This window comes from Serratia sp. T13T92, assembly GCF_047530105.1.
Taxonomy (GTDB): Bacteria; Pseudomonadota; Gammaproteobacteria; order Enterobacterales; family Enterobacteriaceae; genus Chania; species Chania fonticola.
This window is the reverse complement of the sequence record NZ_JBLJAK010000002.1, coordinates 230,687-281,194: the sequence shown is the minus strand read 5'-3', so window position 1 is coordinate 281,194 and position 50,508 is coordinate 230,687. Positions and strand designations below refer to the sequence as shown.

Sequence of the window (50,508 nt, the reverse complement as noted above, 5' to 3'; positions counted from 1 at the left end):
AGTGCAGATGCAGTGTCTGCTTGCGGCGACAGCGCAAAATATGAAGAAGATGGCGCTGCTGGCGCTTCTTTATGCTGTTTATAAGTGGCTGAAAGGGCTTATGGAAGGACAGGAGCCCCATAGAGGCCCTCAGAAAAAGCAAAAAGCAGTGTGGTGGGAAAATATCGCGATCGCGACCTACGGTCGCTAAAAACAACGAACCCCATCAAAATAATGGGGTTCGTCATCAGTCTGAGGGCGCTTCTAAGCGCCCTGTGTTTTCCTTCTTCAGCCCCCATCCTGCTAATTATTAAACCCTTCTCACTAATTCTTTCGTCTAAACCGAACAAGATTATTCCACGATCTGGCGGCAAATTTTCGCCTATGGTCTATATTTATCAGGGTGCATAGCGGCATCTGAGCGTAAAACACTATTGTATACACATATTTTAGAGAGTTATTCGGTAGTGTTGCCGATCGGAGACAGTCCTATCTTAGTAATATCAACAAGATAGTGATGTGGATCCCAAATCAACGGCTATATGTCTCCAATAGACGACGGTTTTGCGCTTAATTGTTTCTCATTTGTTTTGTTGTTGTTGATTTTTAACGGCGTTTTTAACTTGGCACGGGCATTGCAGGTGTACTTACCGTAGAGCAATAGTCCGGTCGTGAACGTTTGATTGTATAGAGATCGTGAAGTATTCATTTGAGTTAGCCGCACTCTGGCGGCACCAGAGCCCACAGCATTTTGGGGTTCTACAACAAGAAGGAAGAGATCGATGAAAAATACCAAGTTTGCACATTCGCTGATGGCAGTCGTTTTGGGTTCAGTACTGGTTAGTGGTTCGGCCCTGGCTGAAGAGACCATGATGAACAAAGCATCAGGCGTCGTTGATAGTACTGGTGCCAAAATCGATAGCTCCATGAAAAAAGTCGACAACTATATGGATGACAGCGGCATAACGGCTAAAGTTAAAAGTGCGCTGGTTGACGAGAAAGCCATCAAAAGTACCGACATCTCGGTGGAAACCGAAAAAGGTGTGGTGACGTTGAGCGGTTTTGTCGCCACTCAGGCTCAGGCTGAGCAAGCGGTTAGCGTTGCAGGCCGGGTGGAAGGGGTTAAATCCGTCAGCGATAAGCTGCACGTGAAAGATCAAGCGACCCAGTCGGTGAAATCCTATGCCGGTGACACCGCGACTACCAGCGAACTGAAAGCTAAACTGCTGGCCGATGACATCGTGCCTTCACGCAACGTGAAAGTAGAAACCACCGATGGTGTGGTACAGCTTTCCGGTGAGGTGAAAACCCAGGCGCAGTCTGACCGTGCAGAAAGTATTGCCAAAGCCATTGATGGCGTGAAAAGCGTCAAGAACGATCTGGCGGTAAAACCTTAATCGTCAGTAATAGTAAGCGTTAACTCCCAGGCTAACGCCTGGGATGTACTACCAGAAATAGAATAATCCGCAGTTTTAAGCCGCACCCAGCAGGGGCGAGCCAAACGCGAAATTTTTATCACCATGGTAAGGAGAGGCTTATGTTTCGATGGGGCATTATATTTTTAGTTATTGCATTGATCGCCGCAGCACTGGGTTTTGGTTCATTGGCAGGTACTGCTGCCTGGGCCGCCAAAGTAGTGTTCGTGGTAGGGATCATTCTGTTCCTGGTCAGCCTGTTTACCGGCCGTCGGCGCCCTTAGCGTCTCTCTAAACTGTAACAAAGCTTGATTCCTTTCCTTAACGCCAGGAGGCAGTTCATGAACAGCGACATCATTGTTGGCCGTTGGAAACAGCTGAAAGGCCAGGTTTGGCAGGCATGGGCGGAGTTTTCCGGCAATGACGGCCTGTGGCTGGCAGGGAGCAATGACTGCCTCTCTGGCGTATTACAAGAAGATTACGGAAGAGAGCAAGAAGAGGTATCCTCGGGAAAACAGCCACATTGAGGATACGGGGTTGGGATACAGAATACCCATCACGCTCGGTAATATAGAACCCCTGGCGTATAAACCATTCCGGCCCGGTAAAATGGCGCTGGTGTGTGAGGGCGGCGGACAGCGCGGTATCTTTACCGCCGGCGTACTGGATGAATTCCAGCGCGCCCGCTTTAACCCTTTTGATCTGATGATTGGCACCTCTGCCGGTGCGCAGAACCTCTCGGCATTTGTTTGTGGCCAGATGGGATACGCACGGCGGGTGATCACCCGCTACACCACCTCTGCCAATTTCTTTAACCCGCTGCGCTTTGTACGTGGTGGTCACCTTATCGATCTCGACTGGTTATTGGATATTACCTCACAACAGCTGCCGCTGGCTTTTGACGTGGCGGAAAAGCAGCTGATTGATGGCCGTGAATTTCTGATGTGTGCCTGTCGCAGCGATGACTTTACGCCGGTTTATCTGCCTGCTGCACGGGATAGCTGGTTACCGGCCATCAAGGCCTCCAGCGCCATCCCCGGTTTTTACCGTATGGGCGTAGAGCTGGATGGCATCAGCTATCAGGATGGTGGCATCAGCGATGCCATCCCGGTGGAAGAGGCCTATCGCCGTGGGGCGGATACCATTGTGGTGATCCGCACCGTGCCTTCACAGATGGTGTATACGCCGAAGTGGATGAAACGCATGGAGCAATGGCTGGGTGAAAGCAGCCTGCAGCAAATGGTGCGGGTGTTGCAGCATCATGAGCAGAGCTATTTGCGCATCCAGCAATTTATTGAAAAACCCCCCGGTAAACTGCGCATCTTCGAAATATTCCCGCCTAAGCCGCTGGCGAGCAATGCGCTCGGCAGCCGTTTGCCCGCGCTGAATCGCGATTATCATCTGGGCCGCCGTTGTGGACGCTATTTCCTGGCGACGGTTGGCCACTGGCTGCTGGAGCAGGAAAAGAACGATGGCATGACGGTAACAACATCACTTTCCCGTCGTCTGATCCAGCCGGAAACCGTGCGGATGCCTTCGCCGATTATTACCGATGTGCTTAACCCGCAGGGCCATGCCGTGCAGCCTGAAGCGCCACCAAAAATCATCCTGCCAGGTGACGGAGATGTGCTGTGAGTTACGCCTTTACGGATACCCATTGCCACTTTGATTTCCCGCCTTTCAGCGGGGATGAGCAGGCGAGCCTGGCATTGGCCGCGCAAGCCGGGGTGCAGCAAATTATTGTGCCAGCGGTAACGGCCGATCGCTTTGTGCGTATTCTCAAGCTGGCGCGCGAACATACTCCGTTGTTTGCCGCGCTGGGGTTACACCCGCTATATATCGCCCAGCACCATGATGAGCAGCTTGAACAACTGGCAGGTTGTCTGGCAAGCAAGCCGCATAAGCTGGTGGCGGTGGGGGAGATTGGGTTGGATCTGTATATGGCCGAGCCGCAGTTTGAACGCCAACAGGCGTTGCTCAAGGCACAGCTGAAGCTGGCAAAGCAGTATGATCTGCCGGTGATCCTGCACTCCCGCCGTAGCCATGATCAGTTAGCTGCCGCATTGCGTCGTACCGAGGTACCGCGCCGTGGTGTGGTGCATGGCTTTGCTGGCAGTCTGGCTCAGGCGCAGGCCTTTATTCGCCTGGGTTATTACATTGGCGTTGGCGGCACGATCAGCTACGAACGGGCGCAGAAGACCCGCCAGGTGATGGCGCAGTTGCCGTTGACCTCGCTGCTGCTGGAAACCGATGCGCCGGACATGCCGTTGGCGGGCTATCAAGGGCAGCCGAACCGGCCAGAACGGGCTGCGGAGGTGTTTCAGGTACTTTGCCAACTGCGGCCTGAATCTACCGACGACATTGCCGAACAGCTACAACAAAATAGCCAATCCCTGTTTGCGTTGGATCCGTACCTCTCACTTTAAATGTGACTTGAATCACATTGTGTGATTTTCAGTTACTTCCACTTGTATATATTTGTGACATAAAACGAGTCTCATCCCGCCTCGCTCAGTATAATTGCGTCCCATTATCGCCCTTGGGCAACCCGCTTCTTCCAGCGGGCCGGGGGCATTTCTTCTTCGCAACAGGGACATACTCGTATGCAACTCTTCATGAGCCTGGTCGGTATGGTGGTCTTGATCGCCATTGCGGTGCTGCTTTCCAGCAACCGGCGCGCTATTAAACTGCGTACCGTACTCGGCGCGTTTATCATCCAGATTGGCATTGGCGCGCTGGTGCTCTATGTCCCGATCGGGCGACGTATTCTTGGTGGCATGTCGGAAGGGGTGGCAAACGTCATCGCTTACGGTAACGAGGGCATCTCTTTCATCTTTGGTGGTCTGGTTTCCGACAAAATGTTTGAAGTGTTCGGCGGTGGCGGCTTCGTGTTCGCCCTGCGTGTGTTACCGGTGATTGTGTTCTTCTCCTCGCTGATTGCGGTGCTCTATTACCTGGGCATCATGCAGGTGGTGATTAAGCTCCTAGGCGGTGGTTTGCATAAGCTGTTGGGTACTTCGCGGACCGAATCGCTGTCAGCCACGGCCAATATTTTTGTGGGGCAGACCGAAGCGCCGCTGGTGGTGCGCCCTTATATCGCCACCATGACCCAGTCGGAGCTGTTTGCCGTGATGTGCGGCGGCCTGGCTTCGGTAGCCGGTTCCGTGTTGGCGGGCTATGCCCAGATGGGCGTACCGTTGGAATACCTGATCGCCGCTTCCTTTATGGCTGCACCGGGTGGGTTGTTATTTGCCAAACTGATGGTGCCGGAAACTGAAAATACCCAAGACCGAGCCGATGCGATGAAGCTGATCGCCGAAGACGAGCGCCCGGCCAACGTCATCGACGCTGCTGCCTCTGGTGCGGCATCCGGTATGCAGTTGGCGCTGAACGTGGGGGCGATGCTGTTGGCATTTATCGCTCTGATCGCGCTGCTAAACGGTATTCTTGGCGGTATTGGTGGCTGGTTCGATTTCCCGCAACTGTCACTGGAGCTGATCCTGGGCTGGGTGTTCTCACCAATCGCCTTCCTGATTGGTGTACCTTGGAGTGAGGCGATGGTGGCGGGTTCGTTTATCGGCCAGAAGGTGATCGTTAACGAATTCGTGGCCTACATGAACTTTGGGGCTTACCTGCGTCCGGATGACGTGGTGGCCGCTGAGGGGCTACAGGTGCTGTCACAGCACACCAAGGCGATTATCTCCTTTGCGCTGTGCGGGTTTGCCAACCTCTCTTCCGTAGCTATCCTGCTGGGTGGTCTAGGCAGCATGGCACCAGGCCGTCGTCACGATATTGCCCGCTTCGGGTTGAAAGCGGTGGCAGCCGGTACCTTATCTAACCTGATGAGCGCCACCATCGCCGGATTCTTCCTGGCGTTGTAAGCTATACTTGGTATCAACAACCAGGCTCCTGAAGGGGGCCTGGTTGCCTGCAAAAAGGGCATTCGCCTGATGACCGCCGTCTCTTTAGTGAATTTGTGAACAATATCGCGTTATTTTGTGATGATCTTCACATATAATTCAGTCCTGTTACAGTGCTATCCTGTGTAGTGTGAATCAGAACACAAATATGCCAGAGTGATCGTGTTGAAATAGCGATGGCTGGCTATTCGAAAATCGAAGGGCTATGTGCGGTGAGAAGGATCTCAGTTGCTGGCGTGGGAAGACTATCCCGCGCGCTATCTTCAAGGAACCAAGTCCGCTCGCCAACATCAGAATGCTCAGTTGGAGAGTTTTATGACCGAATTAACCGCAGCAGCGCAACGTGCGCTGAACCTGATGGATTTAACTACGCTGAACGAAGATGACACCGACGAGAAAGTGATCGCGTTGTGTCGTCAGGCGAACAGCCCGGCAGGCCATACTGCCGCCATCTGTATCTATCCGCGTTTTATCCCGATTGCCCGCAAAACGCTGCGTGAGCAGGGGACGCCAGATATCCGTATCGCCACCGTCACCAACTTCCCGCATGGCAATGATGATATCGACATCGCCGTGGCAGAAACCCGTGCGGCCATCGCCTACGGTGCCGATGAAGTTGACGTGGTATTCCCTTACCGTGCCCTGATGGCCGGTAACGAGGAAGTCGGGTTTGAGCTGGTCAAACAGTGCAAGCAGGCCTGCGCCGCTGCCAACGTGCTGCTGAAAGTGATCATCGAAACCGGTGAGCTGAAGCAGGCGGAACTGATCCGTAAAGCCTCCGAGATCTCCATCAAGGCCGGGGCTGATTTTATCAAGACCTCTACCGGTAAAGTGCCGGTCAACGCCACGCTGGAAAGCGCTGAGCTGATGATGACCGTGATCCGTGATATGGGCGTAGGCAAAACCGTTGGCTTCAAGCCAGCCGGTGGCGTGCGTACCGCAGAAGATGCTCAACAGTATCTGCAACTTGCCGGGCGTCTGCTGGGCGAAGACTGGGCCGATGCGCGCCACTTCCGCTTTGGCGCGTCGAGCCTGTTAGCCAGCCTGCTGACCACGCTGGGGCATAGCACCCAAGCCGCTGGTAACGGTTACTGATTTTCTCTCACGTCTTGTTGCGTTGGGGCTGCCAAGCGGCCCCGTTAACGCAGCGCGCAGGCGTATCGAATGACTCTATTTAGCTAAAACAGGGGGCTACTTTGTTCTTGGCACAAGAAATAATCCGTAAAAAACGTGACGGGCAACCGTTGAGCGAAGCCGAGATCCGCTTCTTCATTAATGGCATTCGTGACAACGTAGTGTCAGAAGGGCAGATTGCCGCGCTGGCGATGACCATCTATTTCCACGACATGACCATGCCTGAGCGCGTTGCGCTGACCATGGCAATGCGTGATTCCGGCACGGTACTGGACTGGAAAAGCCTGTCGCTGAACGGCCCGATTGTGGATAAACACTCCACCGGTGGCGTGGGCGACGTGACTTCGCTGATGCTTGGCCCGATGGTGGCAGCCTGTGGCGGCTACGTGCCGATGATTTCAGGCCGTGGCCTGGGCCACACTGGCGGTACGCTGGACAAGCTGGAAGCGATCCCTGGCTTTGATATTTTCCCTGATGACAACGCGTTCCGTAAGATCATCAAAGACGTTGGCGTGGCGATTATCGGCCAGACCAGTTCACTGGCTCCGGCAGACAAGCGTTTCTACGCGACGCGTGATATCACTGCCACCGTCGACTCCATTCCGCTGATCACCGGCTCTATTCTGGCGAAGAAACTGGCCGAAGGGCTCGATGCGTTGGTTATGGACGTGAAAGTTGGCAGCGGTGCCTTTATGCCGACCTACCAGCTTTCTGACGATCTGGCGCAGGCGATCGTGGGCGTTGCGAATGGTGCCGGTTGCAAGACTACCGCGCTGCTGACTGATATGAACCAGGTGCTGGCTTCCAGCGCTGGTAATGCGGTCGAAGTGCGTGAAGCGGTACGCTTCCTGACCGGGGAATATCGCAATCCGCGTCTGCTGGAAGTGACCATGGCGTTGAGCGTGGAAATGCTGCTGTCTGGCGGCCTGGCCACCGACGATGCTGATGCGCGTGCCAAACTGCAGGCGGTGCTGGATAACGGCAAAGCGGCGGAAATCTTTGGTCGCATGGTGGCGGCGCAGAAAGGCCCAAGCGATTTTATCGAGCGTTACGACAACTATCTGCCAGCCGCGACGTTAACCAAGCCGGTTTATGCCGAGAAACCAGGTATCATTACTGCGATGGATACCCGTGCACTGGGTATGGCTGTGGTGTCACTGGGCGGTGGCCGTCGTCGCGCGACCGACAGCATCGACTACAGCGTGGGCCTGACCGATGTGGCCCGCCTGGGCGACACTGTCGATACCCAGCGTCCATTGGCGGTGATCCATGCCAACGACGAAGAGAGCTGGCAGCAGGCGGCGGATGCGGTACGCAGCGCGATGGCTCTGGGCGACAAAGCGCCAGAAGTCACGCCAGTGGTTTACAAACGCATCTCTCAATAACATTTTTTAAACGTTCAATGGCAGTTTTGAATTTTGTGACTGTTTATACCCAATGGATTTCGAGCTACAGCTAGGCGGCAAGTGCGTGAATCCCCAGGAGCTTACTAAAGTAAGTGACTGGAGTGAGCGCCCGCAGCCAACAACGCTGTAGCTTGAAAGACGCAGGGTATCAGCGTGAATACGCAGGAGAGTATGATGAAACGTACGTTTATTATGGTATTAGACTCATTCGGCATTGGCGCGAGTGAAGATGCCAAAAGCTTTGGCGATGAAGGTTCCGATACCCTTGGCCATATTGCTGCTGCCTGTGCGCGTGGCGAAGCCAACGTGGGCCGTAGCGGCCCGCTGACCCTGCCAAACCTGAGCCGTCTGGGCCTGGGCAAAGCGGCGGAAGAATCGACCGGCAAGTTCCCGGAAGGGTTGGATAAAGACGCTGAAATCATTGGTGCTTACGCCCATGCCAGCGAGCTTTCCTCCGGTAAAGATACGCCATCAGGCCACTGGGAAATTGCTGGTGTGCCAGTCTTGTTCGACTGGGGCTACTTCTCAGACGAGCACAACAGCTTCCCGCAGGAACTGCTGGACAAGCTGGTGGCGCGTGCCAACCTGCCGGGCTACCTCGGTAACTGCCATTCATCCGGTACCGTGATCCTGGATCAACTGGGCGAAGAGCATATGAAAACCGGCAAGCCGATTTTCTACACCTCTGCGGACTCGGTGTTCCAGATTGCCTGCCATGAAGAGACTTTCGGCCTGGATCGCCTGTACGAGCTGTGTGAGATCGCTCGTGAAGAGTTGACCGAAGGTGGCTACAACATCGGCCGTGTGATTGCCCGTCCGTTCCTGGGTAATAAGCCGGGTGAGTTCCAGCGTACCGGTAACCGTCACGATCTGGCCGTGGAACCCCCGGCTCCAACCGTGCTGAAAAAGCTGGTTGATGAGAAGGGTGGCGAAGTGGTTTCCATCGGTAAGATTGCCGATATCTATGCCAACGTGGGGATCACCAAGAAGGTGAAAGCTACCGGGATCGACGCCCTGTTCGACGCCACTCTGGTCGAGATGGAAAAAGCCGGTGACAACACCATCGTGTTCACCAACTTTGTTGATTTCGACTCCTCCTACGGCCACCGCCGTGACGTGGCTGGCTATGCTGCCGCGCTGGAGCTGTTCGACCGCCGCCTGCCAGAGCTGCTGAAGCTGGTGAAAGGGGATGACATCATCATCTTCACCGCTGACCACGGCTGCGACCCGACCTGGCCAGGCACCGACCACACCCGTGAGCATATCCCGGTTCTGGTCTATGGCCCGAAAGTCAAACCAGGCTCGCTGGGGCATCGCGAAACCTTCGCCGACATCGGCCAGACCGTCGCCAGCTATTTTGGCGTGTCGCCGATGGATTACGGCAAATCCATGCTTTAATACCGCTTTTAATGACGCTGGCCTTCACGCCAGCGTCTTTTTTTCCATGAATTGAGGGAAGTGAATATGGCAACGCCACATATTAATGCTGAGATGGGTGATTTCGCTGACGTAGTGCTGATGCCGGGGGATCCGCTGCGGGCAAAATATATCGCAGAAACCTTCCTGGAAGGCGCTGTGGAAGTGAACAACGTGCGTGGCATGTTGGGTTTCACCGGCACCTACAAAGGTCGTAAAATCTCGGTAATGGGCCACGGCATGGGCATCCCATCCTGCTCTATCTATGCGCGTGAACTGATTGCCGAGTTTGGCGTGAAGAAAATCATCCGTGTCGGCTCTTGTGGCGCGGTGCGTGATGACGTCAAACTGCGTGATGTGGTGATCGGCATGGGGGCTTGTACCGATTCCCAGGTTAACCGTATGCGCTTCAAAGGCCACGACTATGCGGCCATTGCGGATTTTGACATGGTGCGTAATGCGGTAGATGCTGCGGCTGCTCAGGGCATCCCTGCACGCGTGGGTAACATCTTCTCCGCCGATCTGTTCTACACACCAGATCCGGATATGTTCCAGGTGATGAAGAAGTACGGCATCCTGGGCGTAGAGATGGAAGCGGCAGGTATTTACGGCGTAGCCGCAGAGCTGTATGAAGAGTTCGGTAGCACGGCGTTGACCATTTGCACCGTTTCCGACCATATCCTGCGTCACGAGCAGACCACCGCTGCCGAGCGTCAGACCACCTTTAACGAGATGATCGTTATCGCGCTGGAATCTGTCCTGCTGGGCGACAAAGCGTAATGACCTCGCGGGCGCAGCACGCTGCGCCCCATTTTATCTATTCACCCTTATACCAACCTTTCTAGCTAATTCTTTACCTTTCCGCTAATTAGCGCTATTACTCTATTCATCTATCTATTCACTAATCTATTCAGCGATGAGCACAGTCGAAAAAATTCTGCGTAATGGACCCGCTTCTTCCCGGGAACTGACTACCGCATTGGGGATCAGCCAACCCACGCTGTCGCGCCGTATCCGCGATTTGGCAAGATCGGTTCTGGTCATCGACAAAGGCAGATCCACGCGTTATGCGCTCAGGCGGGAGGTGGCTGGTGAGTCGTATTTCCCACTGTATCAAATCGATAAGCTGGGTAAGGCGCATCTGTTTGCCACGCTCTATTCCCTATATCCGGCAGACAGCTGCGCGGTGTTCGATGAACAAAGCGGTGAGTGGCAGTTGTATGATGGTTTGCCTTGGTATCTGAACGATCTGCGCCCGGTAGGTTTTCTTGGCCGCGCCTGGGGGAAAGCTGTTGCACGGCAGCTAAAGTTGCCGGAAGACGTTCTGCAATGGAATGAAGAACAGCGCCTGGTAGCGCTTTGTCATTATGGTGAGGATATGAGTGGCGATCTGTTGCCGGGCGCAGAGAGTTATCAGCGTTGGTTAACGCGCGCGGCTGAAATCCCGGTACCGATGGCGGGCAAGGCCAAGTATTACGCTACGCTGTCTGCGCGCGCATTAGCGGGGGAACTGATTGGTTCTTCTGCAGGTGGCGAGCAGCCCAAGTTTACTGCCTATGCCGAACTGTCGGGAAATCGCCGTAGTCATGTGCTGGTGAAGTTCAGTGCGGTACCGGACAACTCCATTGCGCAACGCTGGAGCGATTTGCTGATCGCTGAGTCATTGGCATTGCAAGTGGTTGCAGAGGCCGGATTGTGTTCCGCACCGACAAAGGTGCTGTTTGGCGATAACCAACAGTGTTTTTTGGAGATCGAACGATTTGACCGTATTGGTGAACATGGGCGAGTCGCTCTGGTTTCACTGGAGGCGTTGGATGCCGAGTTTAGCGGCAGCGGCGGGGCTAACTGGGTCACCGCAGCGGAAAAGCTATTGCAGCAGGGGATCATCGATCATCAAACCTGGAAAACAATCGGTCTGTATTGGGCATTTGGCAGGCTGATCGCCAATAGCGATATGCACCAGGGGAATCTATCGTTCCTGCTTACGGAGCAGTGGCCGATGGTATTGGCTCCGTTGTATGACATGTTGCCGATGGCGTTTGCCCCTGTCAATAGCGGTAATATGCGAGAAACAGCGGTGGAAATCAGATTGGGCAATGAGGTCAACGGCCCCATTTGGCGGCAGGCCGAGTTGATGGCGGTTGAATTCTGGCAGCGTACGGCACAACATCCGCAAATCAGCGAATCGTTCCGGGCCATTGCTGCTCAAATGCTGGTACAGCTTCAGGCGCTGAACGATCGTATTCAGCGCTTGGCTTAATCTTTCTTTGTCTCTTCCTGCTCTGCCGGTTTCTCGTCATCACCATCGTCTACCGTGTTACCTTCTGCCAGCGGTGTGTTGGCGGTTAGCAGGTATGGCGACTGCTGCCAGCGGCTGCGGCGGCCTTGCAGCAGGGTACGGGCCAGAATAATGCCGATGGCCAGCGCCAGCAGGATCATCAGGCGCAGCAGGTTGGTGGTGTTATCCACCTGTTTGGATTCGGTGGCCAGCACGTGAGTATCCAGCGTTACGCGGATAAAGCCCAGCGGGCCATCTTTGCCCTGGATTGACTCGACGAGCTGGTGGTTGAAGTAGCTGCCTGCACGTTTGCCATCCAGCGCCAGGCGATCGCGCACGCTAATCTGCTCGCCGGAATGGGCGATCAGGGTGCCGTCCAATTGGTAGACGCTGGCGTCCAGAATACGGCTGTGATCGGTCAGCTGCGTGAGAATGCGCTCAACCTGCTGATTGTCTATGTCGCTGTCGCCATCCATCAGCGGAGTCAGGCTAAAAGCCACCTGCTTGGTCAAGGTTTGTGCCAATTCTTCCACCTGTTCCGATCGCGCCATTTGGTGGCTCAGGCTAAAATAGGAGGCACCTTGCATCAACAGCACCAGCAACGCCAGGCAAATCAGGATAATAGCGGTGCGATGCAGGCGGAATTTCAGTTTAGCTTTAGCCATTAGGCTTCCTTTAGGGCGGTCATCCGGGAGTCACGATTGACCACCTGGCTGTGCGGTACCGGGATGTACCAATACCGCGAGCGCATGGATGCGCTAGAGCGGCCAACTAGAGATTCATAGGGTAATATGTTGCCAGAAGCAATGGCGATAGGATAGCTTGATGCGTCGTTTTATCATGCAGTGTTATTCAGGAGTTAAGGATGCCAAATAGTCTGACCTATTGCGATCTCCCCGCAGAGATCTCTCAATGGCCGGGGTTGCCCCTTTCGTTGAGCGGTGACGAAGTCATGCCGCTGGACTATCGGGCGGGCCACACCGGTTGGCTACTATATGGCAGAGAACTGGATAAAGAGCGTATTACTCAGTTCCAGCGCAAGCTAGGGGCCGCGATGGTGATCGTGACGGCCTGGGCGGTGGAAGATTATCAGGTGGTTCGCCTGGCGGGGACGCTATCTGCGCGCGCCAAACTGTTGGCGAACGAAAACGGGCTAGACGTTGCCCCACTGGGCAAAATCCCTAACCTGCGCAAGCCGGGCCTGTTGGTGATGGATATGGACTCGACGGCGATCCAGATTGAGTGCATCGACGAAATCGCCAAGTTGGCCGGGGTAGGCGAGCAGGTCAGTGAAGTGACCGAACGCGCGATGCGCGGCGAACTCGATTTTACCGCCAGCCTGCGCCAACGCGTGGGTACGCTGAAAGGGGCCGATGCCAATATCCTCAAACAGGTGCGTGACGAATTGCCGTTGATGCCTGGGTTGACCAGCCTGGTGCGCAAGCTGCAGGCGCTGGACTGGCACGTCGCCATTGCCTCCGGCGGCTTTACCTATTATGCCGAATACCTGCGTGACAAGCTCAAGCTGGTGGCCGTAGCCGCCAATGAGCTGGAGATCCGCGACGGTAAGCTGACCGGTGAGGTGCTGGGGCCGATCGTGGATGCGCAATTCAAGGCTGATACTTTGGTGTCGCTGGCAGAGAAGCTGGGGATCCCACCGCAGCAAACCGTGGCGATCGGCGACGGTGCCAACGATTTGAAAATGATGCAGGTGGCGGGGCTGGGTATTGCCTATCACGCGAAGCCTAAGGTCTATGAGAAGGCGCAGGTCTCGATCCGCCATGCCGATCTGCTGGGAGTGCTCTGTGTGCTCTGTGGCAGTTTGAAACACGATGTGAGGTAAGTTGTGGCAAAAGCAGTAAAACGGGCGTTTGTCTGTAATGAATGCGGCGCTGACTATCCTCGCTGGCAGGGGCAATGCAGCGCCTGTCAGGCCTGGAACACCATTACAGAAGTGCGCCTGGCTTCAGTCTCCTCTTCCGCTGCCCGTAGCGAGCGTTTAAGCGGCTATGCGGGCGATGCCGGTATCAGCAAGGTGCAGAAGCTTTCGGACATCAGTCTGCAAGAGTTGCCGCGTTTCTCTACCGGCTTTCTGGAGTTTGACCGCGTACTGGGCGGCGGCGTGGTGCCGGGCAGTGCGATCCTGATTGGCGGCAACCCCGGCGCGGGGAAAAGTACGCTGCTGTTGCAGGTGCTGTGCAAACTCGCCGAGCAGATGAAAACCCTGTACGTCACGGGTGAAGAGTCGCTGCAACAGGTCGCGATGCGAGCCCATCGTCTTGGATTGCCCACTGGCGGCCTGAACATGCTGTCGGAAACCAGCATCGAGCAGATCTGCCTGATCGCCGAGCAGGAGCAGCCGCGGCTGATGGTGATCGACTCGATCCAGGTCATGCATATGGCGGATATCCAGTCATCGCCAGGCAGCGTGGCGCAGGTGCGGGAAACGGCGGCCTATCTCACCCGCTTTGCCAAAACTCGTGGCGTGGCGATCGTGATGGTTGGCCACGTTACTAAAGATGGTTCACTGGCCGGGCCGAAAGTCCTCGAACACTGTATCGACTGTTCCGTGTTGCTGGATGGCGATGCCGATTCCCGTTTCCGTACGCTGCGCAGCCATAAAAACCGTTTTGGTGCGGTCAACGAGCTGGGCGTGTTCGCCATGACCGAGCAGGGGCTGCGTGAGGTGAGTAACCCTTCCGCCATCTTCCTCAGCCGGGGTGATGAAGTGACTTCCGGCAGTTCGGTGATGGTGGTCTGGGAAGGCACCAGGCCGCTGTTGGTCGAGATCCAGGCGCTGGTGGATCACTCAATGATGTCTAACCCACGCCGCGTTGCCGTGGGCCTGGAACAGAATCGTTTGGCGATCCTGCTGGCGGTGCTGCATCGTCACGGTGGCTTGCAGATGTCCGACCAAGACGTTTTTGTCAACGTGGTGGGTGGCGTCAAGGTTAGCGAAACCAGTGCCGATCTGGCGTTGCTGTTGGCGTTGGTCTCCAGCCTACGCGACCGTCCATTGCCTAACGATCTGGTGGTGTTTGGCGAAGTGGGGCTGGCAGGGGAAATCCGCCCGGTGCCTAGCGGCCAGGAGCGCATTTCCGAAGCGGCCAAACACGGTTTCAAGCGGGCGATCGTGCCACATGCCAACGTGCCGAAGAAACCACCGGCCAATATGCAGGTGTTCGGCGTCAAGAAGCTGGCGGATGCGCTGGACGTGCTGGAACAGTTTTATTAATTGCCGCCCGCTGCGCGGAATATGCTATTTTGTTTAGCATAATAAACGGGAGGGTTTATGCGGCAGTTCGATTACCTCAAGGCAGCGATTAAGCAACAGGGATGTACCTTACAGCAGGTGGCTGATGCCAGTAGCATGACCAAAGGCTACCTCAGCCAGCTGTTGAACGACAAAATCAAAAGCCCGAGTGCGCAGAAGCTGGAAGCCCTGCACCGTTTCCTGGGGCTGGAATTCCCGCGCCGTGAGAAGAAAGTCGGCGTGGTGTTTGGTAAATTTTACCCGCTACATACCGGCCATATCTATCTGATCCAGCGCGCCTGTAGCCAGGTTGACGAGCTGCATGTGATCCTGTGCCACGATGAGCCGCGCGATCTGTTGCTGTTCGAGAACAGCTCCATGTCACAGCAGCCGACAGTCAGCGATCGTCTGCGCTGGCTGTTGCAGACCTTTAAATACCAGAAAAATATCCATATTCACTCTTTCGACGAGAAGGGCATCGAGCCTTACCCGCACGGCTGGGACGTGTGGAGTAACGGCATGAAGAGCTTTATGGAGCAAAAGGGCATCGTCCCGAGCTTTATCTATTCCAGTGAGGAGTTGGATGCCCCCCGTTACCGCGAACATCTGGGGATTGAAACCATCCTGGTGGATCCGGAACGCTCCTTTATGAATATCAGCGGCAGCCAAATCCGTCAGGATCCGTTCCGCTATTGGGACTACATTCCGACCGAAGTGAAGCCGTTCTTTGTGCGCACGGTGGCGATCCTGGGCGGTGAGTCCAGCGGTAAGTCAACGCTGGTCAATAAGCTGGCGAACATCTTCAACACCACCAGCGCCTGGGAATATGGCCGTGACTACGTCTTCTCCCATCTCGGGGGTGACGAGATGGCGTTGCAGTATTCCGATTATGACAAGATCGCGCTTGGGCAGGCCCAGTACGTGGATTTTGCGGTGAAATACGCCAATAAAGTGGCGTTTATCGACACCGACTTTGTCACCACGCAGGCGTTCTGTAAAAAGTATGAAGGGCGGGAGCATCCGTTCGTTCAGGCGTTGATCGACGAATACCGTTTCGATCTGGTGATCCTGCTGGAGAACAATACCCCTTGGGTGGCCGACGGATTGCGTAGCTTGGGTAGCCCGGTCGATCGCAAGGCGTTTCAGTATTTGTTGGAAGAGATGCTGCACGCCAATAACATCGAATATGTTCACGTAGAGTCGAGCGATTACGAGGAGCGCTTCTTGCGCTGTGTCGAGTTGGTGCAGCAACTGCTAGCGGCGGACGCCAGCCGCTTGGTGAAGTTTTAGACTGGTTAATGTTGTGCCCCTCATCTTGGACGAGGGGACGATCGAATTTGCTGATATGATTTTTTTACTTCCAAAAGAGCGGGGGCTAATAGCTCCCTCTCCCTGTGGGAGAGGGGTGGGGTGAGGGGATATCGCTTAAGTATCATGTATATAGAAATTTATTAATACCTGATAAATCGATACTCCTACTAACTTAGTAAGTTATCACCAGCTTGCCCTGCATATGCCCATCCAACAGCTTGGCGTGCGCGGCGGTCAACGTGCCCACCGTCAGGCCCTGTAGCGTTTCACTCAGCGTGGTGGTCAGCTTGCCTGCATCAATCAACTGCGCCACCTGCTTGAGGATCTCTCCCTGCTGGGCAATATCCGGCGTGGTGAACATGCTGCGGGTGAACATAAATTCCCAATGCAGCGCCGCGCTTTTCAGCTTCAGCGCATTTTGATCCAGTGGTTGGCTGTTCTCGACGATGGTGCAGATATGGCCGAGCGGGGCGACCAGATCGCTGATGGCTTGCCAGTGGCCGTCGGTATCGTTCAAGCACAGGATATAATCCACGCTCTCAATCCCTTCTTTAGCCAGGTTGCCTTTCAGGTCGCGGTAATCCACCACCAGTTCAGCACCCCGTTCGCGGCACCATGCAGCTGATTCCGGGCGAGAGGCCGTAGCGATGACTTTCACCTTGCTACGCTGTGCCGCCAGGGGGATCGCCAGCGAGCCCACGCCACCGGCACCGCCGATGATCAACAGCGTTTTACCGGCAGCCGCATGCTGAATATTCAGGTGTTCAAACAGGGCTTCCCACGCGGTGAGCGCGGTCAGCGGCATCGCGGCGGCTTGTGCCCAGTCCAGGCTGGCCGGTTTATGTGCCACGATACGTGAGTCAATCAGCTGATGGGTGCTGTTGCTGCCTGGACGGGTAATATCCCCGGCATACCACACCTCATCGCCGGGTTTGAACCCGCTGACGCTGCTGCCCACTTCGAGCACCACGCCGCTGGCATCCCAGCCGAGAATGCGTGGCTGCTGCAAACCATTCTTTTGCAGGCCAGCATGAACCTTGGTATCGACCGGGTTGACGGAAACGGCTTTCACTTCCACCAGCAGATCGTATTGACCCGGTGCGGGTTTTTCTGGAGCGATCTCGATAAAACCGGCTGGATTTTTCGGATCGACGGCAATGGCTTTGATTAACATAATTGTGCTCCTTCGCATGAATAGTCCCAGTGTAGACCCTGAGGAGTAGAGTGATAAGATGGACAATAACTAACTAAGTGTTCGTCTGAGGTGAACAATTATGTTCAAGCAGTTGCAGGATATGGCGTTGTTTGCGCTGGTGGCAGAGTGCGGCAGTTTTACTGCGGCAGCCAAACGTGCCGGTCTGCCTAAATCCAGCGTCAGCCAGCGTGTCAGCCAGTTGGAGCTGAAGCTTGGCCTGCGCTTGCTCAACCGTACCACCCGGCAGTTAAATTTGACCTTTGCCGGTGAGCGCTATCTTGAACATTGCCAGGAGATGCTCTCTGCTGCCGAACGGGCCGATCTGGCGTTGCAGCGCTTACGCGATAACCCCAGTGGCCGTCTACGCATCTCCACGCCAGCCGGGCTGGGGGCGACGTTGCTTCCGCGTCTGGCGGCAGATTTCCAGCGCCAATATCCGGATGTCTCGTTGGAAGTGTCAGTATCGGATGCCATGGTGGATATGGTGCAGGAGGGCTTTGATGCGGCATTGCGTACCGGCAGGCCGCAGGATTCTTCGTTGATTGGCCGTCGTCTGGGGCATGCTCCCCGTTATTTGTTGGCTGCACCGGAGTATCTGGCCCAACACCCGCCATTGCTGCATCCGCAGCAGTTGCAGCAGCATCTTTGCATCGCTCACCGCGCCTGGCCTGCCTGGATATTGCGCCGGGGTGAAGAGTACTACCGTTGGCAATTGCCGCTGCGGCATACCACCGATAATCTGTTATATGCGCGCGAATGTGCCATTTTGGGGGCGGGTATTACGCTGCTGCCCGCGTTTCTCAGCCGCGAAGTGGTCGCACAAAAGCAATTGGTGGAAGTGTTGCCGCAGTGGCAGGCTGAAGGCAATGAACTGTATCTGGTTTACCCGAGCCGCAAGCTTAATTCTCCGGCGCTGGCCTGCTTTATCGATGTGGTGATCCAGCATCCGGTCTTTGTGGATTATGCGCAGGCACTGGATTGGGGATAACAAAAAGCCCGCAAAATGCGGGCTTGAGAGAGATAGCCAACCTGATGTTACTTGGTGACTTTCTTGTACTTGATACGGCGAGGTTCCAGCGCTTCGGCACCCAGAGTACGCTTTTTGTACTCTTCGTATTCGGTAAAGTTGCCTTCGAAGAACTCCACCTTGCCTTCATCCTGATAGTCCAGAATGTGGGTGGCAATACGGTCGAGGAACCAACGGTCGTGCGAGATCACCATCGCACAGCCAGGGAACTCCAGCAGGGCGTTTTCTAACGCGCGCAGGGTTTCGATATCCAGGTCGTTGGTAGGTTCGTCGAGCAGCAGCACGTTGCCGCCAACCTGCAGCAGCTTGGCCAGATGCAGACGGCCACGCTCACCACCGGACAATTCGCCCACGCGTTTGCCCTGATCGACGCCCTTGAAGTTAAAGCGTCCAACGTAGGCACGGCTTGGCATTTCGGTGTTGCCCACGCGCATGATGTCCTGGCCGCCGGAAACTTCTTCCCACACGGTTTTGGAGTTATCCATGCTGTCGCGGAACTGATCGACCGAAGCCAGCTTGACGGTATCACCCAGCACGATGCTGCCGGAGTCAGGCTGTTCCTGGCCGGACATCATACGGAACAGCGTGGATTTACCCGCGCCGTTCGGGCCGATGATGCCAACGATAGCCCCCTTAGGTACCGCGAAGGTGAGATCTTCGATCAGCAGGCGGTCGCCGTAGGATTTACGCAGATTGTTAACTTCAACCACTTTATCGCCCAGGCGAGTGCCAGGTGGGATAAACAGTTCGTTGGTTTCGTTACGTTTCTGGTATTCGGTGCTGTTAAGCTCTTCAAAGCGTGCCAGACGGGCTTTGCCCTTGGACTGACGGCCTTTGGCACCCTGACGTACCCACTCCAGCTCTTTCTCGATCGACTTGCGGCGAGCGGCTTCGGTTGAGGCTTCTTGTGCCAGACGAGCGTCTTTCTGCTCCAGCCAGGAAGAGTAGTTACCTTCCCACGGGATACCTTCGCCACGGTCCAGCTCCAGGATCCAGCCAGCCACGTTATCGAGGAAGTAACGGTCGTGGGTGATCGCCACCACGGTGCCTTCGAAGTCGTGCAGGAAGCGTTCCAGCCAAGCCACGGATTCGGCATCCAGGTGGTTGGTCGGTTCGTCCAGCAACAGCATGTCTGGCTTTTCCAGCAGCAGGCGGCACAGCGCTACGCGGCGGCGCTCACCACCGGACAGGTTGGCGATTTTTGCATCCCACTCCGGCAGGCGCAGTGCATCGGCGGCACGCTCCAACTGGGTGTTGAGGTTGTGACCATCGTGAGCCTGAATGATCTCTTCCAGACGGCCCTGTTCAGCGGCCAGCTTGTCGAAGTCGGCCCCTTCTTCAGCGTACAGTGCGTACACTTCATCAAGGCGCTTAAGGGCACCGACCACTTCTGCCATCGCTTCTTCAACCGATTCGCGAACGCTGTGCTCCATATTGAGCTGCGGTTCCTGCGGCAGATAGCCGATCTTGATGCCCGGTTGCGGGCGAGCTTCCCCTTCGATATCAGTATCGATGCCGGCCATAATGCGCAGCAGGGTAGACTTACCGGAACCGTTAAGGCCCAGTACGCCAATTTTGGCCCCAGGGAAGAAACTCAGGGAAATGTTTTTCAGAATATGACGCTTCGGCGGAACCACTTTGCCGACGCGGTGCATGGTATAGACGTATTGAGCCACGTTGCTCCGAGCCTCTCTATCAGTTTTTATAGGTTGTCTGGCGGCCTGAGTGTAGCCCGTTTCAGCACCGGTTCCCAGATCCCCTATGACGATCGCCAAGTATAACCGCTAATGCCCACCATTAGGTGAACTTTGCTGTTTCTTAAGGGGTGACGACGATCGCCACGCGACGGTTTTCAGCGCGGCCGCTGGAGGTGGCGTTACTGGCTACCGGTTGGCGTTTACCCATGCCACGAGTTTCTATATTGGCACGCGGGATGCCGATACCGGCCAGGACATCGGCCACGGCGTTGGCACGGCGCAGTGAAAGCTGGTCGTTGTAGCTGTCCTCACCGTAGTTATCGGTATGGCCGTCCAGGCGGAATTGCACGATGTCAACGCTCTTCAGCGCCTTGCCCATCTTCTCGACGATTTCGGTACTTTGCGGGCTCAATTTACCGACGTTGTTACCGAACAGCACCTTGTCGGAAAAGCCAAATTCCCAACCGTTATCGGTCAGTTTGAACCCTTGCGCCTGCAGTAAGGCGATCTGTTCCGCCGTCAGCCCCTGTGGTTTGCTCTGGCAGCCTGCCAGTGTGAGCAAGGTGATAAACACTAACGCCAGTAGGGAATAAGACCGTTTAAAATTTTGCTGTAACATTGATTTTTCTCTTTATGGTTGTTTGAGGCTCGGTGCTGGCGCTATTTGCGCATCGCTAACCGCCAGCCTCCGTGGGACAGGTGTTTTGCCCGGTACATGGCGTCATCCGCTTCGTTGAGCAGTTCCTGAGTGGTAGAGGCATGTTCAGGGTAAAACGCGATGCCGATACTCAGTGCGGCGATCACTCTTTCCTTGTTGGGTAACACAATGGGTTGTTGCATACACTCGATGATGATGTCGGCAATCGGCAGCACATCGTTGGTGTCTTTGAGCGGTGCCAGCAGGATGGCGAATTCATCGCCCCCCATCCGGGCGACCAGATCGTGCTTGCGCAATCTGCTACGCAGGCGCTCTGCGATGGTGATCAAGACGGTATCACCGGCAGCATGGCCATGGTTATCGTTCACCTCCTTGAAACGATTGCCGTCGATAAACAGTACCGCCAGCTTTTCATCGGGTTCGAGCTCTGACAGCGCGCGGCCCAACTGAGCTTCAAAGAAGGCCCGGTTTGGCAACCCGGTCAGGCTGTCGTGGGTGGCTTGGTGGGTTAATGCGTCATTTTCTTGTTGCAGGTGCTGTTGCCAGGCTTCGATTTCATCCAGCAGGCCGTTAAAATCACAGCTCAGTTCGTGCAGTTCGGCAATCGGTGCTGAAGGCACCCGCAGTTCGAAAGTCCGATCGCGGCGTACCGTATGGGCAACGTTGGTAATATCGTCCAAGGAGGTCACGATCCCTCTGAGCATTCTGCGGGAAAGCACCAGGGCGCACAACGTACTGAGCATCAGGCAGGCAATCATGCCTACCATGCCGCGCAGCAAGAATTTCAGCAGGCTGCTGCCGTTGCCGGTCAGCCAGACCAGGCCGATCTGTTTGCCTTCACGGGCGATGGGCAAAACCACCGCTTCCGGCAAGATCCAGCGGGCCACCATCTGTTCCAAGCCATGCAATGGGCTATCCGCTGGGTGGCTCCAATTGGCCAAGGCGATCCCCCGCATATCCAGGATCTTGGCCTCCGACACTTCTTCGTTGGAAGCGATCAGCATCAACGCTTCGCGAGCGGCGGGGCGGTCTTCAAACACCACGGCGGCTTCAGCGGTATAGCTGATCGAGCGGGCAATCAGATGCAGGTTATGGTTGGCATAGGCTCGCAGGGCAAACAGCGCTAACAACGTCAGGAAGATCCCCGCGGCGCTGACGGCGATCAGCGCCAGCCCCAGGTTCATCCGTTGCAGCACTTGGCCCAGCGTAGGGCGAGAGGTAGCCGAACCTTTTTGACCTAACAGTTTCATTGCGGCGGCCCCTTTTTACGCGCCAACTGCAGCACGTTAGGGTGAACTCGCACGCCACTGCGCGCCAGTGAGTCCAGATTCACTTTAAAACCCGCCTGATCGTTGCTGATTTGCAAACAAAAGGCACTGCCAACAGCACATTCCATATCCTTTTCGCTGATGCTGAGGATCGAGTGACCCGAAATCCGGTGGAAAAAATCTTGTTTCTGAGCGGCATTAACGTCGCCCAAATACACTACATCGCAGCTAGTTGCCAACTGCGGATTATCTATCTCGATCCGCAGGGTTTTGATTGGCTGCGGTGCCGTCAGCAATACCGGGTCGAACAAACCTTCGGCATACTGCACAGGCGCAGTCACGCACAAGCGGATCGGATCAGGTTTGGCAGGCCAGCGAGCATAGCTGATAATCCCTACCACCACGGTGGTGACGGTATGAATACGTTTTTGGTAGGGATCTTGTGTATCAGCCCCGGCCAAGCTGGGAAACGTCAACATAGCCAGCAGCAGGATCGGTAACATGTGACGCGATCGGACCGGGTTGCTACATAAACCCTGTGTCCTGGCAGCCAACTTTCTGGCCTGTATCGACATCTTCATTTGCCATTCCTGCTTACGGCCGGCTTGGTGGCGCGGCAGTCTGATACTAAATAATTGAGCCTAGTCGAAAAGGGTAAAACTTTGCCACGTACAATCAATCGCACTACCCAAAAAGCATAACCTGACCGTCTTGGGGGCGAATTGTATTATAAGAGCCGTTTGTTGTGCGCTTTATGCTCGGTTTTATGAGATTTTTCCTAGGAGTTTTTAACGTTATAAAACGCCCGGCAGAGTTTGCCGGGCGTTTTAGCGAAAGTTGCGTTTCCTTACGCGCTTATAATAACGTTTTTCGGCTCGCTTTGATGCGGTTAATCACCCATTTTTCTACTTCTACGATAAGAAATAGCCCAATGGCTATCATCAGCGTCACTCCCCAATAGAACAGCGGCAGCGGCGCGGTGCCAAACAGCGCGTTCATAAACGGCAGATAAATGATGGCCATCTGCAGCAGCAACAGTACGCCACTCACCAACCACAGGCCCTTATTGAGGAACAGCTGGCGGTTGAGCGGGAAGCGGTCTGCGGTGCGGCAGTTGAACATGTAAACCCACTGCGCGGTGACCAGGGTTTGCAGTAACACGGTGCGGATCAGCTCGCTGCTGTAGCCGCGTGGTGCCATCCAGGCTTCCAGTGCGAAGGCGCTGATAGCGATCAGCACGCCGACGAAGCCAATGCGCCAGATAGCGTGCAGATCCAACACATTGCTGCCCGGCACCCTCGGTTTACGGTGCATCAGCCCTTTTTCGGCAGGTTCATAGGCCAGGCCGAAGGACAGGGTGGTGGAGGTGGCCATGTTCATCCACAGGATCTGGATGGGCGTCAGCGGCAGCATGGCACCGGCCAGAATGGCGATAATGATCAGCAGGCCCTGTGCCAGGTTGGTCGGCAGCACGAACAGGATGGTTTTCTTCAGGTTGTCGTAAACGCGGCGGCCTTCTTTTACCGCGCTGGCGATGGTGGCGAAGTTATCATCGGTCAGCACCATATCGGCGGCTTCTTTAGTGACCTCAGTGCCTTTGATCCCCATGGCGATTCCCACGTCGGCCTGTTTCAACGCTGGCGCATCGTTGACGCCGTCGCCGGTCATCCCCACCACTCCGCCTTTATCCTGCAAGGCTTTGACCAGACGTAGCTTATGTTCCGGGCTGGTACGGGCAAAGATATCGTAGCGCACGGCGGCTTCTGCCAACGCCTGGTCATCCATATGTTCCAGTTGGGAACCGGTGATGGAATCCTGGCTATTACCAATACCCAGCATAGCCCCGATGGCCATGGCCGTTTTTTGGTGGTCGCCGGTGATCATCTTCACGCGGATCCCCGCTTGCTGGCATTCGGCGATAGCAGCAACTGCTTCAGGACGCGGTGGGTCCATCACGCCAGCGATGCCGATAAACACCATCTGCTGGCGGATATCGCCATGATCCAGCTCCACTTCGCCGTCTGGCGTAGTTTTACTGGCGGCGGCAACCATACGTAAACCTTGCTCGGCAAAGCGCGACATCTCCGCTTCCCAGTAGCCGCGTCGGAAGGGCTTGATGCCAGAATCGGTCAGTTCGAATTCGCACAGTGAGAACAGCACGTCCGGTGCGCCGGTAAGGAACACCTGATTCTTGCCTGCTACCTGGCTACGTACCGCCATATATTTGTAACTGGAGTCGAACGGGATTTTAGCCAGTTGGCGAGTTTCACCGATCTCCAACCCGGCCTTCATCGCCAGCACTTTCAGTGCGCCTTCCGTCGGGCTGCCTGTGATTGCCCAGCGGCCGCTGTCATCCTGCTTTACCTGGCTGTCGTTACACAGGGTGATCGCGGTAATGAACTGCGCTAACGGTGGGATATCTTGAACTTGCGCTGGTTTGTTACTGTCGGCAAAGAAAATGCCGCCAACCGGTTCATAGCTTTCCCCTTCGACACGGTAGGCATGGTCAGCCATGATGACGTTTTTTGCCGTCATTTCGTTCATGGTCAGCGTGCCGGTCTTGTCCGAGCAGATCACCGTCATCGAGCCCAGGGTTTCTACCGTAGGCAGTTTGCGGATAATCGCGTGGTTACGTGCCATCGACTGCACGCCCAAGGACAGGATAATGGAAATGATGGCAGGCAGACCTTCGGGTACCGAGGCCACCGCCAGGCTGATCAGCGCTACCAGCAGCTCACCGAGCGGCATATCACGCATCGTGAAGGCAAACACGAACAGCAACACCATCATCACCAGGATCAGGATGAAGATATTTTTGCCCAGACGGTCCATCTGTTGCAGTAACGGGGTGCGCTGGGTCTTGACGGTCGAGATCATCTCGCTGATGTGGCCGAGTTCGGTATAGCCGCCAGTTGCGATAACCACGCCCTTGGCATTCCCGGCGCTGATGGTGGTCCCGGAGAACAACAGATTGGTGCGATCGCCAATCATCACTTCATCAGGGATTGCGTCGGTTTGCTTCGAGACCACGGTAGATTCGCCGGTCAAGATGGCCTCTTCAACCTGAAGGTTGTGAGATTCCAGTAACCGCAGGTCGGCGGGAATTTTATCGCCAGGGCGCAATAATACGATATCCCCCGGGACCAAATCTTCCGCATTCACGGTGTGGTTAATTCCGTCACGTACCACAATAGCTTGGCTGGAAAGCATATTCTTAATGCCTTTCAGCGATTTCTCTGCGCTGTTTTCCTGCACAAAGCCGATAAGGGCATTGATCACGGCCACGCCGAGAATAACCACCGTATCAATCCAATGTCCCATAATGCCTTTGAGGAAGGCGGCGGCCAGCAGAATATAAATCAGCACATCATTAAAGTGGGCAATAAAGCGCATAAAGGCGCTTTTGCCTGCCTGCTCCGGCAGGGCGTTGGGGCCAAACTTCTTCAGCCGCTCGGCGGCTTCCTGCTCGCTCAGGCCTTGTTGCTGGCCGTTCAAATGCTGAAGCGTTTGTTCAATATCGTATTGATACCAGGCTTTTTCCGGCTTGGGCGGCTCTTGGTATTCAGTGGGGGAATGTTTTGGCATTGAGTGCCTCTCCATAAAGTCGTTCGAATCTAAGTCCCCATCTGTGTCGGCAGCCCTTTTGCCGGGTTGATATTCCATTTTTTTCTGTCACACAGACGTGAATGGTAATAATTTTCAGTTAGCTGCTGGCCAATTATCTGCCGCGTGATAGTAAATAATCGCAAACTTGAGTTTTTGATCTGAGATAATAAAAACAAAGTAATAGGAATTGTTTTAATCAGTGAGAAAATGTTTCTCTATTAATGTTTATGTAACGTCATTTTTTGTATAGAAAACTCGTGTCTGCATAGAAAACTATAGAACACCGGCGTTATTGTGTGATGAAAAAACTTCCCATAATCCCATGATTTTTCAAAACGTCGTCTTGCTGTTCTGCCTGATGCGATAGTCTGACAGCGTGGTTTTCATCTCCGTCGATAAACTTGTTATAAAGTAATGAATGGATACGCGTTTTTGCTGTCTATGATTAATACCTGATGCCAGCCCATGGTGGCGGCACGGTTTTGTTCCCGGCGTGGTTTCCCACGGTGGGTGTGAGACACTCGTAGAGCAGGATCCACTGGCCCGTTGGCTGCTGACGCGGCGCGGCAGCGGGGTGGATCGGTTCTGGCAAGCTAACCCAGCGAGGAAAGAGTAAGTATGGTCAAGGTGGACAAATGGCGGTTGTGGGCTGTGGGCCTGTGCCTGACGGCATTTTCTGGTGCAACATTGGCAGACTCCTTGGATGCCGAACGCCAGCGTTATCTGCAAATCAAGCAGGCCTGGGACAGTAAACAGATGGACGTGGTGGCGCAGTTGATGCCAACGCTGCAGGATTATCCCCTGTATCCTTATCTGGAATATCGCCAGTTGACGCAGGATCTCAGCACGGCCAGTGCGGCTCAGGTCCAGCAGTTTTTGCGGTTGCATCCTACGTTGCCACCCGCAAAATCGCTCTCTGCCCGTTTTGTGAACGAGCTGGCGAGCCGTCAAGATTGGACTACCCTGCTGGCCTTCAGCCCGCAAGAGCCTAAACCGGTCGCGGCGCGCTGTAATTTCTATTACGCCAAGTGGGCAACCGGCGATCAGCAGGCGGCCTGGGCTGGTGCCGATGATATCTGGATGAGCGGTAAAACCTTGCCAAGCTCCTGCGATAAGCTGTTCAGCGTCTGGCAGGCTGCCGGTAAGCAAACGCCGTTGAACACGCTGGCGCGGATGAAGCTGGCGCTGAAAGAGGGCAACAGCGGCCTGGTGAACTACCTGTACCGCCAACTGCCAAGCGATTATCAGACCATGGGGGATGCGCTGGTACGGTTGCAAAACGATCCCGCCACGCTGGAAGCCTTCGCCCGAAGCGTCGGCCCGACAGATTTTACCCGTTCGGCTACCACTATCGTATTCGCCCGTCTTGCTCGTCAGGACGTAGAAAATGCTCGAGCCATGATCCCAACGCTGGCCCGCCTGCAGAAAATGAGCGAAAGCGAGAAGTTGGCAATGGAGGAAGAGGTGGCCTGGCGGTTGATGGGTAATGATGCCACCTTTGAGCAGACCCAATGGCGCGATCAGGTGATCCTGCGCAGCCAACAGCCAGCCTTGCTTGAGCGCCGCGTGCGTATGGCGCTGGGCGTGGGTGATCGTCAGGGGCTGAAAACCTGGCTGGCACGCCTGCCTGAAGAATCGCGTAATAAGGACGAATGGCGCTACTGGCGTGCCAGTGTAATGATCGATGAAGGTAAACGCAGCGAAGGGGAAGCGATACTGCGGAGCCTGATGAACGAACGCGGTTTCTACCCGATGGTGGCGGCGCAAAAACTGCAGGTGCCTTATCCGGTGATGGTCGCCGTGGCGGCAAAACCGCGCACCGATCTGGTGAGTGGCCCGGAGATTGCCCGGGTGCGTGAACTGATGTACTGGAATATGGATAATCTGGCGCGCAGCGAGTGGAGCTCATTCGTCGCCAGCCGCAGCCGCCCGGAGCAGGAAGCGCTGGCCCGCTATGCCTTTGAGCAGAAATGGGCCGACCTGAGCGTACAGGCGACCATTGTTGGCAAACTGTGGGATCATCTTGAAGAACGTTTCCCTATGGCCTGGCCGCAGGAATTCCGCCGTGCTACCGAAGATAAAGGCATTACGCCGAGCTATGCTATGGCGATAGCCCGCCAGGAGAGCGCCTGGAACCCGAAAGCGCAGTCGCCGGTCGGGGCCGCAGGTTTGATGCAGGTCATGCCGCGCACCGCGAAACATACGGTGGATCTGTTCGGCATCCCTGGCTACAGCAGCCCGAGCCAGCTGTTTGATCCGCAAACCAATATCACCATTGGCACCAGCTATCTGGAGTCAGTGTATCAGCAATTTGGTCGCAACCGCATTCTTGCGTCTGCGGCTTATAACGCTGGCCCATCACGGGTGAATACCTGGTTAGGCAATACCGATGGCCGGGTGGATGCCGTGGCGTTTGTGGAAAGCATTCCGTTCTCGGAAACCCGTTCTTACGTGAAGAACGTGCTGGCCTATGATGCGTTTTATCGTTACTTCATGCATCGACCAGCGAAGGTACTGACGGATGCCGAGTGGCAAAGACGCTATTGAATTTAATAGAGTCGTTGTTGTTAACATTGACCATCTGAACGGGCGCAGCATGCAGCGCCCCTACCTTGTCGGCCAGTTGTGATTGCTTGTTAACGACATCGGACCTAGGTAGCAATGTTGCTGAATAGTTCGCCGTAGGGGCGCTGCATGCTGCGCCCGTCTAGAGCTATTTTGACGCTTACCCGCGGTATGCTATGCTGCTGTACTAGTTAAATAGTATGGTGGCTGGCATGACGCAATTATCGCTAAACGACCCCGCTCTTTCAGAACAAGGCAATGAAGATTGGCTGCGCTTTGTCGAACTGCTGCAAAGCTCGTTCGATCAGGATTTACACCAACCGTTGATGCAACTGCTGCTGACGCCGGATGAGCGTACTGCGCTGGGGACACGGGTGCGGATTATTCAGGAACTGATGCGTGGCGAAATGAGCCAGCGCGAGCTGAAGAATGAGCTCGGGGCAGGTATCGCAACCATCACCAGAGGGTCAAACAGCCTGAAGATGGCAACGCCAGCGCTGAAACAGTGGCTGGAACAGCAACTACTGGGGTGAAGCCATCACCCCGGTGGCTTATTGCTGCGGCGTATTATTGCTGTTGTGGCTGCGGTAAATCGGATTGTGGAACGGCACCAGTGCCAGCAGCAGCGCCTGATGGTAAACGCTGGTGCGGCTCAGCCGACCGTCAGTAAAGATACCGATCGCTCCCCCCTGACGTTTGACTTCGCTATTGCCGGTGATCAAGGTCATTTCATCGCCTAACTCGCGACCAGCTCGAATACCCTGTAAAATTGATTCTGGCAGCATCAGGCTGGCAGAACGCGATTCGCCACGGGTCGTCGGGTTTTCTACCGTCATCCAGGCGAACGTCATGTTTTCTTCGATCCCGGCTTCGACTCCGACCCAAAAGTCGGCTTCTGGCCGCACCTGCCGCGCTTCCATCACGCGCTGGCGTGCGCCGGTACGGGTTTCGGTATTGCCAATGGGTTGCAGTGAAACTCCGCTGGCGACGTCAACCGATTCTATGCGGCATTGGTCTGCGCCAAAGGTATCTTCAAAAGCCAGTTGAATAGCCCTGATCTTTGCCGGGTTGGTAGTTGCAGCGATAACATGATACATAACGGCTTTAGCTTCCTTAAAGTGGGGCTGTGTCTTGCCATGATTTTTGATGGCGGCAAGTTATGCGAAGTGCAAGGCACGAGCCACAGATAAACTCAAGTTTCACGCAGTATAACGGAAAAGCATAATGTTACAGGTATACCTCGTTCGCCACGGCGAAACGGAATGGAACGCAGCACGTCGCATTCAGGGCCAATCCGACAGCCCATTAACCGCCACTGGCGTTCACCAGGCTCATCTGGTTGGCAAACGCGTTAGCCGTGAGGGCGTGACGCACGTGATTTCCAGCGATCTGGGCCGCACCCGTCAGACCGCGCAAATCATTGCGGACGCTTGCGGTTGCGACGTTATGGTAGATGCCCGGCTGCGTGAGCTGCATATGGGCGTTCTGGAAGAACGTTTGATCGACAGCCTGACACCGCAGGAAGAGCTGTGGCGTAAACAGATGGTCGATGGTACTGCTGACGGCCGTATCCCTCAAGGTGAATCTATGACGGAGTTGGCCACGCGGATGCATGCGGCGCTGACAGAGTGCCTGAAACTGCCGCAGGGCAGCAAGCCGTTGATTGTCAGCCACGGCATTGCGCTGGGGTGCCTGATCGGGACGGTATTAGGGTTACCGGCCTATGCCGAGCGCCGTCTGCGTTTGCGCAACTGCTCGTTGTCACGCGTCGATTATCAACAAAGCCCCTGGTTGGCTCCGGGCTGGATTGTGGAAAGCGCGGGCGATATCTCGCATCTGGACATGCCCGCGTTGGATGAGCTACAGCGCTAACGGCGGATCGGGATCAGATAGTCGCAACGGATCTCGCTGGGTGGCTGAGGCGGACGCCGGTCACCTTGCGGATAGAAGCGCTCAATATCGTGCCCTTTGCGGCGGGTCAGTTCCAATGCTGGCAGGCAAGTGCCGTACAGTATCAGGATAAAGTCCTGCAGGCCGGATGCTGGCCCCTGATAGCTGAACATGGCATATTCACCGCCCTGCAGCGTGATCGGCTGGCCTTCCTGCACCTTGGTCGGAATGTGTTGCGCCTCCAGGGCAGTGGTGTACAGCACCTCCTGCTCGTCGTCTTTTTCCTGGCTTGGCCGCGAGTGGTGCAGGCCGTAAAGCACCGGTGGCAGGGTTTCTATCTGCCCCAGGTACTGTTGCCAGAATTGGGTACGCAGCTCGGAGCGGAAGTTGGAGATCTGCTCTAACGTACAGGAGTAGCTCTGCGTCAGGCCGATCAGGTCCAGCTCTGGTAGCGTGACAAACTCTGGATGTGGCAGCGTAAAGGCGCCCAGACGTATTGGCGGGCACATGCCGAAGGCGTTCCAGTCTTCTGAACGGCGATACAGCGCCGGGGTTTGCGCAAACTGTTTTTTGAATGCGCGAGTGAAGGTCTGCTGTGAGTCGAAACGATACTGCAAAGCAATATCCAGAATAGGCCGACTGGTGAGGCGCAATGCGACGGCGGCTTTGGACAATCTTCTTGCCCGAATATAGGCCCCGATGGCGTTCCCAGTGATATCCTTAAACATCCGTTGCAGATGCCATTTAGAGTAACCCGCTTTTGCCGCCACGTTATCCAGTGACAAAGGTTGGTCCAAATGGCTTTCCAGCCAGCTAAGCAGATCACGAATGATACCGGCTTGATCCATAGATCTTCCTCGTAGAGCTTCAGGTTCGGAACTCGAACTGTTTGATTTGTCATGCTGATACCTGATGCCCACTGACTTATTGATCAATCAGTTGCATTACATACGGCGCTTTTGCGATATGCGTTGCGGGAAGCGGGGGAAAACTGGTGTTAACAGGCATTAAGCGATGACGATGCCGCATAATAGCAACTTTTTTCCTCCACGACTCCCAAAGATTTTTTTCGCTCTCTGTGCTAAAAAGAGCTTCCTGGGCCGAGGAAAACCCATTTCTGTGACCTGAAGCATCGGCGTTCTTATTAGCAGCCCTGTGATTTAACACGCTGTTCTATTGGAGTTAAGTGAATGAAAAAAGGATGGATATTTTTGTTCGGTCTGGTTTGCGCAACGGTTAATAGCGCGCAGGCGGAACAGGTAGGATCGGTCGATACGGTATTCAAACTGTTTGGTCCAGATCATAAAATTGTGGTTGAAGCGTTCGACGATCCCGACGTGAAAAATGTAACTTGTTATATCAGCCGTGCTAAAACCGGTGGGATAAAGGGTGGGTTAGGGCTGGCAGAAGATACTTCGGATGCCGCCATTTCTTGCCAGCAGGTTGGGCCGATCGAGCTGAGCGACAAGATTAAAAAGGGCAAGGCGGAGGGAACTGTGGTGTTCCAGAAGCGCACCTCTTTGGTGTTCAAAAAGCTGCAGGTAGTTCGTTTTTATGATGCCAATCGCAATGCGCTGATTTACCTGAGCTATTCCGATCGAGTAGTAGATGGTTCACCGAAAAATGCCCTGAGCGCGGTGCCAATCATCCCTTGGGGTGAAGCCAAATAATTCAGACGGGCGTAGCAGCGCCCCTACTTTGTGAGCCGCAGATGGCATCGTGTCTGGTCTCAATAAAAAAGGGTTCAGCAAGCTGAACCCTTTTTAACCTGTGACGTTAAGACAGGCTTATTCTTCCAGATCGCCGCAGAAGCGGTAACCTTCACCATGAATGGTGGCAATGATTTCCGGCGTGTCCGGCGTAGATTCGAAGTGTTTACGAATACGGCGGATGGTCACGTCTACGGTACGGTCATGCGGCTTCAACTCACGGCCAGTCATTTTCTTCAGCAACTCACCACGGGACTGGATCTTGCCCGGGTTTTCACAGAAGTGCAGCATGGCGCGGAATTCGCTGCGTGGCAGTTTGTACTGCTCGCCAGCAGGGCCGATCAGAGAGCGGCTGTTGATGTCCAGCTCCCAACCGTTGAACTTGTAGCTCTCAACCAGTTTGCGCTCTTCGCCGACGCTACCCAGATTCATGGTGCGTGACAGCAGGTTGCGCGCACGGATAGTCAGTTCGCGTGGGTTGAACGGTTTGGTGATATAGTCATCGGCGCCGATTTCCAGGCCGAGGATTTTATCGACTTCATTATCACGACCGGTCAGGAACATCAGCGCGACGCTGGCTTGTTCGCGTAGTTCACGCGCCAGCAGCAGGCCGTTCTTGCCTGGCAGGTTGATATCCATGATAACCAGGTTGATATCATTTTCGGACAGGATGTTGTGCATTTCTGCACCGTCATTGGCTTCATGAACAATGTAGCCTTCCGCCTCGAAAATGCTCTTCAGGGTGTTACGAGTGACTAACTCGTCTTCGACAATCAGAATGTGCGGGGTCTGCATATTTGCTACCTAAAATTGCCAACAAAATAGAAAATAGGAAGTACAGCAGTCTTGGTGTTCTTCCATGGAGGGCAGAGATACCGCTCACGTTCCCTCAATTACCAAACGACTACAGTACGTAAACTCGTTCTTGATGCGCTTTCCATCAATGTCAACAAGATCGCTAGCTGGGTGGGGGGGCTATATTTTACCACCCCGAATGATGCCAAAACGGCGCATATCCTAACCCTATTAACAGCAATATAACAGTGTGTGCCGAATTCATCACCTAACAAAACTACGCTTTGTTGACATATATCAAATTCAATTGTAGCACGTTAACAGTTTTGTGAAAAACACTTACAGAACTGCCAAGTTAAGTCACAGATCGTCAAATTCTGTGAACGATTCAGCTTTGTTGGGGCCGATGCGTTACAATTGAAAGCTAACTGTTTGGCTTGAAAATATAGTGCTTTGTTTTTAATGAAAATTAAAAGTTAACCTGTAGTTATGATTGTTTCGTCTGCTTTATAGGTTGAAGTGCCTATTTAATAATATTATAGCAAGAGACCATTTACGATGTTAATCGTTTGTAAATATAATCAGACAAATCCCAACAGTCAAAGAACTATTCTCTTTATTTTTCCGGAGTCTTGATGCAGCTTCATATCGTGTTAGTCGCGCCCGCTCGGGCGGAAAATGTTGGCGCAGCGGCGCGGGCGATGAAAACCATGGGCTTCACCTCGTTGCGCATCGTCGACAGCGAGGCCCATCTGCAGCCCGCCGCCCGCTGGGTCGCCCATGGCGCTGGCGATATTCTGGATGCGGTGCAGACGTTTTCTACCCTCGAACAGGCATTGGCAGATGTGGACTTTACCGTTGCGACCACCGCTCGTAGCCGCGCACGCTTCCATTATTACTGTACCCCTCAGCAACTCACGGAGCAGTTGGCGGAACGCCAGCAATGGGTGCATCAGGCTGCACTGGTGTTTGGCCGTGAAGACTCGGGCCTGACCAATGAAGAGCTGGAGTTGGCCGATCTGCTGACCGGCGTCCCGATGGTGGCCGATTATCCTTCGCTGAACCTCGGCCAGGCGGTGATGGTGTATTGCTATCAACTGGCGCAGTTAATGGCTGTCAGCTCGGTGCAGGAACCTCTGGCCGATGCCGGGCAGCTCAACGCGTTGCGGCAACGGGCAGATCGTCTGTTACAGGCGTTGGACGTGGCGGATGACCAAAAATTGCGCGATTGGTTACACCAGCGGCTCGGGGTCTTGCAACAGCGCGATACCGTCATGCTGCACCGGTTGCTGCATGATATTGAAAAAAAACTGACGAAGTGATGTAGGCGTTTTCTGTTGTTTGGCTGGTGTTATTCACTGTTTGATCGGCTTTCTTATGATTTTTTGTTCTGCAATTCTGTTTTTTTATCGGCTTCATCGCGCAGATCCCACTGTGTCCAGTAAATAGGCAAAACAAAGAAATAATTTGACTTGGCCAGACGATTGCTTTAACCAATAGAGGGGACAGAGATTCTAATGAGACAGACAGACAAAATGCGAAACATCAGCCTGAATACGACAATTATTACCACCACCGATACCACAGGTAACGGGGCGGGCTGACGCGTACAGGAAACAGAAGAAAAAAGCCCGCACCTAACCAGTGCGGGCTTTTTTTTCGGCATAAATTCAGGAGATAACAGAAATGCGAGTGCTTAAATTTGGTGGAACCTCGGTAGCGAATGCGGAACGTTTTCTGCGCGTTGCCGATATCGTGGAGAACAATGCACGCCAGGGACAGGTAGCCACGGTATTGTCCGCACCGGCCAAGATCACCAATCACCTGGTGGCGATGATTGAAAAAACGGTAGCCGGCCAGGATATTCTGCCAACCATGAGCGACGCTGAGCGCATCTTTGCCGACCTGCTCAGCGGTTTGGCCAAGGAGCTGCCGGGCTTTGAGTACGATCGCCTGAAGGCACTGGTCGAGCAGGAGTTCGCGCAGCTCAAACAGGTACTGCATGGCGTGGCGTTGTTGGGGCAATGCCCGGATAGCGTCAATGCGGCCATCATCTGCCGGGGTGAAAAGCTCTCTATTGCCATCATGGAAGGCGTCTTCAAAGCCAAGGGCTACCCGGTGACGGTGATTAACCCGGTAGAGAAGCTGCTGGCTCAGGGCCACTATCTGGAGTCGACCGTAGATATTGCCGAGTCCACCCTGCGTATCGCTGCAGCGGCCATTCCTTCTGACCATATCGTCCTGATGGCGGGCTTTACTGCCGGTAACGACAAAGGCGAACTGGTCGTGCTGGGGCGCAACGGCTCCGATTATTCCGCCGCCGTGCTGGCCGCTTGCCTGCGTGCCGACTGCTGCGAGATCTGGACCGATGTGGACGGGGTTTATACCTGCGACCCGCGTACCGTGCCGGATGCTCGATTATTGAAGTCGATGTCCTACCGCGAGGCGATGGAGCTCTCTTACTTCGGCGCCAAAGTTCTCCACCCGCGTACCATCACCCCGATTGCCCAGTTCCAAATCCCTTGCCTGATTAAAAACACCGCCAACCCACAAGCTCCCGGCACCTTGATCGGTGGCGAAAGCGTGGCTGATGATACGCCGGTAAAAGGCATCACCAATCTGAACAATATGGCGATGATCAACGTGTCCGGCCCAGGTATGAAAGGCATGGTCGGCATGGCGGCACGTGTGTTTGCCGTGATGTCACGCGCCGGGATCTCGGTGGTATTGATCACCCAGTCCTCTTCTGAATACAGCATCAGCTTCTGTGTGCCGCAGAGCGAGCTGCAACGCGCTCGTCGCGCCCTGGAAGACGAATTCTACCTGGAGCTGAAAGACGGCGTGCTGGAGCCGCTGGACGTGATGGAGCGCCTGGCAATCATCTCGGTCGTCGGCGACGGTATGCGCACCCTGCGTGGCATCTCTGCGCGTTTCTTCTCTGCTCTGGCGCGCGCCAACATCAATATCGTGGCGATTGCTCAAGGCTCTTCCGAGCGTTCAATCTCCGTGGTGGTCGATAATGATTCCGCCACCACTGGCGTGCGCGTCAGCCATCAGATGCTGTTCAACACCGATCAGGTGATCGAAGTGTTTGTGATTGGCGTGGGGGGCGTCGGCGGGGCGCTGATCGAGCAGGTTTATCGTCAGCAGCCTTGGCTGAAGCAAAAACACATCGATCTGCGCATCTGTGGCATTGCCAACTCAAGGGCGATGTTGACCAACGTGCACGGCATCTCGCTGGAAAGCTGGAGGGACGAACTGGCCGAAGCCAAAGAGCCTTTCAATCTGGGCCGCCTGATCCGCCTGGTGAAAGAGTGCCATCTGCTCAATCCGGTGATTGTCGACTGTACCTCCAGCCAGGCGGTGGCCGATCAGTATGCCGATTTCCTGGCCGATGGTTTCCACGTGGTAACGCCAAACAAGAAGGCCAACACCTCGTCGATGAATTATTACCAGCAGCTGCGCACCGCCGCAGCCGGTTCTCGCCGCAAATTCCTGTATGACACCAACGTGGGGGCGGGCCTGCCGGTGATCGAAAACCTGCAGAACCTGCTCAATGCGGGCGATGAGCTGGTGCGCTTCACTGGTATCCTGTCGGGGTCACTGTCCTTTATCTTCGGTAAACTGGATGAGGGGATGTCGCTGTCAGAGGCCACCTTGCAGGCCAAGGCCCTCGGTTACACTGAGCCAGATCCGCGTGACGATCTCTCGGGGATGGATGTCGCTCGCAAGCTGTTGATCCTGGCGCGTGAAGCAGGTTATGCGCTTGAACTGAGTGATATTGAAGTCGAATCGGTGTTACCACCGTCGTTCGATGCCAGCGGTGATGTGGAGAACTTTATTGCCCGCCTGCCGGAGTTGGATGCCGAATTTAACCGCCGTGTGGCGGCTGCTGCCGCGGAAGGTAAGGTGCTGCGCTATGTGGGGGCTATCGAAGAAGGCCGCTGCCTGGTACGTATTGATGCGGTAGATGGCAACGATCCGTTGTATAAAGTGAAGAACGGTGAGAACGCCCTGGCCTTCTACAGCCGTTACTATCAGCCATTGCCGCTGGTGCTGCGCGGTTATGGTGCCGGTAATGATGTGACGGCGGCCGGGGTATTTGCCGATCTGTTGCGCACACTGTCATGGAAGTTGGGAGTCTAATATGGTTAAGGTGTATGCACCGGCCTCAATTGGTAACGTCAGCGTCGGGTTCGATGTGCTGGGAGCTGCGGTTTCCCCTATCGATGGCACGCTGCTGGGGGATTGCGTCAGCGTAGAAGCGGCCAGCCGCTTCAGCCTGGAGAATGGTGGGCGTTTTGTCAGCAAGCTGCCGAGCGATCCAAAAGAGAACATTGTTTACCAGTGCTGGGAGCGTTTCTGCCAGGCGATTGGCCGTGAAGTGCCGGTAGCGATGAGGCTGGAGAAGAACATGCCGATCGGTTCCGGGCTAGGCTCCAGCGCTTGCTCGGTGGTGGCCGGTCTGATGGCGATGAACGAATTTTGCGATCGCCCGCTCAACGAGACGCAGCTGCTGGCCCTGATGGGCGAGCTGGAAGGGCGTATTTCCGGCAGCGTGCATTACGATAACGTTGCGCCGTGCTATCTGGGCGGCTTGCAGCTGATGCTGGAAGAAGAAGGGATCATCAGCCAGGAAGTGCCTGGCTTTAAAGACTGGCTGTGGGTGATGGCCTATCCGGGCATCAAAGTGTCCACCGCTGAGGCGCGTGCCATTCTGCCCGCGCAATACCGCCGCCAGGACTGTATCAGCCATGGCCGCTATCTGGCGGGCTTTATTCACGCTTGCCACACTCAGCAACCGCGTCTGGCGGCCAAGCTGATGCAGGATGTGATTGCCGAGCCTTATCGCACCCGCCTGTTGCCAGGTTTTGCCGAAGCGCGTAAAGCCTCACAGGATATCGGTGCCTTGGCTTGCGGCATTTCCGGCTCCGGCCCGACGCTGTTTGCGGTCTGTGATGACGGCGCAACGGCGCAACGCATGGCCGATTGGCTGACCAACCATTACCTGCAAAACGACGAAGGTTTTGTTCATATTTGCCGCCTGGATACCGCTGGCGCTCGACTATTGGGATAACGCATGAAACTGTACAATCTGAAAGATCATAACGAACAGGTCAGCTTCGCGCAGGCTATCAAACAGGGCCTGGGTAAGCAGCAAGGGCTGTTTTTCCCGCTGGAACTGCCAGAATTCGAACTGACCGAGATTGATAAGCTGCTGGAGATGGACTTTGTCACTCGTAGCAGCAAGATCCTGTCCGCTTTTATTGGCGACGAGATCGGCGAAGAGGCGCTGTACAAGCGAGTGAAGGCCGCGTTTGAGTTCCCGGCCCCGGTGGCGCAGGTGGAGAGCGATGTAGCCTGCCTGGAGCTGTTCCACGGCCCGACGCTGGCGTTCAAAGACTTCGGCGGCCGCTTTATGGCGCAGATGCTGGCGGAAGTCGCGGGCGACCAGCCAGTAACCATCTTGACTGCAACCTCCGGTGATACCGGCGCTGCCGTTGCTCATGCCTTCTACGGCCTGAAAAACGTGCGCGTGGTGATCCTCTATCCACAGGGCAAGATCAGTTCGCTGCAGGAAAAGCTGTTCTGCACGTTGGGTGGCAACATCCACACCATCGCTATCGATGGTGACTTTGACGCCTGCCAGGCGTTGGTCAAGCAGGCGTTTGACGATCAGGAGCTGAAAGAGGCGGTACACCTTAACTCAGCCAACTCGATCAATATCAGCCGCCTGCTGGCGCAAATCTGCTACTACTTTGAAGCGGTGGCGCAACTGCCGCAGGAAGCCCGCAATCAGTTGGTGGTTTCCGTGCCAAGCGGCAACTTTGGCGACTTGACCGCCGGGTTGCTGGCGAAATCCCTGGGGCTGCCGGTGAAACGCTTTATTGCCGCCACCAACGCTAACGACACCGTGCCACGCTTCCTGACTACTGGCCAATGGGAACCAAACACCACTGTGGCGACGTTATCCAACGCGATGGACGTCAGCCAGCCGAATAACTGGCCGCGTGTGGAAGAGTTGTTCCGCCGTAAAATCTGGCAGTTGAAGGAGTTGGCTCATGGCGCGGTGAGTGATGAAACCACCAAGGAAACCATGAAAGAGTTGGCTGCTTTGGGCTACCTTTCAGAGCCTCATGCGGCGATCGCCTACCGCGTTCTGCGCGATCAACTGCAAGCAGGGGAGTTTGGCCTGTTCCTGGGCACGGCACATCCGGCCAAGTTCAAGGAAAGCGTCGAAGAGATCCTCGGCCAGAAGTTACCGCTGCCACAGGCCTTGGCGGTGCGTGCACAGTTGCCGCTGTTGTCGCATAACATGGCAGCGGACTTTGCCGCGCTGCGTCAATTCATGATGACGTTGCCAGTCTGACAAAACCCGTTCCCTCTCCTTGCCGGGAGAGGGAACGGATTTCTCACTGCTCCGGGCGTTTGAACACCAGCTCATTACCCGCCGAAGCCACTTCATCGAAGGCATACCCTTCCAGATTGAAATCAACCAGCTGTTCTCTGCGCTCCAAGCGATTTTTGATGATAAAGCGGCTCATCAGCCCACGCGCTTTCTTGGCGTAGAAACTGATGACTTTGTACTTGCCGTTTTTCTCGTCCAGGAATACCGGTTTGATCAGTGAACCGTGCAGCTTGGCCGGTTTTACCGATTTGAAGTATTCATCCGAAGCCAGGTTCACCACCACATCATCGCCTTGCTGCTCCAGGGCCTGATTCAGTTTTGTGGTGATCCGATCGCCCCAGAAGCTGTACAAGTCTTTACCCTTCGGGTTCTCCAGCTTGATCCCCATCTCCAGACGGTAAGGCATCATCAGGTCCAGCGGGCGCAGCACCCCGTACAGACCAGAGAGCATCCGCAGATGCTGCTGTGCGAAGTCGAAATCCTCTTCGCTGAAGTCTTGCGCCTGTAAGCCGGTATAAACGTCGCCTTTAAACGCCAACAGCGCCTGACGAGCATTGTCCGGGGTGAAGTCAGGCTGCCATTCGCCAAAGCGTGCGGCATTCAGGCCCGCGAGCTTATCGCTGATGCTCATCAGGCCGGAAATTTGCGCCGGGGTCAGCTTACGGCAGATTTTGATCAGCTTTTGCGACTGCTCCAACAATTCGGGCTGGGTAAAGCGTTCGGTGGCTAACGGGCTTGCATAATCCAGGGTTTTGGCAGGTGAAATAATAATGAGCATGGTCACATCCTGTTTATCAACATGTGGCTACTGTAGCAAAAAGCGCGCAAGACCAGGAGGTATGGCTGTGATAGGGCGCACTTTACGCGCGCCCTGGAGGATTAACGCTGCCTGCTCGGCTTCCAGATCCCCGGTTCGAGTTGCGATCCCAGCTCCGGGTAATGGTTGATGTCAAAGGTGGGCAGCTTGCCGAGTGAACGTTGGTGGTTGTAATCCCTGGCCAATTTGAAGGCCACGTCGGACAGTAACAAGATAGCGGTCAGATTGGTGATCGCCATCAGCGCCATCGAGATATCCGCCATTTTCCACACCGTGGATAATTCTGCCATTGAACCAAACATCACCATACCCAAGGCAAAGCAGCGAAAAATCGTCAGTTTGGTCGGATGGTGGTGCTTGAGGAAGATCAGGTTGTTCTCGGCATAGGCATAATTGGCAATGATAGAGGTAAAGGCAAACAGGAAAACGGCAATCGCGACAAAGGGCGCGCCCCAGGAACCGACGGCGCTGGCCATGGCCCGCTGGGTCAGATCGATGCCGCTGATGTCGGATGGGGGGCTATCCAGTGCACCAGAGGCCAAGATTATCGCTGCCGTTGCGCTACAGATGACGATGGTATCGACAAATGCGCCAAGCATCTGCACATAGCCCTGCGAGGCAGGGTGTGGCGGATAAGGGGTAGCGGAAGCTGCCACGTTGGGGGCCGACCCCATCCCGCCTTCGTTAGAAAATAGCCCGCGTTGTATACCCTGAGTCATGGCCTGCGAGATCCCGTAACCCAAGGTACCGGCAGCGACTTCCTGCAGGCCAAAAGCGCTTTTGAAGATCAACGCCAGGATAGCTGGCATATGCTCGATATTCAGGCCGATGATCCACAGCGCCAGTAGCAGGTAAGCCAAGGCCATAAACGGTACGATTTTTTCTGCGACGCGCGCGATGGCGCGGATGCCGCCAAAAATCACCATGGCGCTCAGCACCACCAACACTATGCCGACGTACATGGGGTCGATGTTGAAGGCCACCGAGCTGGCCAGGGCGATGGAGTTGGCCTGTACCGCATTGAACACCAGGCCGAAAGCGATCAGCAGGAAAATGGAGAACATTACGCCCATCCAGCGCATACCCAACCCTTTTTCCATATAGTAAGCAGGGCCGCCACGGTAGTGGCCGTTATCGTCTTTGGTTTTGTAGAGCTGCGCCAGGGTGCTCTCAATGAAAGAGGTCGCCATGCCGATAAACGCGATCACCCACATCCAGAAGATGGCACCGGGGCCGCCAGCCGTAAGCGCTATCGCCACGCCGGTAAGGTTGTTGGTGCCGACTCGAGCGGCTAGTGAAGTACATAGCGCCTGGAAAGATGAAATGCCCGCACCGTCGCTTTTGGTGCTGTTCTTCAGCACGGAAAACATATGGCTGAAATGACGAATTTGAATAAAGCGGGTACGTAAGGTGAAGTAGATGCCGGCACCCAACAGCAAATAGATCAGTACTGAACTCCACAGGATGTTATTGATAAAGTTAATCAGATCCGTCACGTGTTTCTCCTTGTTAAGATTACTGCTCCTCAGGGTCTTCGACCTTGGTTCGGAAAACTTGAGTCAGTTCTCGACAAGAACTTGGCTAAAATCATCCCATTGACGGGAATTACAGCCTTCTTTTGGGGTTTTCGGTGAATAAAACAGCTGGCGGGAATTTAACATAATTTCCAGGCGGGATAGCGCGTTAATGCCGTGGCATTGCTTCGGTAATTGCGAATTATCGGTGCGTAACCGGTTGCTCGTGCAAGGATAAAACAACCGTCGCCAGCGCGTGATTTTCCTGCCTTGCGCCGGGCTGCGTGCATGTTATTATCAGGACAAGGCATGGTTGAACGATGCCAAAAGTTCATGCACAAACGATGAGATAATGCCAACATGACCGATAAATTAACGTCCCTACGCCAGCTGACTACGGTAGTTGCGGATACGGGTGATATCGCTGCAATGAAGCTATATCAACCGCAAGATGCCACCACCAACCCTTCGCTGATCCTCAACGCAGCGCAAATTCCTGAATACCGTAAACTGATCGATGAAGCCATTGCCTGGGCGCGCGAGCAGAGCAACGATCGCGATCAGCAGGTTGCCGATGCCGCAGACAAGCTGGCCGTCAACATTGGTCTGGAGATCCTGAAACTGGTCCCGGGCCGCATTTCCACCGAAGTGGACGCGCGTCTGTCTTATGATACCGAAGCCAGCGTTGCCAAAGCCAAGCGCCTGATCAAACTGTATAACGAAGCGGGCATCAGTAACGATCGCATCCTGATCAAGCTGGCCTCCACCTGGCAGGGTATCCGTGCTGCCGAGCGTCTGGAAAAAGAAGGCATCAACTGTAACCTGACGTTGCTGTTCTCCTTCGCTCAGGCACGTGCCTGCGCCGAAGCTGGCGTGTACCTGATCTCGCCGTTCGTTGGCCGTATCCTTGACTGGTACAAAGCCAATGGCGACAAGAAAGAGTTTGCCCCGCACGAAGATCCGGGCGTGGTTTCGGTGTCCGAAATTTATCAGTACTACAAGCAGCACGGCTATGAAACCGTGGTGATGGGCGCCAGCTTCCGTAACGTCGGTGAAATCATCGAACTGGCGGGCTGCGATCGTCTGACCATCGCACCTGCACTGCTGAAAGAGCTGGCAGAGAGCGAAGGCGCACTGGAGCGTAAACTGTCTTATACCGGCGAAGTGAAAGCGCGTCCGGCACCGCTGACCGAGCCTGAGTTCTACTGGCAGCACAACCAGGATCCAATGGCGGTTGAGAAACTGACCGACGGTATCCGCAAGTTTGCCGTAGACCAGGGCAAGCTGGAAAAAATGATCGCTGATCTGCTGTAACAGCGGCAATCAATCAGCGCAGAAGGTGGCCTCGGCCACCTTTTTTTATATCTGAATATCCACCTCATTGAGCAAACACCCTATACTCCCGTCATTAATCTCCCTTCGGTAACCGGGGCATAAGACAGAGGTAAAACATGGATACATTACGCATTGGTTTGGTTTCTATTTCGGACCGCGCTTCAGGGGGCGTTTATCAGGATAAAGGGATCCCGGCGCTGGAAGAGTGGTTGGGCAGCGCTTTGGCGACGCCGTTCACCCTGGAGACCCGACTGATCCCAGACGAGCAGACGTTGATTGAGCATACGTTGTGTGAACTGGTTGATGAAATGGGCTGCCATCTGGTGCTGACTACCGGCGGTACTGGCCCGTCCCGGCGTGACGTGACTCCCGATGCTACGTTGGCGATTGCCGATCGCGTGATGCCTGGTTTTGGCGAGCAAATGCGCCAAATCAGCCTACACTATGTGCCAACGGCAATTCTTTCACGCCAGGTTGGGGCGATCCGTAAACAGGCGTTGATCATCAACCTGCCGGGGCAACCCAAATCGATTAAAGAAACGCTGGAAGGGGTGAAGGACGAGGCAGGCAAGGTGGTGGTGCACGGTATTTTTGCCAGCGTGCCTTATTGCATCCAACTGCTCGAAGGCCCTTATGTAGAGACCCACGAGGCCGTGGTAGCAGCATTTCGTCCCAAGAATGCGCGGCGCGAGATAAATCTCTAAATTTCAGCAATCTGCGGGATAACCTTCAGCGCATCTGGTGTGAAAGTATTTTGCCGTTATAGTAAGAAACTTTTTACAGTCAGCCATTATGCTTTCTGTGTCTTTCCTGTTTCCTCTAACGGTATCTTATGCATCACGATAATAATCGTCGGCTCAACCGGCAAGATTATAAGACTCTGACGTTGGCAGCCCTGGGCGGTGCGTTGGAGTTTTATGACTTCATCATTTTTGTTTTCTTTGCCGCGGTAATGGGCGATCTGTTCTTCCCGGCGGATATGCCTGAGTGGCTGCGCCAGGTGCAGACCTTCGGTATCTTTGCGGCGGGCTATCTGGCTCGGCCATTGGGCGGCATTATCATGGCGCACTTCGGCGATCTGGTGGGCCGTAAAAAGATGTTCAGTCTGAGCATCCTGCTGATGGCGTTACCGACGTTGGCGATGGGGATGCTGCCCACCTACGCCAGTATCGGCATCGCCGCACCGTTGCTGCTGCTGTTGATGCGGGTTCTGCAAGGCGCGGCGATCGGTGGTGAAGTCCCTGGTGCCTGGGTATTTGTGGCGGAGCATGTGCCGCGCAAACGCGTTGGTTTTGCCTGTGGCACGCTCACTGCTGGCCTGACAGCCGGTATCCTGCTCGGCTCGCTGGTGGCCACCATTATCAATACCACGCTCAGCCAACAGGCCATTCATGACGGTGGCTGGCGTATTCCGTTCTTCCTGGGCGGCATCTTTGGCCTGTTTGCCATGTATCTGCGCCGCTGGTTGCAGGAAACCCCAATCTTTATCGAGATGCAGGCGCGTAAGGCGCTGGCAGAAGAGCTGCCGCTGAAATCGGTGGTGATGAATCACCGTAAAGAGATCGCAGTCTCGATGCTGCTGACCTGGCTGTTGTCGGCAGGCATTGTGGTGGTGATCCTGATGACGCCAACCTACCTGCAAAAACAGTTTGCCATAGCCCCGGCATTGTCACTGCAGGCTAACAGCATCGCGATCATCATGCTGTTTGCTGGCTGCATCGTTTCTGGTTCGGCGGCGGACCGCTTTGGCGCCAGCAAAACCTTTATCGTCGGCAGTGTGCTGTTGGCAGGGTGCAGTTGGCTGTTCTATCAGTCGGTGGCAACACATCCAGAAATGCTGTTTGCCACCTATGCGCTGGTTGGCTTCAGCGTGGGGATCGTCGGCGCGGTGCCTTACGTACTGGTGCGGGCTTTCCCGGCGGAAGTGCGATTTAGCGGGATTTCGTTCTCCTACAACGTGGCATACGCGATTTTTGGGGGTTTAACCCCGGTATTTGTCACGCTGATCATGAAGTTAACCCCGTTAGCGCCCGCTTACTATATGCTGGCGTTATCGACGCTCGGCCTGCTGCTGGGGATCTACCTGCGTCGCGACCTGAACAGTGAAAAACCGCTCTTGAACTAAGCGATTTTCGCCCAATAAAAACCCCTGCGATTAAGCATCGCAGGGGTTTTTTATTTTCATCATATACCCTATGGATTTCAAGCTGCGGCTAGGCGACAAGCTTACTCATCCCCAGGAGCTTACTTTTGGGTAAGTGACTGGGGTGAGTAAGTGCAGGTAACAACGCTGCAGTTTGAAAGACGACGGGTATCAGGCAGTGACAGCAGCTGGTTTGGTCTGCTGAGCTTCCACCGGACCGATTGGCAGTACGGTGCGGCCCAACTGTTCGTTGATCACCTCAGCCATCGCCAGATAGATTGCGCTAGCGCCACAGATGATGCCTTCGTAACCGGCGAACGTCAGGATCGCGTGGTTACCGGTGATGTTGCCGACGGCCAGCAGTGCGAACAGCACGGTCAGGCTGGCAAACACGAACTGCAACCCACGGTTGGTGCGCAGCGTGCCGAAGAACATGAACAGGGTGAAGATGCCCCACAGTGCAAGGTAGATACCGAGGACGTTCGCGTCAGTCGGTTCTGCCAGGCCCATGCGTGGCAGCAGCAGGATGCCTACCAGGCTCAGCCAGAAGCAGCCGTAAGAGGTGAAGGCGGTCAAGCCGAAGGTGTTGCCTTTCTTGAACTCAAGAATACCGGCAAAAATCTGAGCCATGCCACCGAAGAAAATCCCCATACTGATGATGACGGAAGTCAGTGGGAAAAAGCCCGCGTTGTGCAGGTTCAGCAAGACGGTAGTCATCCCGAAGCCCATCAGACCCAGGGGGCCGGGATTTGCCAACTTGTTGGAGTGCATATGTCCTCTGCGATAACAGAATTGTAACGAAAATGGATAGGTAATTTAATAATTGGTCTGAATGGCCGAAAAACCCATAACTTCCATCAGAGCGCGCGGCATCATAATGATCCCCACGCCAGGAAACAATGATCTGGCTGCGGATAAAAACGAAATTTTTTTTGCCCTGCCCCTTGATGCTGGTGTGGATGGCCCCATCTTATTGGCAACCGCAGTTGCTGACCGCGGGTAACACTGAGATGCCGGGCAGTTGAAAAGCAAAAAAACGCCCGCATATAGTTAGCAACCTGACCGATTATGAATTTATTAGTGGAGATGTTTAGATGGGCAAAATTATTGGTATCGACCTGGGTACAACCAACTCTTGTGTAGCAATTATGGATGGTGGCAAGGCGCGCGTGCTGGAGAATGCCGAAGGCGATCGCACCACTCCTTCAATCATCGCATATACCCAGGATGGTGAAATTCTGGTTGGCCAGCCTGCTAAGCGTCAGGCTGTTACTAACCCACAGAACACCCTGTTTGCGATCAAGCGCCTGATTGGCCGTCGCTTCCAGGATGAAGAAGCACAGCGTGACAAGGCTATCATGCCTTACAGCATCGTCGCTGCCGATAACGGTGACGCCTGGCTGGAAGTGAAGGGCCAGAGAATGGCACCTCCGCAGATCTCTGCGGAAGTCCTGAAGAAAATGAAGAAAACGGCGGAAGATTACCTGGGTGAACCGGTAACTGAAGCGGTTATCACCGTTCCTGCCTACTTCAACGATGCTCAGCGTCAGGCGACCAAAGATGCTGGCCGTATCGCAGGTCTGGAAGTGAAACGTATCATCAACGAACCGACTGCTGCGGCCCTGGCTTATGGCCTGGACAAAGAAGTGGGCAACCGTACCATCGCGGTTTATGACCTGGGTGGCGGTACTTTCGATATCTCAATCATTGAGATCGACGACGTTGACGGTGAAAAAACCTTTGAAGTTCTGGCAACCAACGGTGATACCCACCTGGGTGGTGAAGACTTCGACAGCCGCCTGATCAACTATCTGGTGGAAGAGTTCAAGAAAGAGCAGGGCATGGATCTGCGCAACGATCCGTTGGCGATGCAGCGTCTGAAAGAAGCCGCTGAAAAAGCCAAGATCGAGCTGTCTTCTGCTCAACAGACCGACGTCAACCTGCCGTACATCACTGCAGATGGCAGCGGTCCAAAACACATGAACATCAAAGTGACCCGTGCAAAACTCGAGTCGCTGGTAGAAGATCTGGTTGCTCGCTCTATCGAGCCGCTGAAAGTGGCACTGAAAGACGCAGGCCTGTCGGTTTCTGACATTCAGGACGTGATCCTGGTCGGTGGCCAGACCCGTATGCCTATGGTTCAGAAGAAAGTTGCTGACTTCTTCGGTAAAGAACCACGTAAAGACGTTAACCCGGACGAAGCGGTTGCCGTTGGTGCTGCGGTTCAGGGCGGTGTGTTGGCCGGTGATGTGAAAGACGTATTGCTGCTGGACGTTACCCCACTGTCACTGGGTATCGAAACCATGGGCAGCGTAATGACGCCGCTGATCACCAAAAACACCACTATCCCGACCAAGCACAGCCAGGTGTTCTCTACTGCCGAAGACAACCAGGCAGCGGTGACCATCCATGTGCTGCAGGGTGAGCGTAAACGTGCCAATGACAACAAGTCACTGGGCCAGTTCAACCTGGACGGCATCCAGCCGGCACCACGCGGTATGGCACAGATCGAAGTGACCTTCGATATCGATGCCGACGGTATTCTGCACGTGTCTGCGAAAGACAAGAACACCGGCCGTGAGCAGAAGATCACCATCAAGGCGTCTTCTGGTCTGAACGAAGAAGAAATCCAGAAAATGGTACGCGATGCCGAAGTGAACGCTGAAGCTGACCGTAAGTTCGAAGAACTGGTGCAAACTCGTAACCAGGCGGATCACCTGATCCACGGTACTCGTAAGCAGTTGGAAGAAGCGGGCGAGCAATTGCCAGCTGAAGACAAAACCGCTATCGAGAGCGCGCTGAAAGATCTGGAAGCGGCGGTGAAAGGCGAAGATAAAGCCGAAATCGAAGCGAAAACCCAGGCTCTGGTGCAGGTTTCCGGCAAACTGATGGAAATGGCCCAGGCTCAAGCGCAGCAGGCACAGGGTGCTGATGCCGGTGCAGACAACGCGGCGCAGAAAGACGACGACGTGGTTGACGCCGAGTTTGAAGAAGTTAAAGACAAAAAATAATCGCCCTTAAGCGGGCACGGTGCGGCCACAGGCTGTAACCGGAAACCAGCACGGGCGTCGAGGCAACTCTACGCCCGTGCACGCATGTTAAGGGTAAGAGAAATAATGGCGAAGAGAGATTATTACGAGGTGCTCGGCGTTGCCAAGACGGCAGACGAGCGCGAAATCAAAAAGGCGTATAAGCGCCTGGCGATGAAGTATCACCCTGATCGTAATCAGGAAAAAGACGCCGAAAGCCAGTTTAAAGAGGTCAAGGAAGCCTACGAGATCCTGACCGACGATCAAAAACGTGCTGCCTACGATCAATACGGCCATGCGGCCTTTGAGCAAGGTGGTATGGGCGGTGGTGGTGGCTTTGGTGGCGGCGGTGCCGACTTCAGCGATATCTTTGGCGACGTGTTTGGCGATATCTTTGGCGGCGGACGCCGTCAACGTGCCAGCCGTGGATCCGATTTGCGTTACAACATGGATCTGACGCTCGAAGAAGCCGTGCGTGGCGTGACCAAAGAGATCCGTATTCCAACGCTGGAAGAGTGTGATGTCTGCCATGGCAACGGTGCCAAGCCGGGCAGTTCGCCGGCAACCTGTCCGACCTGTCATGGTCAGGGCCAGGTGCAGATGCGCCAAGGGTTCTTCACCGTGCAGCAGGCTTGTCCGCACTGCCACGGGCGTGGTCAGATCATCAAGGATCCGTGCAACAAATGTCACGGCCACGGTCGCGTAGAGAAATCCAAAACCCTGTCGGTGAAAATCCCGGCGGGCGTAGATACTGGCGACCGCATCCGCCTGTCGGGTGAAGGTGAAGCCGGTGAACACGGTGCGCCAGCAGGGGATCTGTACGTTCAGGTTCAGGTGAGTGCTCACCCGATCTTCGAGCGTGAAGGCAATAACCTCTACTGTGAAGTGCCGATCAACTTTGCTATGGCTGCCTTGGGTGGCGAGATTGAAGTGCCAACGCTGGATGGCCGCGTCAAGCTGAAAGTACCGGCGGAAACTCAGACCGGTAAACTGTTCCGTATGCGTGGCAAAGGGGTGAAATCGGTACGGGGTGGCAGCCAGGGTGACCTGCTGTGCCGCGTGGTGGTAGAAACGCCGGTGAGTCTGAACGAGAAGCAGAAGCAGCTGCTCAAAGAGCTGGAAGAGAGCCTGGGTGGCCCTTCTGGGGATAAAAACAGCCCGCGTTCGAAAAGCTTCTTCGACGGCGTGAAAAAGTTTTTTGACGACCTGACTCGTTAATCAACGTTCCCCGCGCATCAATCCTCAAACCCCGGTTTAAGCAAACCGGGGTTTTTTTATCTTTTGCTGCCTGAATGCCCCTATGAAAAGTGTGATATACAGCTCAAACAGATCGGTTTTATCGAGTTATTTTGCATTTATAAACTGATTTTTTCGAGGTGATTACTCGACTATACTCGTTTCATTGTCTGGAAACCGGGGCGCTTTGCCCCCATTATCTATGCCCTATGGATTTCGAGTCGCAGCTTGAAAGACGACGGGCATTTTGGAGCGACTTACTGTGACTACTATTATTCGTCAATTTCTGCGTCAAGAAGCCGCTGGGGGCATTATTCTGATCGCTGCCGCCGTGGTGGCTTTGATCATGGCCAATACCCCCGTACAGGGGCTGTATCAGGCCTTCCTTAATTTACCGGTGGCGGTCAGCATCGCCTCGCTGGAAATTGCCAAACCGCTGCTGCTGTGGATTAACGACGGTTTAATGGCCATCTTCTTCCTGGTGGTGGGGCTTGAAGTCAAACGTGAACTGCTGCAAGGCTCCCTGGCTGGGCGTGAGAAGGCTATCTTCCCGGCGATTGCCGCGTTAGGCGGCATGCTGGCTCCGGCGCTGATCTATCTGCTGTTCAACGGTGCCGATGAAGTGACTCGCCAGGGCTGGGCGATCCCGGCGGCAACGGATATTGCCTTTGCCTTGGGGGTGATGGCCTTACTGGGCAATCGGGTGCCGACCAGCCTGAAAGTATTCCTGCTGGCCTTGGCGATTATCGATGACCTTGGGGTCATCATCATTATCGCGTTGTTCTACACCCATCAAGTCTCGATGGTGGCGCTGGGTGTTGCGGCTGCCGCAATTGCGGTATTGGCGCTAATGAACTGGCGGGGAGTGGGTAAGACCTCGCTTTATATGATGGTCGGATTGGTGCTGTGGGTAGCGATCCTCAAGTCAGGCGTTCACGCTACGCTGGCGGGGGTGATTGTCGGCTTTATGATCCCGCTGAACGCCAAGAGTGAACCTTCGCCCTCTGAAACCCTGGAGCATGAGCTGCACCCTTGGGTCGCCTTCCTGATCCTGCCGCTGTTCGCCTTTGCCAACGCGGGTGTCTCGTTGCAAGGGGTGTCTTTGAGCGGGTTGACTTCACTGCTGCCGCTGGGGATTGCTGCCGGGCTGTTTATTGGCAAGCCGCTGGGGATTTTCGTCTTCTGCTGGCTGGCGGTGAAGCTGGGGATTGCCCGTTTGCCGCAGGATATCGGCTTTAAACAGGTGTTTGCCGTGGCCGTGCTCTGTGGTATTGGTTTCACCATGTCGATTTTTATTGCCTCATTGGCCTTCGCCGATGCGGATGTGGCTCTCAGTACCTATGCCAAATTAGGCATACTATTGGGATCGACCAGCGCTGCGGTAGTAGGTTACGGCCTGTTGCGTTTGAGCTTGCCTCGCAGCCGATGACCTTTGTGTTTACCCCTCGTTGCTGAAGGGCTATTACAATAGTAGCGGCAGCGTGGCTTCGTCAGCCACGCTGC

45 protein-coding genes, 1 pseudogene and 1 other annotated feature are annotated in these 50,508 nt (G+C 54.9%); of the genes and pseudogenes, 33 read left to right on the top strand and 13 right to left on the bottom strand.

Annotated elements, in window-relative coordinates:
* The 12 genes from ACMV5I_RS04925 to yjjJ form a co-directional block, all read left to right on the top strand.
* Positions 1-190, top strand: a 190-nt coding sequence (locus tag ACMV5I_RS04925; protein WP_414823780.1) for a hypothetical protein, incomplete at its 5' end; no start/stop codon positions are given.
* Between the two features lie 571 nt (positions 191-761).
* Positions 762-1,376: a molecular chaperone OsmY gene (gene osmY, locus ACMV5I_RS04920; RefSeq protein WP_024485502.1), complete on the top strand. Its 615-nt coding sequence runs from the start codon at positions 762-764 to the stop codon at positions 1,374-1,376.
* 140 nt (positions 1,377-1,516) lie between these two features.
* Positions 1,517-1,678: a DUF1328 domain-containing protein gene (locus ACMV5I_RS04915; RefSeq protein ID WP_004933089.1), complete on the top strand. Its 162-nt coding sequence runs from the start codon at positions 1,517-1,519 to the stop codon at positions 1,676-1,678.
* A 57-nt stretch (positions 1,679-1,735) separates the two neighbouring features.
* A complete protein-coding gene (locus ACMV5I_RS04910) occupies positions 1,736-1,921 on the top strand; it encodes a CsbD family protein (protein WP_202672750.1) in 186 nt (61 codons plus the stop codon).
* Positions 1,922-1,931: 10 nt separating this feature from the next.
* Positions 1,932-3,029, top strand: a complete 1,098-nt coding sequence (locus tag ACMV5I_RS04905; RefSeq protein ID WP_024485504.1) for a patatin family protein — start codon at positions 1,932-1,934, stop codon at positions 3,027-3,029.
* Positions 3,026-3,820 carry a TatD family hydrolase gene (locus ACMV5I_RS04900; protein WP_414823779.1) on the top strand — a complete coding sequence of 265 codons (795 nt, stop codon included), beginning with the start codon at positions 3,026-3,028 and terminating at the stop codon, positions 3,818-3,820. The genes ACMV5I_RS04905 and ACMV5I_RS04900 overlap by 4 nt, the downstream gene beginning before the upstream one ends.
* A gap of 189 nt (positions 3,821-4,009) precedes the next feature.
* The gene (locus ACMV5I_RS04895; protein ID WP_024485506.1) at positions 4,010-5,275 is read left to right on the top strand and encodes a NupC/NupG family nucleoside CNT transporter; all 1,266 of its coding nucleotides are present in this window, start codon (positions 4,010-4,012) and stop codon (positions 5,273-5,275) included.
* A gap of 354 nt (positions 5,276-5,629) precedes the next feature.
* Entirely contained in the window at positions 5,630-6,409 is a 780-nt protein-coding gene (gene deoC, locus ACMV5I_RS04890) for a deoxyribose-phosphate aldolase (RefSeq protein WP_037376682.1), read from the top strand.
* Between the two features lie 101 nt (positions 6,410-6,510).
* Positions 6,511-7,833, top strand: a complete 1,323-nt coding sequence (deoA, locus tag ACMV5I_RS04885; RefSeq protein ID WP_414823778.1) for a thymidine phosphorylase — start codon at positions 6,511-6,513, stop codon at positions 7,831-7,833.
* 195 nt (positions 7,834-8,028) lie between these two features.
* A complete protein-coding gene (deoB, locus tag ACMV5I_RS04880) occupies positions 8,029-9,252 on the top strand; it encodes a phosphopentomutase (protein ID WP_024485509.1) in 1,224 nt (407 codons plus the stop codon).
* A 66-nt stretch (positions 9,253-9,318) separates the two neighbouring features.
* The gene (gene deoD, locus ACMV5I_RS04875) at positions 9,319-10,050 is read left to right on the top strand and encodes a purine-nucleoside phosphorylase (RefSeq protein ID WP_021179222.1); all 732 of its coding nucleotides are present in this window, start codon (positions 9,319-9,321) and stop codon (positions 10,048-10,050) included.
* Between the two features lie 136 nt (positions 10,051-10,186).
* Entirely contained in the window at positions 10,187-11,530 is a 1,344-nt protein-coding gene (yjjJ, locus tag ACMV5I_RS04870; RefSeq protein WP_414823777.1) for a type II toxin-antitoxin system HipA family toxin YjjJ, read from the top strand.
* On the opposite strand, the gene ACMV5I_RS04865 is transcribed toward yjjJ, so the two are convergent.
* Positions 11,527-12,213: a YtjB family periplasmic protein gene (locus ACMV5I_RS04865; protein ID WP_021179224.1), complete on the bottom strand. Its 687-nt coding sequence runs from the start codon at positions 12,211-12,213 to the stop codon at positions 11,527-11,529. The two genes, yjjJ and ACMV5I_RS04865, sit on opposite strands and share 4 nt — an antisense overlap.
* 200 nt (positions 12,214-12,413) lie before the next feature.
* On the opposite strand from ACMV5I_RS04865, the gene serB reads away from it, so the two are divergent.
* The 3 genes from serB to nadR are packed head-to-tail and all read left to right on the top strand — an operon-like array spanning position 12,414 to position 16,091.
* On the top strand, positions 12,414-13,391 hold the full coding sequence (gene serB / locus ACMV5I_RS04860; protein ID WP_202811320.1) for a phosphoserine phosphatase: 978 nt from the start codon (positions 12,414-12,416) through the stop codon (positions 13,389-13,391).
* 3 nt (positions 13,392-13,394) lie between these two features.
* The gene (gene radA / locus ACMV5I_RS04855; RefSeq protein WP_021808023.1) at positions 13,395-14,783 is read left to right on the top strand and encodes a DNA repair protein RadA; all 1,389 of its coding nucleotides are present in this window, start codon (positions 13,395-13,397) and stop codon (positions 14,781-14,783) included.
* A 57-nt stretch (positions 14,784-14,840) separates the two neighbouring features.
* On the top strand, positions 14,841-16,091 hold the full coding sequence (nadR, locus tag ACMV5I_RS04850) for a multifunctional transcriptional regulator/nicotinamide-nucleotide adenylyltransferase/ribosylnicotinamide kinase NadR (protein WP_024485513.1): 1,251 nt from the start codon (positions 14,841-14,843) through the stop codon (positions 16,089-16,091).
* Positions 16,092-16,284: 193 nt separating this feature from the next.
* Here the strand turns inward: nadR and ACMV5I_RS04845 are convergent, their stop codons facing one another.
* A complete protein-coding gene (locus ACMV5I_RS04845; protein ID WP_414823776.1) occupies positions 16,285-17,286 on the bottom strand; it encodes a zinc-binding alcohol dehydrogenase family protein in 1,002 nt (333 codons plus the stop codon).
* A 100-nt stretch (positions 17,287-17,386) separates the two neighbouring features.
* Here ACMV5I_RS04845 and ACMV5I_RS04840 point away from each other — a divergent pair, with 100 nt between their 5' ends.
* Positions 17,387-18,295, top strand: coding sequence for a LysR family transcriptional regulator (locus ACMV5I_RS04840; RefSeq protein WP_037411494.1), 909 nt, complete (start codon positions 17,387-17,389; stop codon positions 18,293-18,295).
* Positions 18,296-18,342: 47 nt separating this feature from the next.
* Here ACMV5I_RS04840 and ettA read toward each other — a convergent pair whose 3' ends face one another.
* The 5 genes from ettA to ACMV5I_RS04815 all read right to left on the bottom strand — a co-directional run bounded on the left by ettA (position 18,343) and on the right by ACMV5I_RS04815 (position 25,557).
* Positions 18,343-20,010: an energy-dependent translational throttle protein EttA gene (ettA, locus tag ACMV5I_RS04835; RefSeq protein ID WP_024483594.1), complete on the bottom strand. Its 1,668-nt coding sequence runs from the start codon at positions 20,008-20,010 to the stop codon at positions 18,343-18,345.
* Between the two features lie 142 nt (positions 20,011-20,152).
* On the bottom strand, positions 20,153-20,650 hold the full coding sequence (locus ACMV5I_RS04830) for an OmpA family protein (RefSeq protein ID WP_024483593.1): 498 nt from the start codon (positions 20,648-20,650) through the stop codon (positions 20,153-20,155).
* Positions 20,651-20,691: 41 nt separating this feature from the next.
* On the bottom strand, positions 20,692-21,939 hold the full coding sequence (locus tag ACMV5I_RS04825) for a diguanylate cyclase domain-containing protein (protein ID WP_202672745.1): 1,248 nt from the start codon (positions 21,937-21,939) through the stop codon (positions 20,692-20,694).
* Positions 21,936-22,538: a YfiR family protein gene (locus tag ACMV5I_RS04820; RefSeq protein WP_414823775.1), complete on the bottom strand. Its 603-nt coding sequence runs from the start codon at positions 22,536-22,538 to the stop codon at positions 21,936-21,938. The genes ACMV5I_RS04825 and ACMV5I_RS04820 overlap by 4 nt, the downstream gene beginning before the upstream one ends.
* Positions 22,539-22,812: 274 nt before the next feature.
* On the bottom strand, positions 22,813-25,557 hold the full coding sequence (locus tag ACMV5I_RS04815; RefSeq protein ID WP_414823774.1) for a cation-transporting P-type ATPase: 2,745 nt from the start codon (positions 25,555-25,557) through the stop codon (positions 22,813-22,815).
* A gap of 633 nt (positions 25,558-26,190) precedes the next feature.
* On the opposite strand from ACMV5I_RS04815, the gene sltY reads away from it, so the two are divergent.
* Together sltY and trpR are read left to right on the top strand one after the other, a co-directional pair.
* Positions 26,191-28,110, top strand: coding sequence for a murein transglycosylase (sltY, locus tag ACMV5I_RS04810; RefSeq protein ID WP_284122474.1), 1,920 nt, complete (start codon positions 26,191-26,193; stop codon positions 28,108-28,110).
* Between the two features lie 230 nt (positions 28,111-28,340).
* Positions 28,341-28,661 (top strand): trp operon repressor, encoded by a 321-nt coding sequence (trpR, locus tag ACMV5I_RS04805; protein ID WP_029987425.1) that lies wholly within the window; start codon positions 28,341-28,343, stop codon positions 28,659-28,661.
* A gap of 18 nt (positions 28,662-28,679) precedes the next feature.
* Here trpR and yjjX read toward each other — a convergent pair whose 3' ends face one another.
* On the bottom strand, positions 28,680-29,225 hold the full coding sequence (yjjX, locus tag ACMV5I_RS04800; protein WP_065683575.1) for an inosine/xanthosine triphosphatase: 546 nt from the start codon (positions 29,223-29,225) through the stop codon (positions 28,680-28,682).
* A 127-nt stretch (positions 29,226-29,352) separates the two neighbouring features.
* Between yjjX and gpmB the strand changes: the two genes are divergently transcribed.
* A complete protein-coding gene (gene gpmB / locus ACMV5I_RS04795) occupies positions 29,353-30,000 on the top strand; it encodes a 2,3-diphosphoglycerate-dependent phosphoglycerate mutase GpmB (RefSeq protein ID WP_021179239.1) in 648 nt (215 codons plus the stop codon).
* Here gpmB and robA read toward each other — a convergent pair.
* Complete coding sequence (gene robA, locus ACMV5I_RS04790; RefSeq protein ID WP_024483589.1) at positions 29,997-30,866, bottom strand: MDR efflux pump AcrAB transcriptional activator RobA; 870 nt, start codon at positions 30,864-30,866, stop codon at positions 29,997-29,999. The two genes, gpmB and robA, sit on opposite strands and share 4 nt — an antisense overlap.
* A 342-nt stretch (positions 30,867-31,208) precedes the next feature.
* On the opposite strand from robA, the gene creA reads away from it, so the two are divergent.
* The gene (creA, locus tag ACMV5I_RS04785) at positions 31,209-31,688 is read left to right on the top strand and encodes a protein CreA (protein WP_021179241.1); all 480 of its coding nucleotides are present in this window, start codon (positions 31,209-31,211) and stop codon (positions 31,686-31,688) included.
* A 117-nt stretch (positions 31,689-31,805) separates the two neighbouring features.
* Here creA and arcA read toward each other — a convergent pair whose 3' ends face one another.
* Positions 31,806-32,522 carry a two-component system response regulator ArcA gene (gene arcA / locus ACMV5I_RS04780; protein ID WP_024483588.1) on the bottom strand — a complete coding sequence of 239 codons (717 nt, stop codon included), beginning with the start codon at positions 32,520-32,522 and terminating at the stop codon, positions 31,806-31,808.
* 108 nt (positions 32,523-32,630) lie between these two features.
* Here arcA and ACMV5I_RS04775 point away from each other — a divergent pair.
* The 6 genes and pseudogenes from ACMV5I_RS04775 to thrC form a co-directional block, all read left to right on the top strand.
* Positions 32,631-32,768 (top strand): annotated as a pseudogene (locus ACMV5I_RS04775) (hypothetical protein); the annotation flags it as partial.
* Between the two features lie 389 nt (positions 32,769-33,157).
* Positions 33,158-33,844 (top strand): tRNA/rRNA methyltransferase, encoded by a 687-nt coding sequence (locus ACMV5I_RS04770; protein ID WP_174332692.1) that lies wholly within the window; start codon positions 33,158-33,160, stop codon positions 33,842-33,844.
* Between the two features lie 195 nt (positions 33,845-34,039).
* Complete coding sequence (gene thrL / locus ACMV5I_RS04765; RefSeq protein ID WP_071592991.1) at positions 34,040-34,126, top strand: thr operon leader peptide; 87 nt, start codon at positions 34,040-34,042, stop codon at positions 34,124-34,126.
* Positions 34,065-34,183, top strand: a sequence feature (Thr leader region). (Overlaps the previous gene by 62 nt.)
* A 25-nt stretch (positions 34,184-34,208) precedes the next feature.
* Positions 34,209-36,668 (top strand): bifunctional aspartate kinase/homoserine dehydrogenase I, encoded by a 2,460-nt coding sequence (thrA, locus tag ACMV5I_RS04760; RefSeq protein WP_024483586.1) that lies wholly within the window; start codon positions 34,209-34,211, stop codon positions 36,666-36,668.
* 1 nt (position 36,669) lies between these two features.
* Positions 36,670-37,599 (top strand): homoserine kinase, encoded by a 930-nt coding sequence (thrB, locus tag ACMV5I_RS04755; protein ID WP_021179245.1) that lies wholly within the window; start codon positions 36,670-36,672, stop codon positions 37,597-37,599.
* Between the two features lie 3 nt (positions 37,600-37,602).
* Positions 37,603-38,892 (top strand): threonine synthase, encoded by a 1,290-nt coding sequence (thrC, locus tag ACMV5I_RS04750; protein ID WP_414823773.1) that lies wholly within the window; start codon positions 37,603-37,605, stop codon positions 38,890-38,892.
* Between the two features lie 43 nt (positions 38,893-38,935).
* Here the strand turns inward: thrC and yaaA are convergent, their stop codons facing one another.
* A complete protein-coding gene (gene yaaA / locus ACMV5I_RS04745) occupies positions 38,936-39,709 on the bottom strand; it encodes a peroxide stress protein YaaA (RefSeq protein WP_202811000.1) in 774 nt (257 codons plus the stop codon).
* 101 nt (positions 39,710-39,810) lie between these two features.
* A complete protein-coding gene (locus tag ACMV5I_RS04740; protein WP_414823772.1) occupies positions 39,811-41,244 on the bottom strand; it encodes an alanine/glycine:cation symporter family protein in 1,434 nt (477 codons plus the stop codon).
* A gap of 378 nt (positions 41,245-41,622) precedes the next feature.
* On the opposite strand from ACMV5I_RS04740, the gene tal reads away from it, so the two are divergent.
* The 3 genes from tal to ACMV5I_RS04725 all read left to right on the top strand — a co-directional run bounded on the left by tal (position 41,623) and on the right by ACMV5I_RS04725 (position 44,722).
* The gene (tal, locus tag ACMV5I_RS04735; RefSeq protein WP_199061230.1) at positions 41,623-42,576 is read left to right on the top strand and encodes a transaldolase; all 954 of its coding nucleotides are present in this window, start codon (positions 41,623-41,625) and stop codon (positions 42,574-42,576) included.
* Between the two features lie 137 nt (positions 42,577-42,713).
* On the top strand, positions 42,714-43,301 hold the full coding sequence (gene mog, locus ACMV5I_RS04730; protein ID WP_024483581.1) for a molybdopterin adenylyltransferase: 588 nt from the start codon (positions 42,714-42,716) through the stop codon (positions 43,299-43,301).
* 128 nt (positions 43,302-43,429) lie between these two features.
* A complete protein-coding gene (locus ACMV5I_RS04725; protein WP_121608662.1) occupies positions 43,430-44,722 on the top strand; it encodes an MFS transporter in 1,293 nt (430 codons plus the stop codon).
* Positions 44,723-44,911: 189 nt separating this feature from the next.
* On the opposite strand, the gene satP is transcribed toward ACMV5I_RS04725, so the two are convergent.
* Entirely contained in the window at positions 44,912-45,511 is a 600-nt protein-coding gene (satP, locus tag ACMV5I_RS04720; protein WP_202672739.1) for an acetate uptake transporter, read from the bottom strand.
* A gap of 61 nt (positions 45,512-45,572) precedes the next feature.
* Here satP and ACMV5I_RS04715 point away from each other — a divergent pair, with 61 nt between their 5' ends.
* From ACMV5I_RS04715 to nhaA, 4 genes are all read left to right on the top strand, one after another.
* The gene (locus ACMV5I_RS04715) at positions 45,573-45,743 is read left to right on the top strand and encodes a hypothetical protein (protein ID WP_166734064.1); all 171 of its coding nucleotides are present in this window, start codon (positions 45,573-45,575) and stop codon (positions 45,741-45,743) included.
* Between the two features lie 91 nt (positions 45,744-45,834).
* Positions 45,835-47,751 carry a molecular chaperone DnaK gene (gene dnaK, locus ACMV5I_RS04710; protein ID WP_021179252.1) on the top strand — a complete coding sequence of 639 codons (1,917 nt, stop codon included), beginning with the start codon at positions 45,835-45,837 and terminating at the stop codon, positions 47,749-47,751.
* Positions 47,752-47,856: 105 nt separating this feature from the next.
* A complete protein-coding gene (gene dnaJ / locus ACMV5I_RS04705) occupies positions 47,857-48,987 on the top strand; it encodes a molecular chaperone DnaJ (protein ID WP_121608663.1) in 1,131 nt (376 codons plus the stop codon).
* Between the two features lie 280 nt (positions 48,988-49,267).
* Entirely contained in the window at positions 49,268-50,434 is a 1,167-nt protein-coding gene (gene nhaA / locus ACMV5I_RS04700; RefSeq protein ID WP_121608664.1) for a Na+/H+ antiporter NhaA, read from the top strand.
* Positions 50,435-50,508 lie beyond the last annotated feature (74 nt).

Coding starts and splice junctions, on each gene's coding strand:
- satP (WP_202672739.1), bottom strand. CDS start 45,511: ATGCACTCCAACAAGTTGGCAAATCCCGGCCCCCTGGGTCTGATGGGC.
- ACMV5I_RS04865 (WP_021179224.1), bottom strand. CDS start 12,213: ATGGCTAAAGCTAAACTGAAATTCCGCCTGCATCGCACCGCTATTATC.
- ACMV5I_RS04915 (WP_004933089.1), top strand. CDS start 1,517: ATGTTTCGATGGGGCATTATATTTTTAGTTATTGCATTGATCGCCGCA.
- trpR (WP_029987425.1), top strand. CDS start 28,341: ATGACGCAATTATCGCTAAACGACCCCGCTCTTTCAGAACAAGGCAAT.
- thrC (WP_414823773.1), top strand. CDS start 37,603: ATGAAACTGTACAATCTGAAAGATCATAACGAACAGGTCAGCTTCGCG.
- creA (WP_021179241.1), top strand. CDS start 31,209: ATGAAAAAAGGATGGATATTTTTGTTCGGTCTGGTTTGCGCAACGGTT.
- mog (WP_024483581.1), top strand. CDS start 42,714: ATGGATACATTACGCATTGGTTTGGTTTCTATTTCGGACCGCGCTTCA.
- gpmB (WP_021179239.1), top strand. CDS start 29,353: ATGTTACAGGTATACCTCGTTCGCCACGGCGAAACGGAATGGAACGCA.
- thrA (WP_024483586.1), top strand. CDS start 34,209: ATGCGAGTGCTTAAATTTGGTGGAACCTCGGTAGCGAATGCGGAACGT.
- ACMV5I_RS04715 (WP_166734064.1), top strand. CDS start 45,573: ATGGCCGAAAAACCCATAACTTCCATCAGAGCGCGCGGCATCATAATG.
- ACMV5I_RS04845 (WP_414823776.1), bottom strand. CDS start 17,286: ATGTTAATCAAAGCCATTGCCGTCGATCCGAAAAATCCAGCCGGTTTT.
- serB (WP_202811320.1), top strand. CDS start 12,414: ATGCCAAATAGTCTGACCTATTGCGATCTCCCCGCAGAGATCTCTCAA.
- arcA (WP_024483588.1), bottom strand. CDS start 32,522: ATGCAGACCCCGCACATTCTGATTGTCGAAGACGAGTTAGTCACTCGT.
- dnaJ (WP_121608663.1), top strand. CDS start 47,857: ATGGCGAAGAGAGATTATTACGAGGTGCTCGGCGTTGCCAAGACGGCA.
- thrL (WP_071592991.1), top strand. CDS start 34,040: ATGAGACAGACAGACAAAATGCGAAACATCAGCCTGAATACGACAATT.
- thrB (WP_021179245.1), top strand. CDS start 36,670: ATGGTTAAGGTGTATGCACCGGCCTCAATTGGTAACGTCAGCGTCGGG.
- deoC (WP_037376682.1), top strand. CDS start 5,630: ATGACCGAATTAACCGCAGCAGCGCAACGTGCGCTGAACCTGATGGAT.
- ACMV5I_RS04825 (WP_202672745.1), bottom strand. CDS start 21,939: ATGAAACTGTTAGGTCAAAAAGGTTCGGCTACCTCTCGCCCTACGCTG.
- ACMV5I_RS04910 (WP_202672750.1), top strand. CDS start 1,736: ATGAACAGCGACATCATTGTTGGCCGTTGGAAACAGCTGAAAGGCCAG.
- ACMV5I_RS04725 (WP_121608662.1), top strand. CDS start 43,430: ATGCATCACGATAATAATCGTCGGCTCAACCGGCAAGATTATAAGACT.
- ACMV5I_RS04830 (WP_024483593.1), bottom strand. CDS start 20,650: ATGTTACAGCAAAATTTTAAACGGTCTTATTCCCTACTGGCGTTAGTG.
- osmY (WP_024485502.1), top strand. CDS start 762: ATGAAAAATACCAAGTTTGCACATTCGCTGATGGCAGTCGTTTTGGGT.
- tal (WP_199061230.1), top strand. CDS start 41,623: ATGACCGATAAATTAACGTCCCTACGCCAGCTGACTACGGTAGTTGCG.
- deoB (WP_024485509.1), top strand. CDS start 8,029: ATGAAACGTACGTTTATTATGGTATTAGACTCATTCGGCATTGGCGCG.
- yjjJ (WP_414823777.1), top strand. CDS start 10,187: ATGAGCACAGTCGAAAAAATTCTGCGTAATGGACCCGCTTCTTCCCGG.
- yjjX (WP_065683575.1), bottom strand. CDS start 29,225: ATGTATCATGTTATCGCTGCAACTACCAACCCGGCAAAGATCAGGGCT.
- ACMV5I_RS04840 (WP_037411494.1), top strand. CDS start 17,387: ATGTTCAAGCAGTTGCAGGATATGGCGTTGTTTGCGCTGGTGGCAGAG.
- ACMV5I_RS04770 (WP_174332692.1), top strand. CDS start 33,158: ATGCAGCTTCATATCGTGTTAGTCGCGCCCGCTCGGGCGGAAAATGTT.
- dnaK (WP_021179252.1), top strand. CDS start 45,835: ATGGGCAAAATTATTGGTATCGACCTGGGTACAACCAACTCTTGTGTA.
- deoD (WP_021179222.1), top strand. CDS start 9,319: ATGGCAACGCCACATATTAATGCTGAGATGGGTGATTTCGCTGACGTA.
- robA (WP_024483589.1), bottom strand. CDS start 30,866: ATGGATCAAGCCGGTATCATTCGTGATCTGCTTAGCTGGCTGGAAAGC.
- nadR (WP_024485513.1), top strand. CDS start 14,841: ATGCGGCAGTTCGATTACCTCAAGGCAGCGATTAAGCAACAGGGATGT.
- ACMV5I_RS04820 (WP_414823775.1), bottom strand. CDS start 22,538: ATGAAGATGTCGATACAGGCCAGAAAGTTGGCTGCCAGGACACAGGGT.
- yaaA (WP_202811000.1), bottom strand. CDS start 39,709: ATGCTCATTATTATTTCACCTGCCAAAACCCTGGATTATGCAAGCCCG.
- ACMV5I_RS04895 (WP_024485506.1), top strand. CDS start 4,010: ATGAGCCTGGTCGGTATGGTGGTCTTGATCGCCATTGCGGTGCTGCTT.
- ACMV5I_RS04815 (WP_414823774.1), bottom strand. CDS start 25,557: ATGGAGAGGCACTCAATGCCAAAACATTCCCCCACTGAATACCAAGAG.